56 protein-coding genes (2 of these 56 only partly in view) are annotated in these 56329 nt (G+C 60.3%); 23 read left to right on the forward strand and 33 right to left on the reverse strand.

Annotated elements, in window-relative coordinates:
• On the reverse strand, positions 1–309 hold the start of the coding sequence (locus LDZ28_RS21345) for an HD domain-containing phosphohydrolase (RefSeq protein ID WP_244830464.1). Its footprint begins 1173 nt before the window's first position; only the first 309 of its 1482 coding nucleotides appear in the window; its start codon is at positions 307–309; its stop codon lies off the left edge, out of view.
• A gap of 155 nt (positions 310–464) precedes the next feature.
• On the opposite strand from LDZ28_RS21345, the gene LDZ28_RS21350 reads away from it, so the two are divergent.
• A complete protein-coding gene (locus tag LDZ28_RS21350) occupies positions 465–1052 on the forward strand; it encodes a DUF308 domain-containing protein (protein ID WP_244830465.1) in 588 nt (195 codons plus the stop codon).
• Between the two features lie 69 nt (positions 1053–1121).
• Here the strand turns inward: LDZ28_RS21350 and LDZ28_RS21355 are convergent, their stop codons facing one another.
• Positions 1122–2918, reverse strand: a complete 1797-nt coding sequence (locus LDZ28_RS21355; protein ID WP_244830467.1) for an ABC transporter ATP-binding protein — start codon at positions 2916–2918, stop codon at positions 1122–1124.
• A gap of 359 nt (positions 2919–3277) precedes the next feature.
• On the opposite strand from LDZ28_RS21355, the gene LDZ28_RS21360 reads away from it, so the two are divergent.
• From LDZ28_RS21360 to LDZ28_RS21380, 5 genes are all read left to right on the forward strand, one after another.
• The gene (locus LDZ28_RS21360; protein WP_244830469.1) at positions 3278–4510 is read left to right on the forward strand and encodes an FAD-binding oxidoreductase; all 1233 of its coding nucleotides are present in this window, start codon (positions 3278–3280) and stop codon (positions 4508–4510) included.
• Between the two features lie 163 nt (positions 4511–4673).
• A complete protein-coding gene (locus tag LDZ28_RS21365) occupies positions 4674–5879 on the forward strand; it encodes a sugar transporter (RefSeq protein WP_255784777.1) in 1206 nt (401 codons plus the stop codon).
• A 254-nt stretch (positions 5880–6133) separates the two neighbouring features.
• Positions 6134–6634, forward strand: coding sequence for a hypothetical protein (locus tag LDZ28_RS21370; RefSeq protein ID WP_244830472.1), 501 nt, complete (start codon positions 6134–6136; stop codon positions 6632–6634).
• 283 nt (positions 6635–6917) lie between these two features.
• Positions 6918–7802: an alpha/beta fold hydrolase gene (locus LDZ28_RS21375; RefSeq protein WP_244830474.1), complete on the forward strand. Its 885-nt coding sequence runs from the start codon at positions 6918–6920 to the stop codon at positions 7800–7802.
• A gap of 550 nt (positions 7803–8352) precedes the next feature.
• On the forward strand, positions 8353–8835 hold the full coding sequence (locus LDZ28_RS21380; protein WP_244830475.1) for a 2OG-Fe(II) oxygenase: 483 nt from the start codon (positions 8353–8355) through the stop codon (positions 8833–8835).
• 108 nt (positions 8836–8943) lie between these two features.
• Here LDZ28_RS21380 and LDZ28_RS21385 read toward each other — a convergent pair whose 3' ends face one another.
• Positions 8944–10296 (reverse strand): MFS transporter, encoded by a 1353-nt coding sequence (locus tag LDZ28_RS21385; RefSeq protein ID WP_244830476.1) that lies wholly within the window; start codon positions 10294–10296, stop codon positions 8944–8946.
• Positions 10297–10592: 296 nt separating this feature from the next.
• Between LDZ28_RS21385 and LDZ28_RS21390 the strand changes: the two genes are divergently transcribed.
• Both LDZ28_RS21390 and LDZ28_RS21395 read left to right on the forward strand, forming a co-directional pair.
• Positions 10593–10877 (forward strand): type II toxin-antitoxin system Phd/YefM family antitoxin, encoded by a 285-nt coding sequence (locus LDZ28_RS21390; protein ID WP_244830477.1) that lies wholly within the window; start codon positions 10593–10595, stop codon positions 10875–10877.
• Complete coding sequence (locus LDZ28_RS21395; protein WP_244830478.1) at positions 10877–11212, forward strand: type II toxin-antitoxin system RelE/ParE family toxin; 336 nt, start codon at positions 10877–10879, stop codon at positions 11210–11212. The genes LDZ28_RS21390 and LDZ28_RS21395 overlap by 1 nt, the downstream gene beginning before the upstream one ends.
• Before the next feature lie 39 nt (positions 11213–11251).
• On the opposite strand, the gene LDZ28_RS21400 is transcribed toward LDZ28_RS21395, so the two are convergent.
• From LDZ28_RS21400 to LDZ28_RS21420, 5 genes are all read right to left on the reverse strand, one after another.
• Positions 11252–11425 carry a hypothetical protein gene (locus LDZ28_RS21400; RefSeq protein WP_244830479.1) on the reverse strand — a complete coding sequence of 58 codons (174 nt, stop codon included), beginning with the start codon at positions 11423–11425 and terminating at the stop codon, positions 11252–11254.
• Positions 11426–11639: 214 nt separating this feature from the next.
• On the reverse strand, positions 11640–13010 hold the full coding sequence (locus LDZ28_RS21405; protein ID WP_244830480.1) for an MFS transporter: 1371 nt from the start codon (positions 13008–13010) through the stop codon (positions 11640–11642).
• A 24-nt stretch (positions 13011–13034) separates the two neighbouring features.
• The gene (locus LDZ28_RS21410) at positions 13035–13871 is read right to left on the reverse strand and encodes an enoyl-CoA hydratase-related protein (protein ID WP_244830481.1); all 837 of its coding nucleotides are present in this window, start codon (positions 13869–13871) and stop codon (positions 13035–13037) included.
• Positions 13872–13916: 45 nt separating this feature from the next.
• On the reverse strand, positions 13917–15134 hold the full coding sequence (locus LDZ28_RS21415; RefSeq protein ID WP_244830482.1) for a CaiB/BaiF CoA-transferase family protein: 1218 nt from the start codon (positions 15132–15134) through the stop codon (positions 13917–13919).
• Positions 15135–15243: 109 nt separating this feature from the next.
• On the reverse strand, positions 15244–16140 hold the full coding sequence (locus LDZ28_RS21420; RefSeq protein WP_244830483.1) for a LysR substrate-binding domain-containing protein: 897 nt from the start codon (positions 16138–16140) through the stop codon (positions 15244–15246).
• 375 nt (positions 16141–16515) lie between these two features.
• Between LDZ28_RS21420 and LDZ28_RS21425 the strand changes: the two genes are divergently transcribed.
• Complete coding sequence (locus LDZ28_RS21425) at positions 16516–17034, forward strand: Dps family protein (RefSeq protein ID WP_244830484.1); 519 nt, start codon at positions 16516–16518, stop codon at positions 17032–17034.
• 89 nt (positions 17035–17123) lie between these two features.
• Here the strand turns inward: LDZ28_RS21425 and LDZ28_RS21430 are convergent, their stop codons facing one another.
• Entirely contained in the window at positions 17124–17798 is a 675-nt protein-coding gene (locus LDZ28_RS21430) for an HAD family hydrolase (RefSeq protein ID WP_244830485.1), read from the reverse strand.
• Positions 17799–18324: 526 nt separating this feature from the next.
• On the opposite strand from LDZ28_RS21430, the gene LDZ28_RS21435 reads away from it, so the two are divergent.
• From LDZ28_RS21435 to LDZ28_RS21445, 3 genes are all read left to right on the forward strand, one after another.
• On the forward strand, positions 18325–19878 hold the full coding sequence (locus LDZ28_RS21435) for a sensor histidine kinase (protein WP_244830486.1): 1554 nt from the start codon (positions 18325–18327) through the stop codon (positions 19876–19878).
• A gap of 767 nt (positions 19879–20645) precedes the next feature.
• Positions 20646–21428 (forward strand): GNAT family N-acetyltransferase, encoded by a 783-nt coding sequence (locus tag LDZ28_RS21440; protein WP_244830489.1) that lies wholly within the window; start codon positions 20646–20648, stop codon positions 21426–21428.
• A gap of 107 nt (positions 21429–21535) precedes the next feature.
• Positions 21536–22765, forward strand: coding sequence for a GNAT family N-acetyltransferase (locus tag LDZ28_RS21445; protein ID WP_244830490.1), 1230 nt, complete (start codon positions 21536–21538; stop codon positions 22763–22765).
• A 50-nt stretch (positions 22766–22815) separates the two neighbouring features.
• Here LDZ28_RS21445 and LDZ28_RS21450 read toward each other — a convergent pair whose 3' ends face one another.
• The 3 genes from LDZ28_RS21450 to LDZ28_RS21460 all read right to left on the reverse strand — a co-directional run bounded on the left by LDZ28_RS21450 (position 22816) and on the right by LDZ28_RS21460 (position 25336).
• Complete coding sequence (locus LDZ28_RS21450; protein ID WP_244830491.1) at positions 22816–23574, reverse strand: alpha/beta fold hydrolase; 759 nt, start codon at positions 23572–23574, stop codon at positions 22816–22818.
• 179 nt (positions 23575–23753) lie between these two features.
• A complete protein-coding gene (locus LDZ28_RS21455; RefSeq protein ID WP_244830492.1) occupies positions 23754–24509 on the reverse strand; it encodes an alpha/beta fold hydrolase in 756 nt (251 codons plus the stop codon).
• Between the two features lie 53 nt (positions 24510–24562).
• Positions 24563–25336, reverse strand: a complete 774-nt coding sequence (locus tag LDZ28_RS21460) for a 3-ketoacyl-ACP reductase (RefSeq protein ID WP_244830493.1) — start codon at positions 25334–25336, stop codon at positions 24563–24565.
• Between the two features lie 94 nt (positions 25337–25430).
• Here LDZ28_RS21460 and LDZ28_RS21465 point away from each other — a divergent pair, with 94 nt between their 5' ends.
• Positions 25431–26339: a LysR family transcriptional regulator gene (locus LDZ28_RS21465; protein ID WP_244830495.1), complete on the forward strand. Its 909-nt coding sequence runs from the start codon at positions 25431–25433 to the stop codon at positions 26337–26339.
• A 97-nt stretch (positions 26340–26436) separates the two neighbouring features.
• Here the strand turns inward: LDZ28_RS21465 and LDZ28_RS21470 are convergent, their stop codons facing one another.
• Positions 26437–27306, reverse strand: a complete 870-nt coding sequence (locus LDZ28_RS21470; protein WP_244830496.1) for an alpha/beta fold hydrolase — start codon at positions 27304–27306, stop codon at positions 26437–26439.
• Positions 27296–28057 (reverse strand): sugar phosphate isomerase/epimerase, encoded by a 762-nt coding sequence (locus LDZ28_RS21475; RefSeq protein ID WP_244830497.1) that lies wholly within the window; start codon positions 28055–28057, stop codon positions 27296–27298. Before LDZ28_RS21475 ends, LDZ28_RS21470 begins: the two co-directional genes overlap by 11 nt.
• Positions 28058–28503: 446 nt before the next feature.
• Here LDZ28_RS21475 and LDZ28_RS21480 point away from each other — a divergent pair, with 446 nt between their 5' ends.
• The gene (locus LDZ28_RS21480) at positions 28504–29859 is read left to right on the forward strand and encodes an aromatic acid/H+ symport family MFS transporter (protein ID WP_244830498.1); all 1356 of its coding nucleotides are present in this window, start codon (positions 28504–28506) and stop codon (positions 29857–29859) included.
• Between the two features lie 36 nt (positions 29860–29895).
• Here LDZ28_RS21480 and LDZ28_RS21485 read toward each other — a convergent pair whose 3' ends face one another.
• Complete coding sequence (locus LDZ28_RS21485; RefSeq protein WP_244830499.1) at positions 29896–30489, reverse strand: LysE family translocator; 594 nt, start codon at positions 30487–30489, stop codon at positions 29896–29898.
• Between the two features lie 100 nt (positions 30490–30589).
• Here LDZ28_RS21485 and LDZ28_RS21490 point away from each other — a divergent pair, with 100 nt between their 5' ends.
• Positions 30590–31468, forward strand: a complete 879-nt coding sequence (locus LDZ28_RS21490; RefSeq protein WP_244830500.1) for a LysR substrate-binding domain-containing protein — start codon at positions 30590–30592, stop codon at positions 31466–31468.
• Positions 31462–32166: a hypothetical protein gene (locus LDZ28_RS21495; RefSeq protein ID WP_244830501.1), complete on the forward strand. Its 705-nt coding sequence runs from the start codon at positions 31462–31464 to the stop codon at positions 32164–32166. The genes LDZ28_RS21490 and LDZ28_RS21495 overlap by 7 nt, the downstream gene beginning before the upstream one ends.
• A gap of 12 nt (positions 32167–32178) precedes the next feature.
• Here LDZ28_RS21495 and LDZ28_RS21500 read toward each other — a convergent pair whose 3' ends face one another.
• Together LDZ28_RS21500 and LDZ28_RS21505 are read right to left on the reverse strand one after the other, a co-directional pair.
• Positions 32179–33162 carry an aldo/keto reductase gene (locus tag LDZ28_RS21500; protein ID WP_244831050.1) on the reverse strand — a complete coding sequence of 328 codons (984 nt, stop codon included), beginning with the start codon at positions 33160–33162 and terminating at the stop codon, positions 32179–32181.
• The gene (locus LDZ28_RS21505; protein ID WP_244830502.1) at positions 33162–33587 is read right to left on the reverse strand and encodes a cupin domain-containing protein; all 426 of its coding nucleotides are present in this window, start codon (positions 33585–33587) and stop codon (positions 33162–33164) included. The genes LDZ28_RS21500 and LDZ28_RS21505 overlap by 1 nt, the downstream gene beginning before the upstream one ends.
• Before the next feature lie 106 nt (positions 33588–33693).
• On the opposite strand from LDZ28_RS21505, the gene LDZ28_RS21510 reads away from it, so the two are divergent.
• The gene (locus tag LDZ28_RS21510) at positions 33694–34587 is read left to right on the forward strand and encodes a LysR family transcriptional regulator (RefSeq protein ID WP_244830503.1); all 894 of its coding nucleotides are present in this window, start codon (positions 33694–33696) and stop codon (positions 34585–34587) included.
• A gap of 109 nt (positions 34588–34696) precedes the next feature.
• On the opposite strand, the gene LDZ28_RS21515 is transcribed toward LDZ28_RS21510, so the two are convergent.
• The 6 genes from LDZ28_RS21515 to LDZ28_RS21540 form a co-directional block, all read right to left on the reverse strand.
• Entirely contained in the window at positions 34697–35950 is a 1254-nt protein-coding gene (locus tag LDZ28_RS21515) for an arsenic transporter (protein WP_244830504.1), read from the reverse strand.
• A complete protein-coding gene (locus tag LDZ28_RS21520; protein WP_244830506.1) occupies positions 35947–37185 on the reverse strand; it encodes an MFS transporter in 1239 nt (412 codons plus the stop codon). The genes LDZ28_RS21515 and LDZ28_RS21520 overlap by 4 nt, the downstream gene beginning before the upstream one ends.
• Before the next feature lie 112 nt (positions 37186–37297).
• The gene (locus LDZ28_RS21525; protein ID WP_244830508.1) at positions 37298–37846 is read right to left on the reverse strand and encodes a hypothetical protein; all 549 of its coding nucleotides are present in this window, start codon (positions 37844–37846) and stop codon (positions 37298–37300) included.
• A gap of 52 nt (positions 37847–37898) precedes the next feature.
• A complete protein-coding gene (locus LDZ28_RS21530; RefSeq protein ID WP_244830510.1) occupies positions 37899–38702 on the reverse strand; it encodes a hypothetical protein in 804 nt (267 codons plus the stop codon).
• Between the two features lie 150 nt (positions 38703–38852).
• Entirely contained in the window at positions 38853–40232 is a 1380-nt protein-coding gene (locus LDZ28_RS21535) for a sigma-54 dependent transcriptional regulator (RefSeq protein WP_244830512.1), read from the reverse strand.
• A complete protein-coding gene (locus LDZ28_RS21540; protein ID WP_244831051.1) occupies positions 40217–41701 on the reverse strand; it encodes a PAS domain-containing sensor histidine kinase in 1485 nt (494 codons plus the stop codon). The genes LDZ28_RS21535 and LDZ28_RS21540 overlap by 16 nt, the downstream gene beginning before the upstream one ends.
• A 426-nt stretch (positions 41702–42127) precedes the next feature.
• On the opposite strand from LDZ28_RS21540, the gene LDZ28_RS21545 reads away from it, so the two are divergent.
• Positions 42128–43252, forward strand: a complete 1125-nt coding sequence (locus LDZ28_RS21545) for a VIT1/CCC1 transporter family protein (protein ID WP_244830513.1) — start codon at positions 42128–42130, stop codon at positions 43250–43252.
• Between the two features lie 30 nt (positions 43253–43282).
• Here the strand turns inward: LDZ28_RS21545 and LDZ28_RS21550 are convergent, their stop codons facing one another.
• From LDZ28_RS21550 to LDZ28_RS21565, 4 genes are all read right to left on the reverse strand, one after another.
• Entirely contained in the window at positions 43283–44209 is a 927-nt protein-coding gene (locus tag LDZ28_RS21550; RefSeq protein WP_244830514.1) for a carboxylesterase, read from the reverse strand.
• Positions 44206–44946, reverse strand: a complete 741-nt coding sequence (locus tag LDZ28_RS21555) for a DUF4118 domain-containing protein (protein ID WP_244830515.1) — start codon at positions 44944–44946, stop codon at positions 44206–44208. The genes LDZ28_RS21550 and LDZ28_RS21555 overlap by 4 nt, the downstream gene beginning before the upstream one ends.
• A gap of 400 nt (positions 44947–45346) precedes the next feature.
• Positions 45347–47146: a serine hydrolase gene (locus LDZ28_RS21560; protein ID WP_244831052.1), complete on the reverse strand. Its 1800-nt coding sequence runs from the start codon at positions 47144–47146 to the stop codon at positions 45347–45349.
• Between the two features lie 276 nt (positions 47147–47422).
• On the reverse strand, positions 47423–48658 hold the full coding sequence (locus LDZ28_RS21565) for an MFS transporter (RefSeq protein ID WP_244830520.1): 1236 nt from the start codon (positions 48656–48658) through the stop codon (positions 47423–47425).
• A 139-nt stretch (positions 48659–48797) separates the two neighbouring features.
• Here LDZ28_RS21565 and LDZ28_RS21570 point away from each other — a divergent pair, with 139 nt between their 5' ends.
• From LDZ28_RS21570 to LDZ28_RS21590, 5 genes are all read left to right on the forward strand, one after another.
• A complete protein-coding gene (locus LDZ28_RS21570; protein WP_244830522.1) occupies positions 48798–49247 on the forward strand; it encodes a helix-turn-helix domain-containing protein in 450 nt (149 codons plus the stop codon).
• 614 nt (positions 49248–49861) lie between these two features.
• A complete protein-coding gene (locus tag LDZ28_RS21575; protein ID WP_244830524.1) occupies positions 49862–50122 on the forward strand; it encodes a hypothetical protein in 261 nt (86 codons plus the stop codon).
• Positions 50123–50159: 37 nt separating this feature from the next.
• The gene (locus LDZ28_RS21580; RefSeq protein ID WP_244830526.1) at positions 50160–50420 is read left to right on the forward strand and encodes a hypothetical protein; all 261 of its coding nucleotides are present in this window, start codon (positions 50160–50162) and stop codon (positions 50418–50420) included.
• A gap of 37 nt (positions 50421–50457) precedes the next feature.
• Positions 50458–50718 (forward strand): hypothetical protein, encoded by a 261-nt coding sequence (locus tag LDZ28_RS21585; protein ID WP_244830528.1) that lies wholly within the window; start codon positions 50458–50460, stop codon positions 50716–50718.
• Between the two features lie 365 nt (positions 50719–51083).
• Positions 51084–51353, forward strand: a complete 270-nt coding sequence (locus tag LDZ28_RS21590) for a hypothetical protein (RefSeq protein ID WP_244830530.1) — start codon at positions 51084–51086, stop codon at positions 51351–51353.
• Positions 51354–51566: 213 nt separating this feature from the next.
• Here LDZ28_RS21590 and LDZ28_RS21595 read toward each other — a convergent pair whose 3' ends face one another.
• The 6 genes from LDZ28_RS21595 to LDZ28_RS21620 form a co-directional block, all read right to left on the reverse strand.
• Entirely contained in the window at positions 51567–52427 is an 861-nt protein-coding gene (locus tag LDZ28_RS21595) for an MOSC domain-containing protein (protein WP_244830532.1), read from the reverse strand.
• 92 nt (positions 52428–52519) lie between these two features.
• Positions 52520–53527 carry a Gfo/Idh/MocA family protein gene (locus LDZ28_RS21600; protein WP_244830534.1) on the reverse strand — a complete coding sequence of 336 codons (1008 nt, stop codon included), beginning with the start codon at positions 53525–53527 and terminating at the stop codon, positions 52520–52522.
• A gap of 25 nt (positions 53528–53552) precedes the next feature.
• Entirely contained in the window at positions 53553–54485 is a 933-nt protein-coding gene (locus LDZ28_RS21605; RefSeq protein WP_244830536.1) for an electron transfer flavoprotein subunit alpha/FixB family protein, read from the reverse strand.
• Positions 54485–55234 carry an electron transfer flavoprotein subunit beta/FixA family protein gene (locus tag LDZ28_RS21610; protein WP_244830538.1) on the reverse strand — a complete coding sequence of 250 codons (750 nt, stop codon included), beginning with the start codon at positions 55232–55234 and terminating at the stop codon, positions 54485–54487. The genes LDZ28_RS21605 and LDZ28_RS21610 overlap by 1 nt, the downstream gene beginning before the upstream one ends.
• A gap of 30 nt (positions 55235–55264) precedes the next feature.
• Positions 55265–56224, reverse strand: coding sequence for an ABC transporter permease (locus tag LDZ28_RS21615; RefSeq protein ID WP_244830540.1), 960 nt, complete (start codon positions 56222–56224; stop codon positions 55265–55267).
• A gap of 7 nt (positions 56225–56231) precedes the next feature.
• Positions 56232–56329 carry the final stretch of a sugar ABC transporter ATP-binding protein gene (locus LDZ28_RS21620; protein WP_244830541.1) on the reverse strand. The gene runs 1402 nt beyond the window's last position, so only the last 98 of its 1500 coding nucleotides appear in the window; its start codon lies beyond the right edge, outside the window — the gene reads right to left on this strand; it ends in the stop codon at positions 56232–56234.

Genomic DNA, 56329 nt, shown 5'->3' on the forward strand with positions numbered 1-56329 from the left:
TTCGAGCGGTTCCGCCCAATCCGGATGATCCTCGAGCATGGCCTGGCGAAACGCTACATCGTCACCGAAAACCTGCGCGAAGCCCGACGCATTTGCCGTGCAACCGGACCAGCGCAGCAACGCCGCCTCGCGCACTACGTCGGCATTCGCGATCGCGAGACCGGCCGCACTCGCCAGACGCGAGGCGAGCCACGCCGTACGAGGCGAGTGGTCGGTTGGCTGCCCCATGCTCAAGTCACCGATGAAGGCGAGCGCCTTCACACAATCGAACACGAGCAAGGGAGACTGGCCGGCTTCCTGATCAGTCATGGGATGACCACGGGAGTTTTGCAGCGGAAATGCGCCCACTATACGCGACATCGATTTCCCATAGCCTCGGTCATTCGACCGATGCACAGTGCACGCGCGAGGTGCAAAGATCTCGGTCATCGTGAAGCGCCAACCAGTCATTGCAAGGAGTCACCATGTCCGACTACTCACTGCCAGAAAAAACGCTCGCCAACGCAGAGCGCTGGCTCAAGAACTACTATTTCACCCGCGCGGCGGTTTCGATCGTATGGGTGGCGCTGGCCTTCGTGGTCGGATTGCACTCCGTGGCCGGCGCGGCGGTTTTGCTGGTCATCTACCCGGCATGGGATGCGCTCGCGAACTATATCGACATGTCGCGAAGCGGCGGGAAGACCGGCAATCGCACGCAGGCGATCAACGTTGCGATCAGCGCGGCTACGACCGCCGCCGTGATCATTGCGCTCAAAACGAATACGGCATGGGTCCTCGGCGTCGTCGGCGTCTGGGCCATCTTGTCCGGGCTGCTTCAACTCGCCACCGCGTTACGTCGATGGAAGCGCTTCGGCGCGCAATGGGCCATGGTTCTTAGCGGCGCGCAATCGGCACTTGCAGGATGCTTCTTTCTGGCGCTTACACCCGCACCTCTTACGCTTGCGATTTCGAAGATAGCCGGTTACGCGGGCGTCGGTGCGGCCTACTTCCTTATCTCGGCCTTGTGGTTATCGGCTGCGCAATTTCGGCGCCATCGCGCGAGCACGGTCTGAGCAATCGAGCGCGCCGAGATGGGTTGCAGCGAAGAATGCTCATACAACGACCGCGATGTATGGGCACCTTTATTTGTAACCCTGCGCCTGTAGGCCGAACAGATGCGCATAACGTCCATTCAGCGCGAGTAGTTGTCGATGGCTTCCGCTTTCCAGTATCCGCCCCTGGTCCAGCACGATGATTTGGTCGGCTCCTCGCACGCTCGAAAAACGATGTGAAATCAGGATCGACATCCGCTGTCCTGACTGCGCCTGAAACTGCTCGAACACCCCAGCCTCGGCTTCGGGGTCGAGGGCGGCGGTCGGCTCGTCGAGAATCAGGATATCCGCGCTTTCCCGCATATAGGCCCTTGACAGCGCAATCTTCTGCCACTGCCCGCCCGACAGTTCTCGACCACCCGCAAACCAGCGTCCAAGTTGCGTCTCGTATCCGTTTTCCATCTGCTCGATGAACGCGGCAGCCATGCCCTTCTGTGCCGCTTCGCTCCATCGGGTCCTGTCCGAGAAGGCTTCGATATCGCCGACGCCCAAGTTCTCGCCAGCCTTGAACTGGTAACGAATGAAGTCCTGGAAAATGACACCGATCCGGCGGCGCAGTGTGTATTCGTCCCACTCCTGGAGGTCCGAACCATCGAGAAGGATACGACCGGCGGACGGCGTGTAAAGGCGCGTGAGAAGCTTGATGAGCGTGGTCTTGCCCGAGCCGTTCTCGCCTACCAAAGCAAGTGTCTGCCCGGGCTTCAAATCGAAGCTGATGTCGGTCAGTGCCGGGCGCTCGGCGCCCGGATAAGCGAACGACACACGCTCGAACTGCAGACCTTGTCCCGGATGCGTTCCTTGAGTCAGATGACCGGAGCTCACGTTTTCGGGTTGCGCGAGGAACTCGAACAAGTCGCTCAGGTAGAGACCATCCTCGTAGAGCCCGCCAATCGAGGACAGGCTGCTGCTCACCGCACTCTGACCTTGCCTGAACAGCACGAGGTACATCGTCATCTGCCCCAGCGAGATGGCTCCGCTCACCGTCTCAAGGACAATCCATCCATAAGCCGCATAGAACGCGATGGTGCCGACCACGCCGAGCAGAAAACCCCAACCGTCTCGTCGCAACGTGAGCGCGCGGTCTTCGGCATAGAGCTTCTCGAAGGTGTCGCGATAGCGCTGCAGAAGAAGCGGGGCAAAGCCAAACAGCTTGACTTCCTTGATGTTCGCTTCGCTCGAGAGCAGAGACTCGATGTAATTCTGCTGTCTGCTTTCGGGCGTCCTTCGCCCAAAGAGCCGGAAGGCGCTACCCGAGAATCGCGCTTCGGAAATAAAGCTCGGTATGGCACCGACGACCAGGATGACAAGCGCCCACGGCGAAAACCTCACGAGCAACACCGCGAAAGTCGTGACGGAGATGAGGTTTTGTACCAGACCGAGCGACTTCATCACGAGCGACAACGGCCGTGAAGACGCGTCTCGCCGTACTCTTACAAGGCGGTCGTAGAACTCTGAATCCTCGAATTGAACGAGACTCAAGTTTTGAGCCTTCTCCAATATAAGCAGGTTGACCTTCTGCCCGAGTTGCGCGCGGAGTAGCGCCTGCAGCAAGGACAACGACCGCTGGCTCGCCGCAAGGGCAATGAGCACCAATGCTTCGAGGAGGAGATAGCGAATGACCGGCCAATGTAAGCGATGCGCTGGTTCGTGGGAGGCCGTGACGACCGCGTCGACGATACGCTGCCCAATGACCGCGGCCGCCGCGGGAAGCACGCCGGCAACGATGGTCGCGACGAGAAGCCCACTGAGAAATAGCGGTGACGTGCTCCAGACGAGCATGAACGCTTGCGTAGCTCGCTTGAGAAACTCGCCGACCTGACGCAGCATTTTCATGGTTCTGCTAGGCGACATTAGAATGAGAGATGATCCGGAATATGCAGTGGACGCCTGGTCGCACGTGGCGAGCCTGCCAACGTAGATGGTCCCGTTGTCCGCGAGACGAGCTTACCTCACAACGAATGGCAAGACTGCATGAACAGACGTGCGCGGACCGTATGAGCAGTCGGTAAGAAAACACGCTTCTCCGGGAACTCCCACCAACGGCATCCGCTGCTTCGCTTCCGGACGTGCGGAACTCTGGAGCTGCAATGGCTGGGAGCCTTGGAAATAGAATACAGTCCGGCAGTTCAGCACGCGGGTATGGCCGGCGTCCGGACGGCAAGATGGATTGACCATAAGGAAGACGCATGGACTTCGATGCAGTCGTATTGGGCGGGGGTATTGTCGGAACGTCGATAGCGATTCATTTGCAGCGCCGTGGACTCGCCGTTGCACTGATCGATCGCAAGCCTCCAGGCAATGAAACCTCACTCGGCAATGCAGGAATAATTCAGCGCGAGGGCGTTTATCCCTATGCTTTTCCTCGCGACCTCGCCAAGATTGCCAGGTATGCGAGCAATCGCGCCACGGATGTTCGATTTCATGCGGCGGCAATGCCTAAGCTGGTGCCGTTTCTTTATCGTTATTGGCATCATTCGCGCGCCGACCGTCACGCAAAGATTGCGAAGGCTTACTCGACCCTCATCGAGCACAGCGTCTCGGAGCATCGCGAGTTGATCGAAGCGGCCGGAGCGCAATCTTTAGTGCGAACGCAAGGCTGGATAAACGCATTCCGAACTTCAAAAGCGTTCGAAGCGGCCATGGCGGAGGCGTCGCATTGGCAGGACGCCTATGGCATCCCGTTCGACGTTCTCGCCGATGGCGCTTTACAGGCAGCGGAACCCTCTCTTGGTCCCGCGCTCAGATATGCAATCCGGTACTCGTCGGCGGAGTCCGTGAGTGATCCATCGGGGCTCGTCGGCGCTTACGCAAACTTATTCGAAAAGCTCGGCGGCACGTTCTTCATTGGCGACGCGTCGACACTCGAGTCCGGGTGGCGAGTCACCACCGAGTCGGGTGTGGTCACCGCGGACCAGGTCGTCGTTGCCTTAGGACCGTGGGCCAATGACGTCACGACGAAGCTGGGTTACGCGTTGCCGCTCGAAGTAAAGCGCGGCTACCACATGCACTATGCGGCGAAGCCTGGAGCAACGTTGAATCAGCCCGTTCTCGATGCGGAAATCGGTTACGTCATCACGCCGATGGTTCGTGGCATCAGATTGACGACCGGCGTCGAGCTAGGCCTTCGTGACTCACCGAAAACGCCTGTGCAACTCGAGGCCGTGGAGCCCTTCGCCCGTCAGACGTTTCCAATCGGCGAACGTCTCGACGAGGCGCCCTGGCTCGGACGCCGGCCTTGCACGCCCGACATGATGCCTGTCATCGGCCGCGCACCGAATCATGAGAAGCTTTGGTTCGCCTTCGGGCACGCTCATCACGGGCTGACCCTCGGTCCCGTTACCGGACGGCTCATCGCCGAGTTGATGACGGGCGAAGATCCGTTCGTGGACCCGCATCCGTTCCGGGCGGAGCGGTTTTAGGCCGCTTAGCGTTTGCAAGGCGAGTGCAGCAACGCGAGCACATCGAGGGAACATTCCCGCATGGCACGGCACGTCGTGTCATACCGCGAGCAACGGTGTTGTTATGATTGCGTCGTCGCGAGGCAACGTTACGCGACGACGCCCCTCGTCCTCGAGTTCCCTGATGCTCACGCACCATCTATCGTTTTTCAAGCGCCCTTGGTGGGGTGTCATGGCGCTGACTTTCGCGGCGTTCATCTTCAACACCACCGAATTCGTGCCCGTCGGTTTGCTTACCGCAATTGGTAACAGCCTCGACATGCGTCCGACCGACGTCGGCGTGGTGATGACCATTTACGCATGGACGGTGTCCGTCGCGTCATTACCGTTGACCTTGTTCGTCCGCGAAGTAGAACGCCGCACCCTGCTAATGCGCGTCTTTATCGTGTTCATACTCAGTCATATCGTGACTGGAGTCGCGCCGAACTTCGAGATATTCGTACTGGGTAGAATCGGCATTGCGTTTGCGCATGCCGTCTTTTGGTCGATCTCCATCCCGCTCGTCGTGCGCCTGGTTCCACCGGACGGAGAGCGCCGTGCACTCGCGATGATATCGATCGGAACATCGGTCGCCATGGTGGCCGGTGTCCCCATCGGACGAGCGATAGGCGATACCTTCGGATGGCGCGCGACCTTCCAGATCATCGCAGGCGCAGCGGTGCTCGGCATGGGCGCGTTATGGTTGACGTTGCCAAAACTCGATAGCCAGGGTTCAGGTTCGTTGAACAGTCTGCCAAAGCTCCTCAAGACACCCGTGCTGGTTGCGCTCTTTGCGGTGACGGTTCTTACGGTCTGCGCGCACTTCACTTCCTACACTTATCTCGAACCGTTTGCTCGCGCCGTGACAGGCGCGAGCAATATCGAAGTGACATTTCTGCTGGTGCTGTTCGGTGCCGCGGGCGTTCCGGCCGCGGTCTGCTTCAGCCGCTTTTACGCCAACCGCCCGCGCCGGTTCCTGCTGTGGACCTTGTGTGCCCTTGCCGCTTGCTTGCTGTTGCTTTGGCCTTGCGGACAGTACGTCGGCACGCTGTCGATGCTCTTGCTGTTCTGGGGCGTGGCGATCATCTGCTTCGGGCTTGCCATGCAGGCACACGTGCTGCGACTGGCTCCGGATGCGGCGGACATAGCCATCTCGATGTTTTCCGCTCTGTACAATATAGGCATCGGAGCCGGCGCGCTGGTCGGAAAGTTCGTCGCTCGCGATGTCGGGCTAGCCTGGATAGGAATGTTCGGCGCAGCGGTCGCCGTGCTTGGCGCGGTAGTGTGTTGGCTCGCGTTCTTGGCGGCACGTCGTGGCACGCGGCGCGCTGCGCCCCTTTTGACTCACTAGCGAGCCGCGTGGTCGGGCGTGGTTGGTCGGATGTCATCCGACCCGTGTCGACTTTCGTGAACCGCACGTCTTGCAAGAGCATCGAATACTCGAGGCCGGTGAGTGTTCCTTGCGACAAAGAAATCGAATAGGCGCGCTCCCGCGCGTGCATCTGAGTAACTGGCTTCGATCGTCGTTCTTGCGCGCCTGCGTCGCACGAATCGTCGGGACGAAACAGCATTGGAAGTCGCAAACAAAGAGGCTATTAGCAGCACATGGATATCTTTTATCACGCGCCAAGTTTCGAGCAGAACGTCAAGAACGGGCTGGTTGGTTCGATTGGCTCCAGCAGCGCCAAACTGGTAACGCTCTCCCAGCGGCTGCCCAAGCGGATCTGGGTCTTCAAGACGCCAAGAGGTTTGAAGGGCTCTATTCAGTTGCTCGCGTCACTGCTCGTTTGCGATGAACCCAGCGTCGCGGTGCAGTCCGACCAACCGCACATGGTCTTCTACGACGTGTTTTCGCCTGAATCCGTGATTTTTACGGAGTCAGGGACGCCCGAGCGCATCGAAGAAGTCTCGGGGTACTTTCAATACCGGTGGCATGCCGCCTTCAGCGCCAGTTTTAGAGGCGACGTGGGACTGCAGGCCATGGAAGCCGATGTCGTGCGAGGGCTGGAGGCACTGGTTTCCGGTTGGGAAAGAGTACAGATGCTCGAACGTGTGAAGAACGTCGATAGCGTTCGGCCTATCAATCCCTTCGCGCCGCCGCGCTGAACAGTCGGAAAGCCAGCCGTTACGCTTGGTGTAACCGAATACGCCATGCGACAAAGCACACGGCACATCCGTGATGGTGGTCGTGGCACGGCGGCCGCCGGCGTCCGCCTTCAGCCGCCCCGTTTATTCTTCTCCTAACCCGAACAGTGCATTCTGCGCCGGGGTGATTCCGCAAGAAGCGCAAACGCTGCAGTATGGCTTCAGGCCGCTGCAGACCGGTTCCGAGCGAAACAAGTGCTCGCCGGGACGCGGCGCCATAACCACTCCTTGTTCGGGATACACCATGACCGCGATTCCTGTCATTCGATACCAGTCCGAGAATATCGATGGGCTCAACGTGTTCTACAGAGAAGCGGGGCCTTCTGAAGCCCCCGTGGTGCTGCTGTTGCACGGCTTTCCCACGTCCTCGCATATGTTCCGCAATCTCATTCCCATCCTGGCCGAGAAGTATCACGTAGTCGCGCCCGATTACCCGGGCTTCGGTCAGAGCGATGCGCCCGATCACACCGTCTTCAAGTACGGCTTTCAGCACTATGCTGAAATCGTCGATGCGTTGCTCAAGCGTCTTGGCATCGACCGCTTTGCAATGTACGTGATGGACTACGGTGCGCCTTTGGGATACCGCCTCGCGCTCATGGACCCGGCGCGGGTGACGGGGCTCATCGTTCAGAACGGCAACGCGTATGTCGAAGGGCTGCGCGAATTCTGGAACCCGATCAAAGCGTATTGGGCAGACAATTCGGTCAAGAATCGCGAAGCGCTGCACAGTCTCGTGACGCTGGACACGACAATTTTTCAATACACGGACGGCGTATCGGATGTATCGAGAATCAGCCCGGATAACTGGATTCACGATCAGGCGCTGCTCGACCGGCCCGGCAACCGCGAAATCCAGATGGACCTCTTTCTGGACTATGGGACGAACGTGCCGCTCTATCCTGAGTTTCAGGCGTTCTTCCGTGAGCGTCGGCCGCCGACCATCATCATGTGGGGCAAGAACGACAAGATCTTCCCGGAAGAAGGCGCGCATCCTTATCTGCGGGATCTTCCGGATGCGCAAATACACATTCTCGACACGGGACACTTCGCGCTGGAAGACAAGCTCGACGAGATGGCGCCACTCTTGATCGATTTTCTCGATCGCTCGCTCGTGCGATCGAAGACGTAGTAAGCGGGCAGATACCGCAAAGCGCGACGTGACCGCCGCAACCATCGTCCGTCGCGCGCTTGGTACCGAAAGTGTCCCATTCAAAATGTCGACGCTGCGTATAGGACGTCCGCAATAACTTCGCTCGCGCAGCAACGGTCGGAATCGGTCTCACTCGTGTAGACTGCGCCGTGATCTCGACAGATCGGCTGCCTCGACGCGGCTTATCCCGCCGGGTCCGGCGTGTGTCGATATCCGCGTTCGACGCGACCATCGACGCTAGATGGTCTCGAACAACCGGTAGCAAGCCAGAGCGATTGCTCTTTCGAGCCGCCAGCGCAAGAACAAATAAAAAAGGGCATCTCTGGAACACCCCCTGACTGAAGCGCAAGTCCAATCTTCGGATAATGATTGGATATGCGAAGCCGCATGTGACGACGTAATCGACGTCTCGACGAATTCCCGATCCGGCGAATTCGATACTGCGACAAGCGCCCTCGCCGTCAATGGCTGGTGTGTCGTGCCAGATTTTCTGACACAGCCTCAGACACAGGCATTGGCTACCGAATGCATGGCGATGTATGCAGCCCAGTTGCTGACACCCGCCCGTGTGGGTGCCAAACGCGCGGCCACGCTCTTGCGCGGCGACAGTACGCGCTGGTTCCAGCCCGATGCGTTGAGTCCGCGGCAGCAGACGTTCGCCGATCGCATCGAAGCGCTGCAGATGACGCTCAACCGCGAACTGTTTCTAGGCCTGGTCGATAGCGAATCACACTACGCGGTGTATCGGCCAGGTACCGGATACACACGTCATCTCGATTGCCTGCGCAATAACGACAGCCGCGTGATTTCCGCCGTGTTCTATCTCAACGAAGCGTGGCAGGACGTCGAAGGCGGCGCACTGCGGCTCTACCTTGCCGATCAGACACATCACGACGTCTTTCCACGCGCCGGGACGCTGCTGTTGTTTCTCTCGGCACACTTCGAACACGAGGTGCTGCCCGCAACGCGCGATCGCTTGAGCATCGCGTGCTGGATGAGGCAACGAGTGTGACGCTGGCGGCACGCAAGCCACGTTGATACGTTCGCTGGCGGCCGCATGACTGAACGAACGATAGCGAGCGGCCCGGGCCCTCGCTATCGTTGTCCTGCTTCTTCGCTTTTACGCTTCGTGACTGAGCGCGGCAGGCGGAATCGGGCCGCGCACGAGCAACCAATAGCCGATCACCGCAACAGCGGCAACGCCCGCTCCCACGAACAGCGCGGGCTGGAACGAATGCGTCTTTTGCACGATGAAGCCCGTGACCACCGGCGCCAGCGCCCCGCCGAAGTAGCCGCCGAAGTTCTGCATCGCGCCGATCGACGCGGTGCAGTTGGCGGGCGCGGCAACGGACGCCGTCGCCCAGGCTGCACTGCTCGATACATACAGAAGCAACATCGAGATGGAGATGAACACGACTGCCAGCGTCGCGCTGTGCGTGAGGCCCGTCAGAATCGTGAAGACGCAGACACCGAAAAGCGATGCGGCCATCGGGTATTTCCGGCTGTTGACCGCCGATACGCCGCGCCGCGCAAGCACGTCGCAGATCTTTCCACCGGACAAACTACCCACCACGCCGAAGAGATACGGAACGGCCGCCACCCATCCCGACTTCGAGATGGTGAGATGAAATTCCATTTGCAGGTACGTCGGCAGCCATGCGTTGTAAAGCCACAAGACGTAGATCGTGCCGAAGAAACCCAGCAGCATGCCCCACGTCGTTCCGAACTCCAACAGACGGCGCCACTCGCGCCATGTCGGACGGGTCTGCACTTCGCCATCGACGTCGGTCAGATAGGCGCGCTCCCGATGCGTCAGGTCGACCTGACGCGGGTCGCGATGCACGAGGTAGAAGCACAGCGCCACGACGAGGCCCGCGATACCCATGATGCCGAACATCCATCGCCATCCGACAGTCAACATGACGACCGTGAGCAAGGGCGCCGATATGGCGGTGCCGAGCGTCGACGAGCTGTTCCAGATGCCCGTGGCGGCACCGCGCTCTTTCTTGCCGAACCAGTCACGAACGACTTTGGCGCTCGTCGGAAACTGCGGCGCCTCGCCTATGCCGAGCACCATGCGCGCCGCGAAGAACTGAGCGAAACTGGTCACGACGCCGCCGAACGCTTGCGCTATCGACCACATCGCAAGGCTTACAGAAAGCATGACACGCGCACCGAAGCGATCGACCAGCGCACCCGCCGGGAGTTGCGCAAACGCATAAGCCCATAGAAACGCCGACAGCAACAGGCCCATTTCCCCGACCGAAAGGCCGAGATCCTGCCGGATGAGCGGATTCGCAATGGACAGCGTCGCGCGGTCGATGTAATTGATGACTCCGCTCAGGAGCAGCAAAGCAAGTGCGGTACGCTGAATTCGCCGCACTCTCGGTGAAGCCTGGTCATTCGATGCCGTGCTCTCAGCATCGCCAAGGTCGGATTCCGGGACATGCGGCGCCGTGGTGGATTGCTCCATGTATTCGTCTCCTGGATGTTTGGTTTTATCAGCGAAGCCGTTTTTTAGATCCGAACGCGAGCAATACTGCATTGGACTGACGCACGATAGCTCCGCCTTAATTAGAAATCCAATCAATTTGCGCGTGATGTGGCCCGGGGAAAACCCGCGTTCTGCCTTGGATCGAGGCGTGCATGTAACGGCAGCCGCCACATGGTTACCGCGCGCGCGCCGTAGTTGTGGCAGCAACGGCCGTTGCCACCAGACTGAAATTGGTCTATATTTAGTCTCGTTCAACCTGTAGAACGGAGTATCCGATGCACATTGCCGATCATGTGAAGCCGATCAGCTATTTAAAGAGCGAAGCGGCACAAATCGTCAAGGACCTTGCCGAGTCCGGCGAGCCGCTAATCATCACGCAGAACGGCGAAGCAAAGCTCGTGGTGCAGGATGTGCGAACTTACGAAGCCGCCCAGCAGACACTCGCCATGTTGAAGATTCTGGCAATCGGTCAAAAGCAGATCGAACGCGAGGATTATGTCGAAGGCGATGCATTCTTTTCGGAACTCGACGGATTGGACCGCGAGGAAAGGCTTCGTTGATGCCGGCGCTGTTGAAGTACCGGGTGTTGCCGACAGCCCGAATCGGCATCGAGGAACTGAGAAGTTATATCGTCCGTACTTTCGGCTGGGAAACGTGGCGTCAGACCTCTGCGCACTTGCAGGAGACGATCACGCAAATCCGCCAGTTCCCCGAGAGCGGCCATATTCCGGTTGAACTCGAAGGTTTCGTCGACGACACTTTCCGACAAGTCATTTCCGGCAAGAACCGAATTATTTATCAAGTGCGCGAAGGCGTTCTGTACATCCATCTCGTCTGCGATACGCGACGCGATCTGCAAGCACTCCTTCAGCGAATCGTGCTGCGGCTTATCTGAACCTAGTGGTACCGCACGTCCAAGGACGTGCGGTACCACTTAATTGCCAGCATCGTCCGTGGATGAAGCCTCGTCCTTCGTTTCCTCGTGTTTTATATGCGGCTTTTTCCCGGGCTGCGGCGCGTGTTCCGCGTCCGGCGCGATGTCTTCGCCGTGATGTTTCTTTTCCTGCTGCACTTTTTTGTCGTGCGCGACGTTACGGGGATCGGTCATGGATTGTCTCAACGGTTGGTTCGACTTGGCCGCTCAAGTTCGCGACACCGAAAAGGCAGCGCAGATTCCGGGCCAGCTACCGGCGCGAAGCTGGCGACGCGTTCCGTTGAGCTGCCAGTTCGCATCGAGAAATTTGCCCGCGGTTGGCGAATCGAGCGCACAGGCGCCGAAGCACTTCGAATCCGCGCCGATGTGAGCCACGGCCGTGTCCGGCTCAGCGCGTGGTCAGCGTCTTCGCATTGGCATGCGCCGGCATGTCGTTGCCGCGCACGGCTCTCATCCGCGCGTCCTGCCTTAGGCCCCAGATCCATGTCACAGCGAGACAGGGCAGGAGCGAAGCGATCGAATAGCCGACGCCCGCAAGCGGGTTGCCGGTCAGATTGACGAGCGCGAGGCTGATCAAAGGCAGAAACCCGCCGAACACCACGTTGCCGAGTTGTTGTGCAAGGCCGAACCCGGTCGTGCGGCTCTGCGGAGGAAAACACTCGGCGACGAACGCAGGCAGTGGCGCCATGATCATCGCGGTCAGCACGGCGAGTACGGCGATCAGCAGCGAGACGGAGATCCACTGCGACGACGCCACGCTGGCCCTGATGCCCGCGAACGCCGGATAGACAGCCGCGATCCACATGACGATGCCGATCAGCATCACGCGCGCGCGCCCGATGAGATCCGACAATCGGCCGAACACCGGATAGAGCGGCGCGGCGATCAAGATGCCGGCGCCGAGACACACGTTGGCCTGTGTCGGTTCGACTTTGAGGACGTTCTGCAAGAAATAAAGCATGTAGACGATCGAGGTGTACAGCGACACCGAGGTGCCGCCTTGCGCGCCAAACATCGCCACTAGAATGGCTTTCCAGGACGTTCTGCTCGACAGTGTCTCCTGCAAGGGCCGCTTCGACAGCCGGCCTGCGTCGCGCATCTCCGTGAATACCGGCGTCTCCGTCATGCCGAGCCGTATCCACGTGGCGACGGCCACGATCGGCGCGGAGATCAAAAACGGCGCCCGCCATCCCCACGATTCGAAGCTGGCCGTATCGAGCGAAAGCTTCAGGGCCGAGACAACGACGAGCGCAAGTAGCAAACCGATGCTCGCCGTGCTCTGCAAGACGCTGGTCGCCATGCCCTTGCGTCCTTCCGGGGCATGCTCCATGACGTACACGACAGCCGAACCATACTCGCCGCCGAGCGCGACGCCCTGCACGATGCGCAATGTGAGCAGCGCGATGGGCGCGGCAATGCCAGCAGATGCATAGGTAGGCAAACAACCGATGCCGACGGTGGCAATTCCCATGATCGCGAGCGTGATGACGAAGGTCTTCTTGCGTCCGATGCGGTCGGCCATCGGACTGAAGATCACGGTGCCCAGCGGGCGGGCCACATACGCGATGCCGAACGTGGCAACGCCGGCCAGCGCCGCGACGGACTTGTCCGTGGAAGGAAGGAACAGATGCGTGAGCGTCGCCGTCAGCGCGACGTAGACGAAGAAGTCGTAATACTCGAGCATCGTTCCGAGACTGGATGTCACGATTATGCGCAACATGCCGGGCCGACCATGCACCTTGCCTGATCCTTTGTTCATGTGTGTCTCCTCCAGTTGGTCATGTCAGGCGACGCCGCCTTCGCCGCGCGGCGCCTTTCGTCGGACCTGCTGCTCGATGAATGCCGACACCGCCTGCTTGTGCTCGTTCCCGCACAGCAAGATGGCCTGCATGTTCGCCGCCAATTCGAGCGCGGCGGGCAACGTACAGTGCGACGACTCGCGCACCAGCTTCTTCGACATGCGCAGCGCGAGCGGCGGACTGCCGGCAATGCGCCGCGCAAGCGCGAGCGCTTCGCTATCCAGCATGTCGTCGGGATAGACGTTCGTGACGATACCGAGCCGCCTGGCCTCGTCGGCATCGATGAATTCGCTGGTCAGCGTCAGTTCGAGCGCCTTCGCAGGTCCCACGATGCGTGACAGAAACCACGCGCCGCCGATACCGGAAACCAGGCCGAGTCGAAGAAAGCTCTCGGCGAAGACCGCGCGCGCCCCGGCGACCCGGATATCGCACATCAGCGCCAGGTCGCAGCCTGCGCCGATCGCCGCGCCGTTCACCGCGCAGATCGACGGCACCTCCATGTCGCCGAGCGCGCGCGTGATCCGGTGCAGACTCGTCCGCAGGCGTTCACGCACTTGCTCGACGCCGCCGTCCATCAGATCCTTGCCGCTGTGCATGTCCTTGACGTTTCCGCCCGTGCAGAAATGCTTCGACGACGATCGCAGCAGCAGGCAGTGCACATCGGCCCTGCGATCGACGGTTTCGAGCACGTCCGATAACGCTTCGGTCATTGCCACCGTGAGGGCGTTGCCATTCGCGGCGCCATCGAGCGTGACGTTCATCACGCCTTCGTCGACTGTGTAGCGCACGAGCGGCGCATCGCCGCGTTCCATGTCCTGCATGGTCTGTCTCCTGAGGTAAATGCGTTCTTGTCCGACGCCGCGCGCCTACGTCGTACCGGCATGCGCCGCGTTCGCGCGTATCACGCCCGCGTTCAGCAACGCGGCGATTTCCTCTTCCTCGATGCCGTAAAACCCCAGCATGTCGAGCGTGTGCTGACCCGTCGTCGGGGCGGGCGTCTCGTCGGGCGGGGCTGAATCGGATGGCCCGAGCGCGAAGCCGTGGGTCTGCATACGGCCCGCGACCGGATGCTCGACCGTGCGGGCAATGCAGCTCTCGCGATACTCCGTCGTCTCGATGACCTCGCGATACGTGGTGACGGGCGCGCAGAGAATGTCTCTAGCCGAGAGCAGGTCGATCCACTCGCCCGTGCTCCGCCGGGCGAAATGCGCGTCCAGAATCGTGTGAAGTTCCGCACGGTGACGCACGCGGGCGTCGTTGGTGGCGAAACGCGCATCCGCTTCGAGGCCGGGCGCATCGAGCAACTCGCACAACGCACTCCAGCGGCCGGGATGGTAGGCCACGACCATCATCCATCCGTCGCGGGTGCGGAAGGCTTCGTTTGGGCACGCATACGGCGCCGCGCTGCCGACTTTCTCCGGGTCCGCTCCCGATGCAAAGAACGCCGCGAAGCTGATCTGCTGCAGCATCAGCGTTGCGTTGTAGAGGCTCACGTCCAGGTGTTGCCCCGTTCCGTTCAAGCGCGCCGTGTGCAACGCGCCCAGCACGGCGATCGTGGCGAGATAGCCGCCCATCATGTCGGCTACCGGCACCGGCACTTTCAGCGGATCGCCGTGCGCCGTCCCGAGCGTGCTCATGAGTCCGCTCACGGCCTGTATCACGCCATCGACGCCGGGCCGCTTCGTGTTCTCGCCGCGTTGACCGAATGCCGAGATCGAGCAATAGACGAGTTTCGGATTGGCGGCGCGCAGCGCCTCGTAGTCGAGGCCCAGAGACGCCATGACGCCCGGCCGAAAATTCTCGACGAGCACGTCCGCGCGGCGCGCCATGGTCGCGACTGTCCGCCGCCCGGCGTCGGTCTTGAGATCGATGGAAAGGCTGAACTTGCCGCGATTGACGCTCATGAACGTCGGGCTCACGCCGTTCTGCCACGGCGGCCCTATCTGCCTGCCGATTTCGCCGCCAGGCGGCTCGATCTTGACGACGTGCGCGCCGAGGTCGGCGAGCGTCATCGAACAGACCGGTCCCGCCAGCACATGCGAAAAGTCGAGGACGCGCACGCCTTTCAAGCTATCTCGAATCATTGTCGTGGTCCTGTCTCCGGGTCCGACGTTGCGTCGAGCCATGGCGCAGATTAGAGCCGCGCCATCACCGGAACAATCGACTTTTTCGAAACGAGGCTTTGAGTTTTTGTTAAGAGGTGCCGCTAGTCTGGACGAGCGAGATCAACCAGTCGCGGAAGGTCGTCAAGGCTGCGGAAGGACGGCGGGTGGCGGCCCACGCGAAGTAATAGGTATACGCGCCACGGTCGAGCTCGAAGCGAAATGGCGCGACCAACTGGCCGCTGTCGAGTTCGGCCCGGACCAGCGCTTTTTGCGCGATTGCCACGCCATGACCTTCGATTGCGGCCTGATACGCCAGCAGTGAGGTTTCATAGCGCATTTCGCGACGGCGCCCATCGAGCGGGAAGCCCGCCGCCTTCATCCACAGCGCCCAGTCGTCGGCGCGCGCGAGCGAATGCAGGAGCGTCTCGCCTTGCAACCTGCCGCGCGCGCGGGTCTTGCGCGATGGCGCGGCGACGGGCACGAGTTCATTGGGAATGAGCCTTTGTGCGGAAAGACCGGGCCACTTGCCGTCGCCGAGCTGGATGCCGCCGTCTATATCCTCACGCTCGAAATTGAGCGGTGCCGACGACGTGGTGAGTTGGACATCGACGTCCTCATGCTGGCGATGAAAACTGGCGAGCCGCGGTATGAGCCAGCGCACCGCGAACGTCGCGGGGCATCGAATCTTGAGCACCTGCGAGCGCCGCCCTGCCCCGCGAATACCGTCGGTTGCCTGGCGCAGTCCCTCGAAAAACGGCATGAGTTCGGCGAGATAGCGCGCGCCCGCGGAAGTCAGTTCGAGCCTGCCCTTGACGCGCTCGAACATTTCCACGCCAAGAAAGCCTTCCAGCGCTTTTACTTGCCGGCTGACGGCCGCCGGTGTCACGGCGAGTTCGTTCGCCGCTTTCGATACGCTCAGAAGACGTCCGGTAGCTTCGAAAGCGCGTATCGAATTCAGAGAAGGCAGCAGCGCGGGACGGTCCATGAACTTCTGCGTGATTTACGGAGGTTCTAATACTGACGTAAAAGCGCGGCTAATGCACTCCGTCTGCGGCGGTACTTCAAGTGGCTAATGCAACCTCGTTTTAACTTCTTGATGATGTAATCGGGATATTCGTCGCGCCGGATGAACACGGTATCAATAACTCGTCTTCTTCTTTGGATGAAACGCCTCAAGCAGCGGCGATCTATAGCTAGCTTTTATTTGGTGATAACCGTCTCGCGGCATACGCGTTCCATGCCGACTCTTAGAAAGCGAGTCGCCACGCTTCTTATGTTCGGGAGATTGGCAGCCGGTTGGGTACGTCGTTTGCGCCATGGCTCCTGCAAGACGACACTAAACACTTTCCTGGAGTTAAAGATGGCAACGACGGACTCGAATCGCGCTGGCGAAAAGAACCTGACCACCCCGACCGACCTTGGCAACGACGCCCGCACGGAGGTATCCGCAGGATTGACCCAACTTCTCGCGGACGTCTTCTCCTTGTTCGTCAAAACGAAGAACTTCCATTGGCATGTAAGCGGCCCGCACTTTCGCGATTACCACCTTTTGCTCGACGATCAAGCCGCCTTGGTCTTCGCAATGATCGATCCGGTCGGAGAACGCGCTCGTAAGCTGGGCGGAACGACCTTGCGCTCGATTGGGCAAATCGCCTCGCTCAAACGACTAGGTGACAACGATGAGGCGTTCGTCGCGCCCGAAGCGATGCTGGATGAATTGCGCCAAGATAACGAACTGCTGATCAAATTCATGCGTGAACTCCACGAACTTTGCGACGACAAGGATGACGTGGCAACGGCGAGCCTGCTCGAGAACTGGATCGATCAGACCGAAGAACGGGTGTGGTTTCTCTTCGAAACGACTCGTCATACGCGCTGAGTCCTTGGGGAAAAGCACGGTCGCACGTGCCGGCGCACGGTGCGACAGGGCATGGACGCGACCGTTAGCCTGTTTCCGCCTGGCTTCGTTCACTTATCCGGATGGGTTGCAAGCTCGCTCATGTGAGCCAGCATATTGGCGGGGTCGACGAATACGTGCAAGGCCCCTGCCCGCTGCAGCTCGGCCTCGCCCACACCGCCCGACTGCAGCCCTATTCCGTAGGCATGGCAACGGCGCGCGCCAAGCAAGTCCCAAGTGCTGTCTCCGACGACATAGCTGTATTCGATTGCAACACCTAGCTGCTTGGCTGCGGCCATGAACACATCCGGCTCCGGCTTACCATGCTCGACTTCGCTGCTGGTTGCAACTACGGCCGTTTTGGCATCGATGCCCAGCTTTTCGAGGTTTGCCGCAGTTGCTTCCGGGCTTCCGCTGGTCGCGATGGCCCACGGTATATCGGCCTTGGTCAAGGCTGCAAGCAACGCCTGCGCACCCGGCAAAGGCAAGATCTGCGGTGAAAGTTCCTTCAACAGTTCGCCCTGCCGACGCTTTACGCGATCAATGCAGTCCGCCGAGGTTTCGCCAGCGATCTCCCGAAAAATCTGCGCTGCGAACAGTTCGCTACTCATCCCGATTTTTCGATGGATTCTCGATCCAGGCAGCGCAAGGCCCTCGCTCGCAAGCGCTTCGGTCCAGGCGGAGACGTGTTGGTAGACGCTGTCGACGAGCGTTCCATCGAGATCGAAGATAAAGGCCGTTTTCATCGTTTATTCCTGAAGCATGCCGGTTGACTGAAAAGCTACTTGGATATGCGAACGCGTGACGGGCTGCGCCTCTCCTTCCTTCCTGTCGAGATCCGACATGACCCGCGCACGCGGGCGGGCGCTTGCAGTTTGCCGATGTTGACTAGCGTCGGAGTGTGAGTTAAGCCGTTTTCCCGGATGCTAGATGTTCGGCATCCTTAGGTCCAACCCCAAAGGCTCACGCTTGCCAGGGGTCTTCCCTAACGCTGCGCACGATGGATGCCTGAGCATGCGTCACAACTGCTATCCACTCCGATTTGCTTGGTGCGCCGCTAAAAATTCGGCATTCATTCGCCTTGAGGTTGCGCATGACGGTCGCTTTCACTGACAATCACCAAGCCACTCGTTCGGGACGCGTCCGGACCGTCGATCGAAAAGTTATTCAGGAGATCGAGGTTTGACCCCAGAATACACACTGCCGCGATAGCGTCCGGCATACCGCCTTCAATAAGACTGTTCGAGCAGACTGATCTCGTCGAGGAATGACATGGCCCCGAATTCGCAGCGAACGCCGGCGTCGGTATCGTCGAAGCTGGTTGCACAACGTCTGCGCAAGCAACAGGAGCTGGCAGTTGCGTTTGGCGCCACGGCTTTCGGGTTGCTTCACTTCCCTAAGGTTCTCGACGAGGCATGCCGGGTCCTGTCCGAGGGAATGAATGCGAAGCATACAAAAGTGCTGCGCTACGTCGCCTCAAATCACACGCTCATCATGACGGCGGGTATTGGATGGGACGACGAGGATTGGCTCATTCCAGTGGAAGCGGAAGCGAGTAATCCTGCTGGGGCGGCGTTCCTCACGCGCCGCATCGTCGTAAGCGGCGACATCGACGTGGACAAGCGATTCAACGTTCCTCCAATCATGGCCCGGCATGGACTCAAAAGCGCGATCAATGTCCCGATTCAAGGTATGGGAGAGCCGTTCGGCATTCTCGAGGTGGATAGCACGCATAGCCATGCTTTTGCCGATGTCGACGCGGTGTTCATTTCGGCTATCGCCAACATCATTTCCTTCTGCCGGGAACAGAGCCTGGCCGAGGACGGACTCGGCGCGGCACAACGCTTTTCGCCTCAACTCGTGGGTGCGAGTTCCGACTGCGTGTTGCTGGTGACGACGGACGGAAAGATCGAATTTGCCAACGAGGCCTGTCAATCCGCGTTTGCATTCAAGGAAGGCTCCAACCTCGTCGGGGCTGCTCACACCGCGTTATGGCACGACGATGACCAAGCACGCATTGCACAGGCCGTTCGCGCAGCCATTGCAGGGAAGTCCACGCACGTCGATGGGCGCAGCGCGTCTGCCATCATCGGCGACGAGCAGTCGTGGGATGTATCCATTTCCCCCGTGCTCAATGAGCACGGCGCCATTACCGGCGCGTTGATGGTGCTGCGGAACATCACGGAATGGCGCTCGCATGAAGACGCGCTCGTCAAGATGGTCTCATCGCAGGAAGCCAGGCTGGAAGACTCGGCTCTGGCAATCAAGGAAGTGCATCATCGCGTCCGCAATAGTCTCCAGTTGGTGCAGACTCTTCTCTCGCTGCAGGCAAGTTTGGCAGCAGACGCAACCGTCAAGCATCAGCTCCAGGCAGCGGCCACGCGAGTGGATTGCATTGGATCGGTACATGAGCGTTTGTATTCGACGGATAACGCCTTGAAAACCGATGCGCAGGATTATCTAAGCGGCGTGGTCGATCACATAACCGCATTAGACCCAGGCAGATCGATCTCGGTCGATGCGAGAGGCGTCTCATTGAGCGAGACGCAGATGACCACATTGGGACTCGTCGTGGCTGAAATGACGATGAACGCGTTGAAGTACGGTCGTGGGCATATTCATGTGGGCCTGACGGACGAGACGGGTAATCTGACGTTAGTGGTCGAGGATGAAGGCAACGGCTTTCCGGAGCATTTTCCTACGCCTAGCGGGACCGGTCTCGGAATGCGCTTGATTCAGCGGTTTAGTGGCGCGTCTGGAGGCAGCGTCCGGGTCGACAGGTCGGTTTCGTTTAGTCGACTGGTTGTAACGTTCACCAAGAGGTGATGGGCGACAGGCCAGCGATGGATCGAGAGCGTAACGCTGCTCTTAGCGATGGTATGAAATTCCTCATCGGCCGTCGATTGTCACAGCGAACGCGGGATGCTACATCAGCGCACCGCCAACGACGCTCGCAGGCAGCGCCGTGGTCCCTGACATGCTAGCTTGCATGCCATGACAACGCAATTGTCCGAGCTTTCCTGACGTGCATTGTTTGGTCGCGCACAGAGTCCTGAACCCGCACGCGTAATATTCCGTAAGCATCTATTTAGCGCGGAGCCGATTGGACGAATGCCGTATTGCGGATTCGGTCCACTACGCGCGAGATTCAATAAAACAAAGCGAGCATGCCCGCAGTCCACCGACTGTGAGTGTACGTGCGCGTATAAAGATTTCACCGGGGGTGTCGCTGTTTCATGACACGTCACTAAACTATAAGAACTCATTCTGACCAAATGCAATCGTCAATTCTTGCCAAGCCTCCCAACGCGGACGAGACAAGACTTTCTGCGCCAGATAAGTCCATTAACGAATCGACACTCCGTGGATTGGCAGGTAAAGATCGACAAAGCTCCAAGCCGTCCGCTTTGCCAGAAAGAAAAGCGAGATCAGAAAGCGCCGCCCTCGCTCCTCGATCAGTCTTTCATGAACCGTGGTGGCTCGATATTGCAACCGATGGCAATTGGCGGTCAGCCAAAGTCCGGCGCGGCGACGAAATTGTCGGCGAGATGCCGTACTCGCTAAGCCGCAAAGGACTCTGGCGCACCTCGCAAATGCCACCGCTCACACGGACGCTCGGACCGGCTTTCAAGATCAATGAAGCCGATAAGACGCGCGCGATGCTGGATCGCATCAGCATCACGGAAGAACTGATCGGGCAGATTCCCGACGTCCACAGCTTCTATCAGATCTTCGACCCGCGCGTGGAAGATGCCCTTGCGTTCGGCCTGAATGGCTTTACCGTGTCGACGCGATACACGCTGCAGTTCTCCGCCGATCGCTCCATCGAGGAACTCTGGAAAGGTCTGCATTACAAGACTCGCAATATGATTCGTACCGGTCAGAAGTTCGTGACCGTGAAGCCACTCGAACCTGCGCAATTCAACCGGTTCTACGAAAGCAACCTCGAAGCACGCAGTCGTTCGAATGTCTATGGATCGAGCGTGATGCAACGACTCGTCGATGCTTTCGTCGAGCGCGGCGCGGGATATCTGCTTGGCGCCTTCGACACGACCGGCGCGCTCGTCGCCGCGATAGGCGTCACCTTCGACAATCATGCCGCGTATTACATGCTGTCTTCGCGCACGCGGGATGCTCATGGCGGTGCGATCAGCGTGCTCGTCTGGCAGGCTATCGAAGACGCCATGAAACGACAGTTGACCTTCGACTTCGACGGCATTCCCAACGCAAGCACGTTCCGCTTTCTTAGCGGGTTCAAACCCGTGCTCAAGCCGCGCATCGTGATCGAGCGGCATAGTCCCGTCTGGTCGATGGCCAAGGCAGGCCGCCGTCTGATTCGCCCGAGAAAATCGGACTGGTTCGTCTCGACGGTTTGACTGAACGCCAGGGGTGCGCTCGAGCATTTCATAGAGAACGGGGTCTGTGTTTTCCGCAAGGAAGCACATGGCAGCGGTAAATCCAAAATAACAATTCGGCCAACGTTATGCAGCGACTGAACGGCAATGCAACACGCCAGCAGACTGGCATCAGCATCATCAGCGATCCGGAAAACTTTCTTGCACTCCGCGACGAATGGAACTCGCTATGGTCCCGTATAGGCGGACATCATTACCAGTCATTCGACGTTTGCTGGCTCTGCTGGACGCGAGTAGCCAAGCCGCGTGGCGGTAGCTTGCATTGCATCGTATATCGGGAGCGCGGAGAACTCGTGCTCGTCTGGCCTCTGGTGCGCCGTCGACGCTCGCTCTGGACGATCCTCGAGCCGCTGGCATCGGGAACGGCCGACCATACGAGCATCCTCGCACCGACCGGATCGGAAGCGGCTATCGAAGCTGCGTGGCAGGCCGCCAGCAAGGGAAGCAGCATCGATCTGTTCTCGATTCCCTACGTGAGCAAAGGCACGCGGCTCGACCGTCTTGCGTCGGGGCACGGCGGTCTCGTCGTAGCCAGACAGGACATCTCGGCTCTGGCGCTCCTGCGCCAGGAACCCGACTGGACGGCGTATTGCAAAACGCTCTCTACGTTGTCGAAGAAAAAGCCCGGCGCGCTGGAGCGCCGCTTCATGAAAGAGGGTGCGCTCGAAATCAAGGTGCTCGACGCTCGGGATGTGAGCGAGCATCGCAAATGGGTCGATTGGATGCTTGCGCAAAAGCGGCAATGGGCCGAACGAAACGGCAAGGACGGCCCGTGGCTGCAATCGGAGGGATACCGCGACTATCTGGTCGATCTGCTCGATGGAAGCCGTGGGAAGTCGTTGGCATTGATGTTCGTGATGACCCTCGACAATGTACCGGTGTGCGCCAACATGGTCGGACTGGCGCTGACTTGCGCAAGTGGTCTGATCGCGGGTTTCGATCCGAGCTTCTCCAAGTTCTCGCCCGGCGCCATCATGATGGAGCGCTGCGTCAAGTGGGCATGGGAGAACCAGATGGATCTCGATTTCGGCGTCGGATCGGAACCCTTCAAGGCTTACTGGAGTCGCGGCAACGTTCTTCAGAACACGAGTTTCGAACTCGCGCTCTCCCCGTGGGGACGAGTCGCTTTCCTTGCGAAAGATTGCTTGAAGAAGCTTGCCGAGTGGAAGGCGTCGCGAGCGAATGGCAGCGAGGCGCAAGGATCGGTTCAGCCAGCCGATGCCGACTTGGCAAAGTTTCCGTCCTCGCTGCCGGGGAAAAGCGTTGCAGGTCTCACGCGCTCGCGAATGAGTGCGTAGTGAGCTAGCGCGATCGCGCTAGCTCACCGGCTGCGAGCGCGCAGCGCTCGTCAGTGCTCGCAAAATTCTCTCAGCGCCGCGACGAGCAATTCGGGTTGTTCCTCGGCGAGAAAATGTCCGCACTTGGGCAGCGAACCGCCGCGCACGTTGTCGGCGACGGCGCTCATTCGGCTGACCATGTGCGGGCCCCAACGCTTCTCGCCGCCCAACGCGAGAACCGGGACGCTTGCCGGCAACCGCGCCGCCGCGCGGTTATCCATGACATCCTGAGGGAATTGCCGATACATCTCCATCGCCGCCCGGAACGCGCCGGGATGCATATAGGCACGCACATATTCGTCCATGTCGCGTGCCGATATGGCAGCGGGGTTATCGGTTCGATCGTTGATGAATGCGCTGATATAAATACGCTCACGGCCACCGCAAATCAGGGCTTCCGGCAGGAACGGCTTCTGATGAAACGAGAAGTGAAAGAGCAAGGGACTCGATGCGATCTCATCCCAATCGCCGATGCCCGGAATGGACGCGTCGAGCACGGTGAGCGAACGCACGGGAAACTGCCATGCGAAGGCGTAAGCGACCATCGCGCCGATATCGTGACCGACGACATGGGGCGGCTCGTCGCCGAATTTCCTCACCAGACCGAAGAGGTCTGCCGCGAGTTGCTTTTTCGTGTAGCCCGCTTCCGTCTTGTCCGAGAAGCCCACGCCTCGAAGATCAGGGACGATCAAAGTAAAGTCTTCGCCGAGCGGCAGGAGCACGCGGCTCCATTCCCACCAGTTCTGCGGGAAGCCATGGATCAGAAGCATGATTGGCGCTGTACCAACGGGCCTTCCGCCGGTCACGTAATGCAGTTTCACGTCTCCGACAACGTCTGCGTCATGCCGGAATCCGTCGGGGAGAACGTCTGGGGAGAATTGTCCTTCTGAAAACATCTGCATACTCCGGATCGAGTTATTGCATCAATTGAGAAGCGAACGCTTAAGCCTTAGCCAATTGCCGCGCCGATGATTTCCGCAAGCTGCGCGGGTTGCGAGAAGAATGGTGAGTGGCTGGTCTCGATGGTCACGACCTCGGCGCCCGGCACGTCGGCTTGCATCAGCCGTTGTTGCGCGATTGGAAGAGCGAGGTCCTTCGTGCATTCGATGAAGACTCGCGGAATCGATCCATAACGCTCCTTCGTCGTGTCGATCCGCGCAGCGTAAGGCGCCGTGGCATTGATGCGGGCAACGTTGGCCGCGGCCACGGCCACGTCCCGATCGCTGCAATCACCATAGAACGACGACCGCACTCTACGAACGTCATCGACGTTCAACGCTACGCCCTTGCCATCAGGCGTTGCATTCACAATCTCGAAGAGCGCTTTGACCGAAGGATCGTTCGTATAGCCTTCAGATAGAAGGTAATCATTCGCCGATTTACCCGGCGGCGTCATGAACGCGGCAAGGTAGATGAGCTTGCTGATCTTCTCCGGATATTTCTCGGCAAGATAAGTGAGCGACACGCCCCCCATGCTATGTCCTAGCAACACAAAAGGCTCGTGCGCGCTTTCGAGCAACGCGGCAACGGACGCCGTGTAGTCGGCCATGTCTTCGACTTGATCGTAGGTTGCGGGATCGAATCCGTGCGATTTCAAGTCCGGGTGGATGATGCAGTGTCCGCGCGCTGCAAGCAACGTGGCCACCTTCTGAAAACAACCGCCCCAATGCCATGCGCCGTGTATCAACACGATGGTTTGCTTCATATGCGCGCTCCTGGGAATGTGTTTAATCGCGAGTGATGTCGATGCACGCTGGTCTACAAGCGATTCATATGCATCCCGGCGTCGAGCTCGAAGGCACTTCCCGTCGAGAAGGCGAACGTTCCGATGGCAAGCGTCGCGACCGCGCGTCCGATGTCGTCGGGCGTGCCCCATCGGCGAATCGGCGTAAGTCCATCACGTATGCGTTCGTCGAAACTGGCCGCCGAAACCGACGTCATGTCGGTGCGAATGATGCCGGGACGAATCTCGTGAACCGCGATGCCATGCTCGGCAAGACGCGTGGCGAAGAGCTTGACCATCATCGAGACGCCCGCTTTGGAGATGCAATATTCGCCACGGTTAATGCTGACGGTTTCCGCGCTCGTCGATGAAATGCACACGATGGATCGATACAAACTCGAATCAGGCTCATTCAGCATTCGACGCGCAATCCGCTGCGTCAGAAAGAAGGGACCGCGCAGGTTGATGTCGAGATTGCGATCGTAGCTTTCGACCGAGACATCGAGCAGGTCACCGCGCGAAAGCACGGACACGCCAGCATTATTGACGAGCGTGTCGATGCGTCCGAACGCGGACCACGCGCGCTCAGCGAGGTCGTCCTGCTCGTTCAGCTCGGCGATATCGCCTAGCGCCATCGCCCATTTGCGGCCTCTTGCTTCGACTCCCGCGATGGTTTCCTGCATGGCGTCGTCATCGCACAGATCGTTGATGACGATGTCGAATCCGGCATCCGCGAGATGCCAGACAATGCCTCGGCCAATGCCTCTTCGACCGCCTGTGACCATCGCGACTGGCGCGTTACGCTTCATGCAATCTCCCTGGCTGGTTCATGTTGTTCGTCGACCATCGGTTTCGAATGCTAATCTCGTCCGGTGCTTCGAACCTATCGATCGGATAAAGACAATGTCAGACATCGACGTCAAGCTGCTCACCGTCTTCGCGGAGACCTACAAGACGGGCAGCGTCTCGCAGACGGCAGTCAACCTCGGTCTCTCGCAACCGACCATCTCGTTCAATCTTTCTAAGCTGCGCGAGCACTATCGCGATCCACTCTTCGTGCGTTTCCCTCATGGGATGGAACCCACGCCATTTGCCACCGACCTCTACGGACGAGTGCTCGACCTGCTTGCGTCGTTCGAGGTCGTCTCGAAGTACCAGACCCAATTCGACCCCGCACTGGCCAATCGCGACTTTCATGTGGCATTGACCGACGTTGCACAGAACGTGTTGCTGCCTCGCTGGCTCAACCGGCTACGTTCGATTGCGCCCGAGGTCAAACTGACGATAAGTCATATCGCCGACGAAACGGCTGGCTTGATGCAGACTGGCGAAGTCGAACTTGCTATCGGCTACATGCCTCAACTCAACGAAGGCTTCTATCAACAACGGCTGATGGAAGAAACGTATATCGGCATCATCGCCGCGGATCATCCAAGACTTAGCAGCCGGCCGAGTGTCGCCGAGTTCCTGGCGGAAGGACACATCGCGGTTACGCCATCGGGCACGGGTCACTCCATTCTCAACCGTGTCTTGCGAGAGATGCGTCTCACGCGAAGGGTCATGCTCGAAGTACCCAGTTACCTCGGCGTTGCTGAAATTGCGGCTCGCACCGATCTCGTCGCGATGATCCCATCACGACTTGCCGTACTCATGCTCAACGAAAAATCGATTCGATCGTTCGCGTTGCCGTTCGATCTTTCGGCTTATGTGGTGAAACAGCATTGGCATTCGCGTAACCATCACGACGCGGGGCATCGATGGCTGCGTTCCGTCGTGGCAGATCTCTTTCTCGAAGATTCGACGTCATCGTAACCTTGAGTCGAGTATCGGCAGATAGTGAAGTGGTGTCCATAAAGCCAGCTCGATAAGCCTTATCCAATCCATCGATAGGCGCGCAACGGACAGTGCGCTATCTTTGAAGAACGAACTGCCGCACGGCATCGGCGAATTCCGCAGGTCTTTCTTCCGGCACGTAATGACCGCAATCGTCGATAAGCCTCTCCGTCACGTTCGATGCCACGCGACGCAACGTGTGGGCCGATGCCGGTCCGTATCCCCATTGCGCGCCGATGGCGAGGCACGGCGTCTGAAGCGGCGAGCGTCCCCAGACCGCGTTGTCCTTTCTATCGAGCGGTAGCGTGCGGTAATAGCTGAAGGAACAGCGCAAAGCGCCGGGTCGCGCCAATGCGCGCGCATAGACTTCAATGTCGTCGCGGCTGATCGAGTCGGCATCGAACACGCCGACCGTCTCCCGATGCACGAAGTGATCGACGAACAGAAACTCGCGGCCGCTCACGAGCGACTCTGAAATATCCCCGGCCATGTTGAAGCCAAAATGCCAGCTACCGCCGCGCGAAACGTCCATGGCCTCTTCTTGCCCGAATGCCGGAAGACTGCTCTCGACGAAGACGAAGTGACTGACCGCATCCGGCCACTGAGCGGCATATGCATAGGCCACGTGCCCGCCGAGATCGTGCCCGACGATAGCCACTTGCCTCACGCCGAGCGCTTCGACCAGATCATGCAATCTGCGAGCGATGGTCTTCTTGTCGAAACCGGACTCGGGCTTCGAGGAATCGCCGAAGCCCGGAAGATCCGGCGCGATGACATCGAAGTCACGGCTCAACAGCGGCATGACGCGCCGCCATGCCCATGAGGTTTGCGGCCATCCGTGCAGCAAGAGCAGCGTCGGCCTGCCGTCGGGCGTTCCGCTACGCCGGTAAGCCAGCCGAGCATCATGCAGGCGATGGGAGCGCAGCGACGTGTTGTCATCGGTCATGGTGACGCTCCTGCGTACCGCTCAGGCTCTGCGCGGACGCGCACAGATCGTCCAGTGGCGTCGAAGAAATGATCTCCAGAACCGGGACACCGGAGAAGTCCACGTCGTTAAGAGCCTTGAGGATCTCGTCGAAGCGCACCGAGCCCAAACCCACGCGGTCGTGGCGCCATTGACTGCGTGTGCCGTCGGACAAGTGCAACTGGCCAAGGCGTGCCGCGCATTGCCTGACTGCATCGGCCTGATCTTCTCCAACGAACTCGGCGTTGGACACGTCATAGGCGATCAGGAGCCTCTCGTGCGGCAGAGCATCGAAAAAGGCGAGCATAGCGGCGGTCGTGGGAACAGGCGTTTGCGGATGAAGCTCGACGTAAAGCTTCTGATCGAGACGTTCCGCCACGCGTAGAAGCTGCTCCAGGCTATCGCGCAGCAGAAGCTCGGTGTCCTTTTTCGGCGGAGGAAAGAGCGAAGACACCCTGCCCGGCACGACGACGATTGCCCCGCAGCCCAAGTCCGAAGCGAGTTGCATCGTGTCGATGTAGAGATCGATGGAGTATTGCCTGAACGGCTCGACCCGGCTTACCAGATTCAGATCGAGCGCAGGCAGGTTCAAAGATTCGATCCGAAGGCCTTCGCTTCGCAGCGTACCGGCAAGACTCGATCTATCGGCAGCGGATAGTTCATCCGGCCAAAGATGACCGGGTACGACCAACGCATCGAAGTCGTTCAGGCCGATCTCCTGCATCTTTCGCATGGCGCCAAGCGCCGTCTCTTCCCACATGAATGAGAAGGTGCTGCCTCCAAAGGATCGCGCGAGTTTTTGCATGCCTTCCTCAAGCCGAAGTTGGAATGAACTCAATTGTGAACGTGTTTCCTTAAAGGAACAAGCAGTCTATCTTGCTGCTCATGAGATTTGGCGTCTTTTCTCCGGAAAAAACACGTGAAGCGCGAACCAATAGGACAGCAGGTACTTCGGGAAAAACCCTCGTTTGTTTCCATACAAGAACTCATGGATAAAAATCGTTGACTTCCAATTGCTGAAACTTTAAACAGAGAGCATCGCTTCGATAAAGACGCAGCCTCGACATGCGCTCATTCGCGTTCCATGAGGACGATGAGAAGGCCATCGTCGACTGCATCGAATACATGCGTCGTCTGCTTGAGGCAGCGTCGCAACAATCACGACACTAGGAGACAGCGATGAGCAGTGCGGTAAAGCAATTGAACGTCCAGCAGTTCCTGGATACGAGGCCATTCAGCGGCTTTCATTGGAAGATCCTTTTGCTGGGTCTCGTCGTCCTGATTCTCGATGGCTTCGATGTGGTCGCGATGGGATTCATCGCACCCGCGCTCATCGCCGACTGGAAGATCAGCCGGGCCGCGCTCGGGCCAGTGTTGAGCATGGGACTATTCGGCCTCGCGATCGGCGCGCTGACGGGAGGTCCGCTGGCCGATCGCTTCGGCCGTCGCAAGGTCATCATCGCCGCGGTCGTCTTCTTCGGCGTGATGAGTCTCGCCTCGGCCTGGTCGCCGAACATCGAAGTGCTTTCGGTGATGCGTTTTCTGACTGGACTCGGCCTCGGCGCATCGCAGCCGAACGCCGCGACGCTTGCTTCCGAATATGCGCCGGAGAAGCATCGTTCGGTCATGGTGACGGTCATCTATTGCGGCTTCACGCTTGGCGCGGCGGGCGGCGGCTTCCTCTCGAGCTATCTCGTGCCGACTCACGGCTGGCATTCCATACTGGTCGTCGGCGGCATCGTGCCGCTTCTCTTCGCGGTTCTGCTGTTCTTCGTTTTGCCGGAATCCGCGAAGTTTTTAGCTCTGAAGCACGAGGGACGCACGGCGCTTGCGAAGATCATCAACGAAATTCAGCCCGGCACGGTAATCGGTTCGACCGACTTCGTGACGCCCGAACGCGAACACGCCGGCAAGGGCGTGATTCGCCTCATCGTGTCGAAACCGCATACCACGGTCACGCTCGCGCTCTGGGTCGGGCTCTTCATGAACTTGATGACGGTCTACTTCCTGAACAGCTGGCTGCCGATTATCGTCAAGGACAACAACTTCTCGCTGGCTGATGCGGCGCTCGTCGGCGCGATGATGCAAGTGGGCGGCACGCTCGGGAACATCGTCATCGGCTGGGAGATGGATCGCTTCGATTCACGCAAGGTCATGATCGCGACACTATTCGGGGCGCTCGTCTTCACGGTGGCGGTGTCGCAGATGAACGTCGGGCTAGCCGGTCTCATCACGCTCGTGTTCCTGCTCGGTTATTGCACGAACTCCACGAACACCGGCTGGACGGCGATGGCCGCGAGCTACTACCCAACGGAGATTCGAGCGACAGGCACGAGCTGGATGACGGGCATCGGCCGCTTCGGTGCCATCTCCGGTGCGTCGGTCGGTGCGGTGCTTCTGAGCTTCAAGTGGAACTTCGGGCAGTTGTTCCTCTTTTTGACGGTGCCGATTGCCATTGCCATCGTCGCTGCGTATGTCCAAGGCCGCGGCCGGGGGAACGCAGCGCCGGTGTTGCGCGACGCCACCATGCATTGATGATGGGCTCTGCTGCTGGCCGAAGGCGCTGCGTCGTCATCTCCAGATCGACAAGACGGATGCGGCCAGCAGCAAACCCATCGCAAGATTGACCACGCACCAATGACGCGGCGTTCTAAGCAACCGTGCAAGCAATGCACCGAGCGCGCACCACAATACGAGCGACCCGCATGCCGCAACGCCGAAGGCCGCGCCGAGGAGAATCGCAAGCCGGTTGGGACTGTCCGCTGCTAGCGCGAAGGACGCCGCGGCGCCGACGGTCATCGCCCAGCTTTTCGGGTTGAGCCACAAGAGCAGCATGCCGTTGATCAACGTGACCGGCCGCGCGGGACCGCTGTTCTCATTCGGCGGTCCGCTTCGGGCGACGCGCCATGCCAGCCACAACAAGTACGCGGAACCAAGCGCTTTCACGGCGGTTTGCAGCGCGGGCATCGCCAGCAAGATACCGGCAAGCCCGAGTGCGGCGAACGCGCCGAGCACGGCAAGACCGATGGCGATGCCGAGCATCAACGGGATCGAGCGCATGAAGCCGAAGCGCGCGCCAGACGCGGTGGCAAGTGTAGTGGCGCCGCCGGGCGTGATGGTCGCGACGACTGCGAAGAGAAAAAGCGGGAGGTTGAGGGAGGCCATGAACATGCGTGCGGGTATCGAGACTTGCACTCTACTGATCGCCCACGCATCAGCAAAACCAAAAATCTTGATGGCACGCATTACGATGCATAATGCGTCGATGCCTCGAAACTTCGATCTCGATCTCATCCGCACCTTCGTCACCGTGGCCGACAGCGGCAGCATGACCGTTGCCGCGAATCGGCTGCACATGACGCAAGGCGCCATCAGCCAGCAAGTCAAACGGCTTGAAGACTTGCTCGACTGCCTCTTGTTCGTGCGCAAGACGCGCAAGCTCGAACTCTCACGCAAGGGTGAACAGTTCCTCGTGAAGGCGCGCCAGTTGATGCGGCTCAACGACGATATTTGGTCCGACATGACCGGGCAGTCGTTAAGCGGCAGCCTTCGCGTTGGCGTGCCCTACGACCTCGTCACCGCGCTCGCGCCCGCGATGAAATCGTTCGCCGATGCTCATCCGCACGTGGAAATTTCGCTGGTATGCGGCGCATCACGCGAACTGCGCAACGCGTTGAACAGCGGTCTGGTGGATGTGTCGCTCGTCGAATACGTTGCGAGCGAGGCCGAAGGCGAAGTGATCCGCATCGAGCCGCTCGTGTGGGTGACGGGCCGCGGCAGTGACGCGTGGCGCAAGCGCCCATTGCCGCTGTCGATGGTCGACGAACGCTGTGCCTTCCGTCCGATGGTGCTGCGCGCGCTCGCGGACGAAGGCATCGCTTGGCGCACGGTGTTCGAGAGCGGCAACATCGAGGCGACCGCAGCCACCGTCCGGGCGGGCCTTGCGATCACCGCATGGCTCGGCTTTACCGTACCCACCGACCTCGAAAGGCTTGCGCATCATGAGGCCGGCTTGCCTGCCCTTCCGCCATTCGCCATCTGTCTGCAATTGCCGCAATCGATCCAGCCTGCCGCGCTGGAGTTTGCAACGTGCGTGCGCGAGTCGATGCGCGAGGATGTCGCCTTCCCGTTCGAGACATGCTGACTTCCTTTTTTTATAGCGGCGATGCCATCCGCAGCCGACGCGTGAGCGACATCGTTTTGTCGACCACACTCGACTTGCCCGAGCCGCCTGCAAGTCTCATCGCCGATTGGCAGAGAGAAGCGACGTCGCGGCTCGTTCTCGAACCCGGCGATGTCGAGGTCATGCCATTGGCGCGAACTCGCGCGCGCTGGACGGACTACAAGCACTGCGTGCGAGCTATCGTCGACTGGACCAACGCGCTCGGACTACCCGGCGTGCTCGCCGCCAGCGACATAGCGCTCATGGCCTGTCGTGGCGCGAGATACCATCATGACGGAGCGCAATATGGCGGCGCGGCCTTTTGCAATCTCTTTCTGAGCGAAGAAGAGGGTCTGGACGTGCATTTCCCCGCTGCGAGTCATCGCATTCCGTTGACACGTGGAACCGCCATGATCTTCGATACGGGCCAGCCTCATGGCGTCATTCAACGCGATAGCGAAAGCTTCAACGTGTCCGACTTCGCGCCCGACGAGGACTATGTTCAAGTGTTCCTGAGCTGGGAACTTCCGATCGAAAACGCCTGCGTGGCACAAGCACTGCAAGTGGAGTTCGATGTGGATGGCGCGAGCTCGTCGCAACTGGATGACGAGCAAGTGTGGTTTGAAGGCGCGCCAGCCGATGTGTGCCCGGAGACGGGTCGATGGCATCGGCTTGGCTGATCGGCAGGCGATTCATTTGCCGACACGCGCCTGCAAATGTGCGGGATAGCGTTCACCCTGTACGGTTACATTCGCGAGCCGCGTATCGATATCGCGCAGATTGTCCGCCGTCAATTCAATGGAAGCACCACCAATGTTTTCCTTCAGTCGATGCAGCTTCGTCGTGCCGGGAATCGGCACGATCCACGGCTTTTGCGCGAGCAGCCACGCGAGCGCGACTTGCGCGGGCGTCGCGTTCAGACTCGTGGCGATCTGCTTGACCACGTCGACCAGCGCCTGATTTGCCTTGCGATTTTCTTCCGAGAAACGCGGGACGACATTGCGAAAATCGGTTTGATCGAAACCAGTGCTCGCGTCGATTGCGCCCGTCAAAAAACCCTTGCCGAGCGGACTGAACGGCACGAAGCCAATTCCGAGTTCTTCGAGCAGCGGCAGGATTTCTTTCTCGGGCTCACGCCACCATAGCGAATATTCGCTTTGCAAAGCCGCAACCGGTTGCACGGCGTGCGCACGGCGAATGGACTCGACGCCCGCTTCCGACATGCCGAAATGTCTGACCTTGCCTTCCTGAATCAGGTCCTTCACGGCGCCGGCGACATCTTCCATTGGCACCTCGGGGTCGACGCGATGCTGATAAAGCAAGTCGATGCGATCCGTGCGCAACCGCTTGAGCGCCGCGTCCGTCACCGCGCGAATGTTGTCCGGCTTGCTGTTGACGCCCTTCTGCACGTCGCCGCCCTCGAAACCGAACTTCGTTGCAATCACGACTTGATCGCGGAACGGCGCAAGTGCCTCGCCTAGCAGTGTTTCGTTCGCGCCTTGCGCATAGGCTTCGGCTGTATCGAAGAAAGTCACGCCTTGCTCGAAGGCAGAGCGGATGAGTTCGATCGCATCGGCCTTCTCCGCTGCAGGGCCGTAGGCAAAGCTCAGTCCCATGCAGCCAAGGCCGATTGCCGATACTTCGAGACCACTCTTCCCGAGAATACGTCGGTTCATCATGCGACTCCTTCGTCGTTTGCCGGCACGCCGCCGCGATACTGCTCGTCCGTGACCTTTTCCATCCAGTCGACGGGACTGCCGTCGAGCTTCTCGGCAATGGCGATATGCGTCATTGCCGTGGTGGCGGTCGCGCCGTGCCAGTGCTTCTCTCCGGGCGCAATCCAGACGATGTCGCCCGCTCTGATGTCCTCCAATGGTCCGCCATCGCGCTGCACCCAACCGCGGCCCGCGATCACGATCAGCGTCTGACCCAGCGGATGCGTGTGCCACGCGGTGCGCGCGCCTGGTTCGAACGTCACCGTTGCGCCGCCGATGCGCGCGGGTTCGTCGCCCGCAAACGGCGCGTCGATCCTCACCGTTCCGGTGAAATATTCAGCTGGGCCCGTCGCCGAGGACTGCGAGCCGCATTCGATGATCCGCATGTGCGTTCCTTGCAATAGTTGTCTCGACGTTCAATGTAGCAACGCGACTTCCTGCGATAAAGAGCTAAAATCGGCATGAAGTTAGAAGCCAGGCTTATAAATCATCATGGCACGTTCCGATCTGTCCGATATCACCGCGTTTCTCGCTGTCGCCCGCGAGGGCAGCTTCACGAAGGCGGCCGCGAAGCTTGGCGTTTCGCAGTCTGCGCTGAGTCAGACGGTGCGCAATCTCGAAGCACGGCTGGGCCTTCGCCTCCTGACCAGAACGACACGCAATATATCGCCGACTCAAGCTGGCGAACGGCTGATCCAGTCGGTCGGCCCCAGGCTCGATGAGATCGAGGTCGAACTAAGCGCGCTCACCGCCTTGCGGGATACGCCGGCGGGCACCGTGCGCATCGCTGCTGGAGAACACGCGGCGGAAATGCTGCTATGGCCGGTGATAGAACGGCTTTTGCCCGACTATCCGGACATCACGATCGAACTCGTCATCGACAACGGGCTCACGGATATCGTCGAACAGAGGCTCGATGCGGGCGTGCGGCTCGGCGAGCAAGTGGCCAAGGACATGGTTGCGGTGCGCATCGGTCCCGACGTGCGCATGGCCGTGGTCGGCACGCGCGACTATTTCGCCGCGCATCCGAAGCCGAAGACGCCGCGAGACCTGACGACGCATAACTGCATCAACATCCGGCTGCCGACGGCCGGCGGCATTTATGCGTGGGAGTTCAAGAAAGGCGGACGCGAGTTGAACGTGCGCGTGGAGGGACAACTCGTCTTCAATAGCGCGACGATGGCCGTGAAAGCCGCGCTTGCGGGAGTGGGCCTCGCCTTCGTGCCCGAACAGCGGGTCTTATCGCAGATCGACAGCGGTGCGCTCTTGCGGGTGCTGCCCGACTGGTGCCCGTCGTTTTCAGGCTTTCATCTTTACTATCCCAGCCGACGTCAGCCGACTCCTGCGTTCGTCGTCGTTGCCGATGCGCTGCGTCGCGGCGTGTAGGTTCGCGGCGACCCGTGTGCCCGAACTCGGTCAGTCGAGGTTGAGCGGCTGCTCGTGCGGAGCGTGACTAGCCACGCGCTGCTCATTGTTTGTCTTCGAATGCCTGAGCTCAATTTCCGACTAAGAGCCGCGCGCCGAGGCTCAATAAGAGCGCGGGCAGCATGACGATCGCACCGACCTTCAGGAACTGCATGAAGCTCACTTCCTCGCCTTCGCGCCGGATGGACGAGAGCCAGAGAATGGTCGCCAGCGAACCGGTGATCGAGAGATTGGGACCGAGGTCCACGCCGATCAGCAACGCATCGATCACGCGTTCGGGGCTATGTGCTTGCAGCACGGTCGCGCTTGCAATGAGACCCGCTGGCAAGTTGTTGATGGCGTTGCTGCCGAGCGCGATGACCACGCCCGACACCGCCGCCGTCACGGTCTGATTCTGCTGCGACGCGAGCGCCAGCAAATGCGAAAGCGCCGCGACGACGCCCGTATGCGCCAGCATCTCCACGAGCACGAAGAGGCCAGCCACGAGCGGCAGCACGCTCCACGATATCTCGCTCATCAGCTCGACCGGAGATTGACGTTCTTTCATGAGCACCACCAAAGCGGTGCCGACGCCGAGGATCGCGGTGGGCAGGCCAAGTTGCATGTCGAACGCGGAGACGGTGAGCAGAGCCACCGCCGTGACGCCGATGCCCGCGAGCGTCACTTTGCCGTTCGCGCTGAGCGGTTCGACGTTCAGATCGCGAGCGCACGAGCCAGCGAGTTCGTCACGCTGCGTCCAGCGCAGCATGAAATACGTCGCAACGATCGACAACACCGAAGGCAAGGCAAATCGCGCAATCCACGAGCCCAGCGCGGGCGTGTGATTCGCGTAAAGCACGAGATTCGCCGGGTTCGAAATCGGCAACACGAAGCTCGCCGCGTTGGCGATGAACGCGCACACGTACAAGAGCGGCAACGGCTTCGTATGCGCCTTCCTCGCCGCAGCGAAAACAGCGGGCGTGAGCACGACGGCGGCGGCATCGTTCGAAAGGAACGTCGTCACCACGACACCGACGAGATACACGAGCAAAAGGAGCTTTCGGGGCGAGCCCTTGGCATGGTTCACGGCAAGCACCGCGATCCAGTCGAACAGGCCTTCGCGCCTGCCGAGTTCCGACAGCAGCATCATGCCGATGAGAAACAGGTAGACGTCGCTTCCCTTGCCTATCGCCTGCCACGCGAGATTCAGCGGTAGCAACCCGAGCGCGACGAGCAACACGGCGCCCGTGACCGCCCAGATCGCCTCGGGCCATTTGAAGGGACGCAGGATGACGCCGGCAGTCGCGGCAAGCCCGATGCCCCAGGAGAGAAAAATCGGATTCATGTAGCGAGAGAGGGTTCGTTGGCAGAATCGCGATGGATGCCGCATGCCTTCTTGAGCGCGCTGCCAAAGAATAGCCATAACAAGAGCGAGCCGATGGACACGGCTCCGAGTACGAGAAACGCAACCTTATAACCGAAGTGCTGGGCGAGCATGCCGCCGAGCGCCGGACTGAGCGCCGCGCCGATTCCCTGCACGGTCATCACCACGCCCTGCCCGACATTCACGCGCCCCGTGCCTTGCAGCAAGCGCACGACGAGCGCGGGAACGGCCACGCTTTGCAGCCCCGCGCCGATGCCGTCCAGCGCCTGCACGGGCCACACGCCCCAGGCGTTGATGAACATCGCCGCGACCAGACCGCGCAGCGGCAGTGCAAGAAAGGTGATGAGAATCACGCCCCAGTAACCGATACGTTGAATGATCCGGCTTGCGAAAAACGCGGCGGCCACCATCACGAGTTGCGCGATGACGATGGTTTGCGCGGTAAAGGCGCTTGGATCGCCCTTGTGTGCCGCGACGACGGCAAGGCCATAGAGCGGCAACATCGCCGCATTGCCGAGGTGGAACATCGCGAGTGAAGCGGCAAGCAGCAGCAACGGCTTGCACGTGAGCAGCATGCGAAAGCCGCTCGCGTGCTCGCGCTCGCGCTCCTTCGAGGACGAAGCGCCGAGCCCGCGCGCACTATCGTGATCGATCGAATCTCGCCGGATCAGAAGCGTGGAGATCACGGTCATCGCGCCGAACAAGCCCGCGAGCACGAACACCGCGCCGAAGCCGAAACGCCAGCCGAGCCACCCAGAAAGCGCCGCAGCCACGACATTGCCTGCGTGATTGGCCACCTGGTTGCGCCCGAACTGCCGGTCGAAACCGCGTTCGCGCACCATGCCGAGCGTGACGCCAGCCACCGCCGGACCGAGCGCCGCGCCCGTCACCGCAGTGAGGATCTGCGAGGCGGCGACCATCCAGTAATCGTGCGATACCCATAGCACGAGCGAGGCGAGCGTCGTCATCACGCCTGCCACGACGATCAGGCCGCGCTTGTAACGCGTGGCATCGACGAGTGCGCCCGCTGGCGAGGTCGCGAGCATCCCCGCAATGCCGCCGAGCGTCATCACGGTTCCGATAGCATCCGTATGCCAGCCCTGAGCCTGCAAAAAGACCCCGAGAAATGGTCCGATGCCGGCTTGCACATCGGCCATGAAGAAGTTCAGGCCTTCCAGCGCGTAGAGAGGATTCATTGGGCGATCACCTCTTCAGGTGGTTCAGGCTTTGGTAACCATCGTCGAATGAAGCGTGCAGATCCCCGAAATGCACCCAACTCAGCATGTCGCTCTCCTCGTCGTGCTTGCTTTACGCGTCGATCAGTTCGGCGATCTCGTCCACTTCGATCGTGCAGCCATGACGATTTTTGACGCCATGCCCCCACGCCTGGACATGCGCGCCCGGAGTCAGATACGCGACCAGTTCGGCGGCGGCATGCGGCGGCATGCGCAACGACGTGCCATCGTCGAGCAATGCGCCGCGTAACTCGCCCTTCGGACCGAAGAGCGAGAGCACCACTTCACCGCTCGCGTCGATCGGCTCGCGCTCGACGTGCGGCTTCTCATGCGGCTTGCCATCGCGATGCGGGCCTTCGTCGAGAATGACCTTGCCCGTCTTCGTCACGAGCGCGACCGCCGCGATCATGTCCGCTCCGCGCGGCTTCACGCCACGCACGTCGACTTCATCGCCCACGGCGATTTGCCGCGCGATCTGGCGAGACAGATGAGGCGGAAAATGAACCTGCCGCGCATGACGGGCGCCGAGCACGAAGCCATCCAGTTCGCCGTGCGGATTCAGAAGGAAGCGCGTCACGGTGCCACGCGTTTCGGGAAGGCTGTCAGGGTCGATCCAATGCATGTTTTGATTCCTCGTTCAGATGTCGATGAAAGTTCGCTTGTAACCGGCAGCTTCAAGGGTTGGCCGGAGCGCGGTCATAAAGCCGCGTGAGTTTTCCCGGTGCGCCGAATGCCGTTGCCTGAAGCGCGGTGCCGTACTGATTGCGCGTGCCATAGCCTTGCGCGGATACCTTCGCGCCCGTGTGGACAAGACTCGGAAACTGCTGCGCGACCGGAGGCGTGAGCTTGATGACGGTGCCATCCGCGAGAATCACGCCGTCCGGTTCGCCGCGCGGAGCGGTCGTGACATGGGCCACTTGCCCCTGTGCGCTCAGATGCGCGAGCCCCGCGCCACGCAATTCACGCGGCATGGGTTGCGCGCCCGGAAGCGGCGGCGTATCGACGAGTTGCTGGCCGCTTCTCGAATCCGCGATGCGTTGTGCCTTGAGATTGCCGCCCGCATCGCGCAAGCCGCTGATTTGCACGCTGTCGCCGGGACGCATCGCGGAGACAAGCTGCGCGCTCATATGCGGCGGAAAGCGCACGAGCGCGCCGTCGTCGGTGAGAAAGCCGTCGACGTCGCCATCCGGGTTGGTGAGGAAGCGGGCCACCGTGGCCCGTGTGTCCACTGCCGTGCCGGCGTCGGCTGATTCGAGCGGAGCCTGACCAGGCGGCGGCGCGGGCATGGCAGTCGGTGCGGGCGCGGCGGCAACCGGCGGCGGTACGACGGGCGCCGCTGCCGGTGGCGCAACGGGTGTCGCCGCGGCTTGCGTCTGAGCGACGCAGCCCGTGCTAGTCACGAGCAAAGCGGCACAAGCCGCCGCGCCGAACACGCGAACAGCGTTGAGTTGAATGGGATACTTCGAGGTCGATTGCATGACTCACTCCTCCACTAGGTGCGCAGTCTTTTGCAAGCCCTATGCCATGAGCCTCGACCCCTTGCAGCCTATGGGCAACGCCATGTCACGCGACCATGGTGTCAAGGAATCGGACACACGCAGTCCGGTTGCTTGACACTCGCCGTTTGCTCAGTCGCCGGAATTGGAAGAGTCGACGTTCGCCAGACGCGTATAGAGCGACTGGCGGCTGATGCCGAGCCTGCGCGCGGCTTCTGCGCGATGGCCATCGGCGAGTGCGAGTGCACGGACGATCAGCGCCCGTTCGAGTTGCGCGAGCGCGTCGTTGAGCGGCAGTTCGGCGAGACTGGCGGGAATGGCGTCGTTGACGCTGGCGGCGGTATCGAAGAGAAAGGCGAAGTCATCGCGCGTGAGCAGTGCGCCGGGCGCAAGCGCGCTCGCCCTTTCCACGGCGTTGGCGAGTTCACGGACGTTGCCGCGCCAGCCGAAGGTGACCAGCAGACGTTGTGCATCGGATGACAGATGCTTGCGCGTTTCCGGCGATGCCGCGAGCGTCGAGAGGAAGTGCTCCGCGAGCGGCAAGATGTCCGCGACGCGTTCACGCAAAGGCGGCATATGCAGCGGAATCACGTCGAGCCGGTACAGCAAATCCTGACGGAACGTACCTGCCGCGACCATGGCCGGCAGGTCGCGATGCGTTGCGGCCACGATGCGCACATCGACGGCTATGGTTTGATTCGCGCCGAGCGGCGTGACCTGGCGCTCCTGAACCACGCGCAAGAGCTTCGCCTGCATGGCAAGCGGCATGTCGCCCACTTCATCGAGGAACAGCGTGCCGCCGTGCGCCTCTTCGAAGCGCCCGCGCCGTTGCGCATGCGCGCCAGTGAACGCGCCCTTGCCATGCCCGAAGAGCTCGCTCTCGAGCAAGTCCGCTGGAATCGCCGCACAGTTCACGGCGACGAACGGTCCCCCGGCGCGCGCCGACGCGCGATGCAGCACGTGCGCCGCCACTTCCTTGCCCGTGCCCGTTTCGCCGGTGATGAGCACGGTCGAACTCGTGCCCGCCGCGCGGCCAAGACGCTTTTGCACGTCGCGCATGGTTTCGCTGATGCCGAGCAACTGCGGCTCGCGCGACCGCGCTTCGTCGGCGAATGCTGGCGACGCGGCGGCGGGCGCATCGGCGTGCGCGGCGAGCATGCGTTCGAGCAACGCGGCGATCTCGTCGCGGCCGACGGGCTTGGTTAAATGCTCGAACGCGCCGAGCCGCATTGCGCCGATGGTGTTGTCGCTCGTCGCGTGCGCGGTGAGCATTGCCACAGGCACGCGTCGAAGGTCTGCGTTCTCGCGCAGCGATTCCAGAACCGAGAGACCGTCCGCACCGGGCAGCCGGAAGTCGAGAAAGATGCAGCCGGGGGTGTCGTGCTCGCGCAGCCGCTCGAACGCCGCCTCGCCGGAGCGCGCTTCGAGCGGCGTATGACCCAAGTCCTGAACGGTTTCGGCGAGGCCTTCGCGGAAGGCGTCGTCGTCGTCGATGATCAGTATGGTCGCCATGGCAAATCGATCACAAAGCGCGTCACGTTGGAATCTTCCGCAAGAAAGGCGCGCCCGCCATGCGCCGATGCAATCTCACGAACCACGGCAAGACCGAGCCCCGAGCCGTCGGGGCGCCCCGTCACGAACGGCTCGAAAATGCGCTCTCGTTCGGCCACGTTCACGCCGGAACCATCGTCGATGACTTCGATTCGCAGACGTTTGCCCTGCGCACATTGTGCGCCATGCACGCGCACCGTTACGTGTCCGCCCGGCGGCGCATGCCGCAACGCGTTGACCACCAGGTTGTCGAGCGCGCGCGCCAGTTGCGCGGGATCGAAGACGGGCTGGGTCGCGCCTGTCTCGACCTCCGCGTGCAGGGAGACGTCCCGGCATTGCGCGCGCGACTCATGCGACTGCACGATCTCCGCGAGCCAGACGTGCGGGTCGACCGCGCGCGCGTCGATGGTCACGGGCTGCGTCAGGGCAAGCAGGCTCGTCACCTGTGATTCGATGCGGCCCACCTGCTCGATGATCGTCTTCAACGCGGCTCCGCGGCGCGTGGCGTCGCCAGCAAGCGCGTTTTCCGCTTTCAGACGCATGGCGCCTGCGGGGTTGCGTATTTCGTGCGCGATCTGCGCGGCCATCTTGCCCAGCGTGCTGAACCGCTCCGCCTGCGCGAGTTGTGTGCTCAGTGCGTTCGCTTCGCGCTGCAGGCGCTCGGCGCGTTCGACGTATCGATTGAGCGCCGCGACGATCTGATCCAGGTCCTGCTCGCCGAGCCGTTCCAGCCGCTTGCCTTGCTCGAACGCGCCCGCTGGCGCAAGCGCCTGTTCGAGCCGCGTGAGGTTGCGTTTCCAGCGCCTGAGGGCCAGCGCAAGAAAGAGCGCAAGCACGACGATGATGGTAAGCACGCCCGCGAGAATGCTCGCGGCACGCTCTCCATACGGCCCGAGCGGTGGATGCGCGCGCGTCAGCATCCACGCAAAGAGGCCTGTATGGCGCGGCACGGGACACGCGACGGCGACCACGGCATCGCCGCCGCTCGACACGACATCCTCTTGCATCTGGCTCGCGCTCGCCGCATTTTCTAGCGTTCGCAGAATGAGCGGCGTTTCGGCCTCGGGGACATCGCGCTTCACGCCGCTGCCTTCGTACGTGGGAAAGGCGTACGCGAGAAAGCCGTTCGGTGCGCCCTTTGCAGGAGCCGCGGTCCAGAAGCCGCCTTCGATGCCATCGGTGCGGATCAGCACGAGGTCGAGGACCGCGTGCATGAGATCGAGATTGGTTTCGCCGGGACGTTGCATCGACAAGTCATAGCGCGATGCGACCGCCGTGCAGGCTGCGGTTGCCTGGCTTTTCGCGGCGGTGACGCGCTCGCCGAGCGCCGAGGAAAGCATGAGCCACACGGCGGCCGTGAGCAGCCCGCAGAGGACCGCCACGAGTATCCAGAGCGCAAAGAGCTGAGCGGAGAACGACGGTCGCGGCATCAAGATAGGGAGACTGAATGGGTTGGCGCTCTTGTAAGCAAGTATCTCGCCTAGCTTGGATCGGGAAGCGATTGTTCAAGCATTGGATGACGATGTCGAATGCTTTCGTTTTTGCGGCATATTTGTGTGGTGCAGTGAATCGCTCCTCCCAACTTCGTGATACGGTAGCGCAGCACGTGTCTCGTCGAGGCATGACGCAGCGTTGACGCAACGGGCTTACCGCATCTTTGTTCCATCGATCATGCAGTTCGATTTCCCATTCGGGCGACCATCCTTCAAAGGCTGGTCGCCCGTTTGTGCATCTGGGCTCGCAAAACCGTGAGCAGAGTTAGAAGTGTTTTTATTCTCATCTGAGATGAGAGTCGCTTGAATATTTTTTGCGCGCCTCCATGCGAAAGGCAAGAAGTGCGCGCGATGGGAAACGACATGGCTTCCGCACAAGAACTCAGAAAATTTCGGGCAAACCTCGCCGATGAACTTCACAGCGCCGCGATCTACGAGACGCTGTCACGCGTGGAACAAGACCGCTCTCGGAGCGAAGTCTTTAGCGAACTCGCCGCATCCGAACGAATGCATGCACTCGTGTGGGCCGATAAACTCAGGGCAAACGGAAAAAAGGCGCCTTCCGGTTTCAATGCCAAGACTTATCTCATGCAAGCGCTCGTCCATTTGCTCGGACCGCGCTTCGTGCTTCCGTCGATTGCGGCTGCGGAGTTTGCCGACCGCAACAAGTACGCGGGCAATCCGGACACCGCACGCATGTCGGAAGACGAGCAACGACATGCGAGCGTCGTGCAGGCAATGGCGAACTCGGGCATGCCCGCGGCGTCGCAAGGCGCGGACATCGCGCAAGGCGAGTCGTGGCATCGCGGCGTTTCATCCGGCAACGACTTGCGCGCCGCCGTGCTCGGCGCCAACGACGGCCTCGTCTCGAACTTCTGCCTGATCATGGGCGTGGCGGGCGCTGGCACGGGCAACAAGGCCATCCTGCTGACCGCGCTTGCCGGATTGATTGCCGGCGCCTGTTCGATGGCACTGGGCGAATGGCTTTCGGTGACCAATGCACGCGAGCTTGCGCAGGCACAGGTATCGAAGGAAGAGAACGAACTCGAGCACAGCCCGGAATCGGAAGAACACGAGTTGACGCTCATCTACAAGGCGAAAGGACTGAGCGTGGAAGAAGCGAGGCGCGTGGCCGCGCAGATCATGCAAGACAAGGACAAGGCGCTGGATGTGCTCGTGCGCGAGGAACTGGGTCTGGACCCGGCTGAACTCGGTGGCAACCCTTGGTCCGCGGCGGCCGTGTCGTTTTGTCTGTTCGCCGCCGGCGCTATTTTTCCCACGATGCCGTTTCTGTGGACGTCCGGCACAACCGCCATTGTTCAGTGCATCGGCTTCAGTGTGCTGGCGCTGGTGGCTATCGGCATGTTCACGTCGCTCTTCAATGGCCGCAGCGCAAGCTTCTCGGCGATGCGCCAGGTTGTCGTGGGACTGGCTACTGCCGCGTTCACGTTCGGCATCGGGCACGCGCTGGGAGTGGCGGTGTCGTGATGGAAGCAAAAGCTGGACATTACCGTCACGTCAAAGGTCGCGGCGAAACCACTTCGCGAAGACGCCAGATTCCGCGAGCGAGTGGGTAGCCTGACGCCGCGTTCCTTGCGCTCGCGCGACAGAGACTGCATTCAAGCCATCGTTCTTCAGCTTGGCCGCCTCTTCAAAAAAATAATGCGTTTCGCGAGCAACCAGATCGCGTTCATTGTCCATCGTGATGATGTGATAGCAGTCGTCGAGGAAAATCTTGCGTCGACGTGTCGAACCGATACCGCGATACACGAGATCGGCGTTCGCGGTGGTGGAGATGTCGTCGTCTATTGCATGAATCAGCAGGCAATCTGCTCTGATCTTTGCGATGTTTTTGGTTACGTATTTCGCCAAGGCTTTGGCTTCGAAGATATGGTGCATCGATAAAGTGGCGGCGCCGATTTCGGAATCCCCTCGACGCTGCATGCTCTTTGCCACTTTTGCCCTTAGCGCCTCGTTCTTCAAACCGAAGGGCGAGCGCTCACGCAAGCTGTAGAAATTCCGGATCGGTGTTTTATAGGCGAGACCTAGCATCCAGTGATACCAGGGAATGGTCCAGCCGTCGTAGTCGAGCGTGACGGAGAGTAACGACAGCGCAAGAATTTCAGGCTCCTCTATGGCGAGCGCAAGCGCCAATGTGGCGCCAATGCAAAGACCGCCTACCGACACGCTGCCATACGCGCCCGCGAGTTTTCGATAATGCGCCCTGACCTGCTCGCGCCACTCGACGGACGTGCCGCATTCGGTTCCAAGTCCATACCCGGGCAGGTATGGGACATGCACGGCAAAGCCTTGTTTGACGAGCGCCCGGGCCACATAACCCATTTCCTGCGGCGTGCTTCTCAAGCCATGAAGCAATAAGACAGCATGATTTCGGCTGCTTGCGGCGTGGACGATATCCTGCATCAATAGGTTTTGAGCGCTCATTCAACAGACTCGGGCGGAACTTTCAAAATCAGATACGCGCCGTGCGAGGTAGGAAAGCGCTCCAAGCGACATGTCAAATCGGAACCAACGACATCACGGCGAGGCAATCTGACAACCCAGCTTCTTGTGACCTCGTCGCTCGATTGTTCGAAGGCCGAGGCAAATGTAGACGCGTCGCTTTCGGAAAATGTCGCCATTAGTCGCGATGAAGCCGATTCTCCTTCCAACGGCGCAAGTTCTTTTTCGAACGATTCGTTGACGTACTCATAGGACGACCCAACCTTCCCTATGTATAGAATATCGGCGCTTTCGTCCGTGAACTGACGAAGCAATCGGTCTGAAATCAAATGCGACGCCTCCGCGCTTCTTCTACGCTTGTCGGACCGTAAAAGCATTTGATGTCGGGACCGCGCGACTTCGGCAAAAAGTCTGGCTTCGTGTTGAGTGCGTCTAAGCCACTCGATCATGCAGAGGAAAAGAAGCGTAGCCGTTGGGAAAGCAACGAAAAGAATCACGTCCTCTTTGTCGAAGTATCCGAAGTTGGCATAGGGTGGTACGAAAAAATAGTCGGCGATAGGCACGCCAATGGCCACCACGAGTATGGCTGGACCAATACCGAGAAAGAACCCCACGAGGACCGCCGCGACCGTGAAGAAAAGTGCAGGCATGTGCGCTTCCAGCACGGGGTGCATCAACTCTCGCGCACCGAAGGCAGCGAGCGCGGCGACCAGTGCCACTCCATAGCGCCAGGCGCCTCTGGGCGCCCAGCTCCTTGCGTTGTTCAACACTCGTACTCCACGGAGTTTTGGATGGTGCGTCTCGGCGTCTGAATACGTCATTCATGCGCACCCGTTGCGCGCTTCGCCGTCCGACAAACCACACCACATGCCAGCCGCGACGCGCACCATCTTTCGCTTCGATGAGCCTTGACTGAGATCGCGATGATTAAGGCCATACTAAGCTTTGGATACTTAGGCGACCCTTAGCAAGCCGTTTCGCGTGATGGATTACATTACGCATACGCATGGCGACAAGGCACCAGACGTGTGGTTCTTTTGACGTGAACGTGAGGGTTTGCTAGACGTGCCGATGCGTGTCGACGCGCGAGGCGTCGACACGGCTTTCGTCGTGAGGGCGTTACACCTGCGCGTAAATCGAACTGCCCAAGGTTAGCGTGGTGGCGTTGCTCGCCGATGCAAAGCGAATCTCGTAGAGATCGCGGCCGAAGTTGCCCGGCACCTTAACCGACATGCCGCCGCGGTCATCTGCAAGCGGCACGAAGAGTTGATAGCGAAGGTCGCTATTGCCGTACAGTACGTAGCCCGGCAATTCGGGCAGGCTGGTGAGATACGCGGGCTCGTTGCCGTCGACCACTATTGGCACCGCTGTCGGCGAGTCGTTCGTCACGCGCCATTGCGTGCCGAGGCGTTGCTGCCACGCGGCGTCGAGTGGTGCGAGCGCGGCAAGGTGCTGGCCGATGGGTAACGTAAGGAAGGCATAGCCCGCGCCAGGGACGACGCGCTTCATCAGATAACGATAGCTGAATGGGGTGCCGTCCTCGTCGGTTCCGGTGACGACCGCGAAACGGTACGAGGCCGTATCGCTATTGCTCCAGTACCATCCGTCGCTGCGGTACTGATAGGCGCCCGCGCCAAGCTGCCCCCACGCGCGCGTCACACCATTCCACTGGTTGAGTTGCACACTGCCGTCGCCGTTGGCGATCACCTGAAGCGGCGAGTCCGAGTTGCCGTAGATGCCGGCCGTGTCCGCAATAACCGGACCCGTAGCCGCTGAAGGCGCCGTGCCGCCGACCGTGGGCGGCAGCGCGGCGATGGTGCCGTCCTCTTTCAATGCCGAAAGCACGATGCTCTCCGCAAGCTTGCGCGCGTCGTAGCCCGTATTGCCGGTCACCATCAACGCCAGTTGCGCCTTCGGCACGATGAAGAATTCGCTCGTGAAGAAGGCCGTGCCGCCGTCCTTTTCCCATCCGAGAACGCCGGCAGCGGCCAGCCCCGGTTGCACGACTGAATCCCATGCGAGACCCCAACGCCATTCCGGTGATGGATTGATCAGGAGCCCCGCCGTCTGGTCCGTACCCATCTGCGCGATGCCCGCCGCGGACACGATCTGCTTGCCCTCGAACGCGCCGCCGCCGAGGAACATCCGCGCGAGATTCATCATGTCGCCGGGCGTCGAACTCAGCCCGCCCGTCGCGTAAGCGTTGACGAACTCCTGATATTGCGTGCCGTTCACATAGGGATACGAGAACGAGCCATCGGTCGGCACACTTGTCAGATAACTCGAATTGGTCATCTTCAGCGGCGCGAGAATGTTCGTCTCGACGAAGCTCGCGAAGCTTTGCCCGGTCATTGCCAGGACGAGTTGCTCCACCATCGTGAAGCCGTCGTTGCAATACACCGCAAGCTCGCCCGGCAAATGCTTCAGATGAGTGTTGGCGAGCTCGGCCTGCGTGTCGGCCGCATAGCCGGGAACCGGCGAGAACGTGAAGAGATTGCGCGAATTGGTACCGGGAAAACCCGACGAATGCGACAGCAGATGGCGTGTCGTGATTCGCGTGTACTCGGGGGAAAGCATCGAGAACGTGGGCAGATAGCGGACGATGGGAGTATCGAGCGTAATCAGTCCACGGTCCTGGAGGATCGTTGCGGCAAGCCCTGCAAACAGCTTGCTGACCGATCCGATATTGAAGCGCGTCGCTGTCGTGGCCTGGGTCTGGCTCGGCACCGACGATGCGCCGAACGCCTGCTGCCACACGACGTCGTTGCCCTTGAGCATGGCAACCGAGATGGCGGCCACGGGCTGCGCCGTATTGCCGATGGCTTGCTGGATAGCCTGCTGGCCCATCGCAATGGTCTGCGGGTAAGAGGCGGCGTGGTTGTCGTCGCCGCCGCAACCGGGCAGCAGTGTCGCTAGCATGCCTGCGCCGGTGAAACCGAGGAACTGCCGGCGTCCCGAGCTGGAAGGTTTGTCGTTATTGCGGTCAGATGGAAGCACGGCGGTTCTCCTTGTTGATCCAGAGCCTACGTAGTGCGGTTTCTGCCTTGCGCGGCGAATTATAGCCTTCCTAACGGCTTCTTAGCATCGAAAATTTTGCTCTTCGGTGCGGTGTATTCGTCTCCCGTCGACATCGCCTGGACAAGCGTCATTTGCCGCTTCGCCTTTCTTGCGAAGCGGCTTTGCATGAGTCGTCGCTTAGCGATTTTGCGAACGCAAGGTAACGGCCCAGAAAACGAGCGCAGCCACACTTACGGCGAACCCGAGGACGCAGACACCCATCCAGCCCGCTTGCGCATACACGTAAGTGGACGCCGCCGCGCCGATACCGCTCCCCGCCGAATAGAAAAGCATGTAGCAGCCCACGAGACGCCCGTGCGACGCAGTCTGGCCGCTCAAAATCATGCTTTGATTGACCACGTGCACTGCCTGGCCGCCGAGGTCGAGCAACGCGATTCCCACCATCAACGCGATCATGCTCTGCGACATGAGGCTTATGGGTATCCACGAAGTCACAAGACAGATCAGCGCGATGCCAGTGGTCCACTGACCGAGACCTCGGTCGGCCAGATAGCCCGCCCTCGCTGCGGCCAGCGCCCCGATTGCGCCGACCAGCCCGAACGCGCCGATCTGTGTATGCGACAGCGAGTGCGGCGGCGCGCTGAGCGGCAAGACCAGCGCGCTCCAGAAAATACTGAACGCCGCGAACATGAAAAGGCCGATCACGCCACGAACCCGCAACACGCGCTCGGATGCAAGCAGCATGAACATCGACCTTAGCAGTTGAGCGTAGGTCAGCTTGAGCGGGCTCATGCGCGGCGTCGGCACTGCGTTCCAAAGCACGAGCAGCATGACGGCCGCCAATAGACCCGATATGAGATACACCGAGCGCCATCCTGCAAGGTCGGTGATGACGCCAGCGAAGCAACGCGCCATTAGCAACCCGACTACCACGCCGCTTTGCGCGGCGCCAACTACGCGACCGCGTTCCGATTGATGCGCAAGTGTCGCCGCGTACGCGATCAATCCTTGCGTCATCGCGGTGCCCAGCATGCCGACGCCGACCATGCCGATGAGCAATATCGCCGGCGAATGCGCGAAGCCGACCATGGCCAGAGCAGCCGTGAGAAAGACGAGCTGTATGCACATCAAGACCTTGCGGTTAAGCAGATCGCCAAGCGGTACGACCAGCAACAACGCCAGCGCGCAGCCAACTTGCGTTGCCGTGATGACGCCGCCAACGGCTGCCTGCGTAATGCGGAAGTCTTCGGCAATGGCGTCGAGCAGGGGCTGCGCGTAGTAGACGTTCGCGACACTTACCGCGCAGCACACTGCGAGCAGCAAAACGAGGACGGACGGCAGTGAGCTAGGCGCATGTTCTGCGGGAATGTCGATTTGTTCTGTCGCGTCGCACGGTGTGCTTCCAGCATTCATGGATCGCCCTGCCCTTATATCTTTAACTAGTTTCACAATGCAACTAGAATCCAGTCTAGACAAACTTGTTTTAAAATGCAACTGGTTGAGGTGGGTCGCTAAGACGGATATCGGTTCGGATTTGACTGGAGAAATGCAAATGGCGCAGCGCAAAAGTCTTGCGGATTCATCGTGTCCCGTCGCACGGGCACTCGATATCGTGGGCGAGCGATGGGCGCTGCTTATCGTGCGCGATGCGTTCGACGGCGTGCGTCGCTTCGGCGAGTTTCAGGAAAGTCTCGGGATCGCGCGCAATATTCTCACCGACCGCTTGCGACTCCTCGTCGATGCGGCCGTGCTCGAAGTGGTTCCTGCGTCGGACGGCTCCGCCTATCAGGAATATGCGCTAACGCCGAAGGGCGAAGCGCTGTTCCCCGTGATTGTCACGTTGCGGCAATGGGGTGAAGCCAACCTTTTCGCACGCGGCGAAAAGCACTCGCAGCTAATCGATCGTGCGAGCGGTAAGCCGGTGGCTAAGCTGACGTTGCGTACGGCTAGCGGTATCGCGCCCGCGGCACGTGGAACATACGTTAAGAAAGTCACGGCGTGACGATCTTTTTCGGTGTGAAAGGCACTCAGAACAATTGATTTCAACGTTGAGTAAACCAGACTGCGCCGATGAATGGTCTGGGCCTACTCAAGGTCATCCGCCTTTGAGATCGTCAACTCGCCCGACTTAACGATCGCATGTTTCAGTCGCTGAACTTAATTGCACGGTCTCCGCTTGATTCGTTGCCTTCGGCGCGTCGACGGATTCGTCTGCGGTGCCGACACGAGTGCATTGTGGCTTAGCGAGTTCGAACCATCATTCGATTGACGCCATTGCGTGCGGGCTCTCCTTGCCATGTACTCTTGGCACTCGACAACAGACCTTCAAAGCGCAGCCGCGTCTGCCTTGGAGATCGTGGGTCGGAGACAAGTCCCAAGGTGTCTGTTTGTGACGTTCACTTTCTAGAGCGCTGTCTGCCGCTTTAATACACCCCCAATTTCGAATGCGTATGGACGCTTGCCCTTAAAAGCCGTCTTTATAATTTTTAGCGTTTAAATTCATTCACTTAGAAAATAGTAACCGCCTTGGTGGCTTGCTTGGCATGCCTCTCGCATATGTAGCTGCGAGCGTAACAAGTTATCGCTCGACCAACCCAACCACTTAGGAGATTCACCATGCTGACGATCAAAGACCTCGCCGCTTCCAAAGAACTCGACCGTGCTGAAATGGGCGCCATCACGGGCGGTAGCTCGTTCTTCTCGAACGCCGGTATCAACAGCAACGTTCAAGCAGGCGGTCTGTCCTTCGCTTCGCCGCAAGCGAACATTGCACCTGTCACGCAAGTCGATGCATCGACCACCACAAACGTCGATCTCAAGACCGTCAACAAGTCGATTACCGCCGTGGGCAGCCTGCTCGGCGGCATGGCGCTTTAATTCACACCATCCAATCACATCGTTTAGGAGATTCATCATGCTGACCATCAAGAACCTCGTTGCTTCCAAGGAACTCGACCGCGCTGAAATGAGCGCCATCACGGGCGGTAATTCGCTCTTCTCGAACGCCGGTATCAACAGCAACGTGCAAGCTGGCGGCGTGTCGTTCGCTTCGCCGCAAGCGAACATTGCACCTGTTTCGCAAGTCGATGCATCGACCACCACCAACGTCGATCTCAAGACCGTCAACAAGTCGATCACCGCTGTGGGCAGCCTGCTCGGCGGCTTGGCGCTTTAATTCACACCATCCAAACACATTTCTTAGGGGAATTATCATGTTGACCATCAAGAACCTTGCTGCTGAGAAAGAACTCGATCGCGCTGCAATGGGCTCCATCGCGGGCGGCTTCTCGATCTTCTCGAACACCGGCGTCAACTCGAACTATCAGGCAGGCGGCGTGTCTTTCGCGAGCCCGCAAATCAACGTCGCACCGGTCACGCAAGTCGATGCCTCGCAACACACGAACGTAGACGTCAAGAGCATCACCAAGTCGGTCGATGCGCTCGGCAGCATGTTCGTCGGTATGAAGGCCTAAGGGCTCGCAGGCTCAGAGAGGGAAGGACCACGTGCCTTCTTCTCTCGTTGATTCTTGCCGTTAAGTCCGAGCCTCAACGAGAGGACCGTATCTCCTTGCGGCCCTCTGGGTGAAGTGTTTTAGCCCGCTTGTTAGCGGGCTTTTTTTGCGTCCGATCAAAGCGACGGTACGACATGCTCCCTCGAAAAACCACGAGCGATAAATCGTCCACCGCGTCGAAGATACTCCGCCAGCAAATTTATCCGGTTGACAACGCTTTTTGGCCAGAGAAACCTGACGTTGTGCAATGCACCAATCTGGCTAAATCGCGGCAGAAGCCAGGAATACACGTCACGCCGCTCAACGTTCATCTTCGAGGTCCTGTCATGCGACTTTCCATCCTGCTGGCTGCACTCACGACCTGTCTGACCTGTACGGCACGCGCAGAAAATCCGGCTTCGCCACAAGACTCGGCCATGTACCTTTCGAGTGTCGTCGGCAATTCGCAGATGAACGCAAATCCGCAACTGGTGCAGCCAGTCAGCGCGTCGTCGGACAAACCATGCACGTCACCCGGAAGACGGGTTCAGCGGGACATTCGTGGGTCGATCGACGGTGGCTCGCGCTGCGACAATGCAACGGCCACCGCGTTCTGACGACACGCGCGAAGCAGCGTGTTCGACGATTGCGACGCATGCATCACTTTAGGTGTAGCTGCTCGACGACAAGCGCAGGACAACGAGTTCACTCAGAGGCCGCTCAAGTGCGAGCGCGGAAACGGCCCTAGCATTGCTCGATGCATCGCGCACCTTCGCGCCGCCAAAAACCAGCACGCGCAATGCCGCGCTTAAGAGGAAGAGGGACGCGCCTTAAAAGTCGTCGGAAAAACTCAGTTCATAGTCGACGCTCGCGCCCACGCGCAACTCACGGCCCGCGCCGTCAAGAGCAATCGCGTTCTGCCCGAACGTGAGGCCGCCATCTACACGAGCATTAGCGCGCCAGCCCATCATCACGTCGAGCGGTTCGTTGGGCCATTGCGCGTCGCGCACGCCGTGCGTCTGATCGACCGTCGTGATCGGACAGCGCGCGCACGGCTTCACCATGCGCAACACGATGCCATCGACCGAGATCGTATCGATGAAGTCTTCCTCGAAGGCGTCGAGACCGCTCAAGACGACATTGGGCCTGAAGCGATTCATCGGCACGCGCGGCGCGCCCTTTGCTTCGAGACGCGCGTTGAGATCGTCGAGCGAGGCGTGGTTGGTGACGAGCAGCGGAAAGCCATCGGTGAATTGCGTGGGTGCGTCGGCATCGCGCGTCCACGTCTTGCTCGCGAGGCGCGTGACGTCGTCGGCAAAGCGCACGAGCCGCACGGGAACGCCGAGGCGTGCGGAGAACCAGCGCGCGGCGCTCACGCCTTCGTCGAACGCCTCGAAGTGATCGCGCCAGACATTCACGGCGACGCGCGCCGGGTCTTTCTCGTGCGCAAGCGGCACTTCGAGCGGTTCGGCAGCATCGGGGGAATTCAGCACGAGCGCATCTGCCGTGAGCGTTGGAATGATGCGCGCCATCGCCGGGAATTCGCGTTGCGAGACGAAGCGCCCGTTTTCGTCGATGACCATCCAGTGGCGATCCCACGGAAACCCGTGAACGGCAAGCTGCACGCAATCGAGTGCGATTGCGCCGCATGACTTGACTGGATAGACGAATAGCGCGCTGATGGTAGGCATGATCGGGATGTTCGATGGCGCGAACCGCTGTTCTGGAAAAGCGCCATTGTCCCGTGCTCATATTGTTCCGGCAAGCGGTGCGCTCATACGCTTTACAACCGTCTCCCCGCATCCGCCGTGACGCGCTCGATCAACCGCTGCACACGAAGCGCATCATCGCCGCTGACGCTCGGCGCGCGATCATCCCGCACGGCATCGAAAAAGTCCTTCAACAACGCACGATGCGCGGCGTGCGAGAAGTCCATCGGCTTCGCACCGAAGCCCGACGACGAAGGATCGCGGAACTCGTCGATGCTTCCATCACGGAAAAACACGCGCAAGTGCCCGCCTTCGAGCGTTGCCGTGCCTTTATCGCCGATTAACTCGATGCGCTCCGGAAAGCCCGGAAACGCCGCCGTGGTTGCAAGAAGATGACCCACGGCGCCGCTCGCGAACGTAAGCGAAGCGCTTGCAAAGTCCTCGGACTCCATCGTGTGCAACGCGGTGGTCGCGGTAGCCGCCGCGACCGAGGACACATCGCCCGCCAGCCACAGAAGAATGTCGAGCGAATGAATTGCCTGCGTCAACAACACGCCACCGCCATCGCGCGCATAAGTGCCACGGCCCGGTTCGTCGTAATAGGATTGCGGCCGCCACCAGCGCAGATCGAGTCCCGCGCATGCAATCGAACCAAGCGCGCCACTCGCCTTCACTTCCGCCAGCCGCTGCACGGCGGGACGAAAGCGATTTTGAAACACCACACCGAGTTTGCATTCCGCAGTACGGCAGATATCGACGATGCGCGTGGCGCGCGACATCGACACATCGAGCGGTTTCTCCAGCATCACGTGCTTGCGCATTGCGGCGGCCTGTTCGACCAGTTCGAGATGCGTATTCGGCGGCGTGAGGACGAGCATGGCGTCGATGGTCGCGTCGTTCAATATCGCATCGACAGACGCGCCGACAGGAAACCCATGCGCGCTGGCGAACCGTTCTACTCGTTCAGGCGAACGGCCGACGACCGCCACGACCTCCACTTCCTCACGCAATTCATTCAATGCGAGCGCGTGAGGCGTTGCAGCCAATCCAGCGCCGACCATCGCGATTCGAATTTTGCGCATCGAGCCTTCCTTGGGCGTTGATGTGTCACACGATCGTCGTCAGCTCCGGAACGGCTTCGAAAAGATCCTGAGCCAGACCATAATCCGCGACGCTGAAAATAGGCGCTTCCGGGTCCTTGTTGATGGCGACGATGACCTTGCTGTCCTTCATCCCGGCCAGATGCTGAATCGCGCCCGAGATGCCGACCGCCACGTACAACCGCGGCGCGACGATCTTGCCCGTCTGACCCACTTGATAGCTGTTCGGCACGTAACCCGCATCCACCGCCGCGCGCGACGCGCCCAGCGCAGCACCGAGTTTATCAGCGAGCGGTTCGAGCACCGTCGTGTAGTTCTCGCCATTGCCGAGGCCGCGTCCACCCGATACGATGATCGAAGCCGAAGTCAGTTCCGGCCGATCCAGCTTCGTGACTTCACGGCTGACGAATGACGAGATGCCAGCGTCGGCTGCCGCTTCGATCTTCTCGATCGATGCACTGCCGCCTTCTGCTGCCACCGGATCGAAGCCCGTTGCACGCACCGTGATGACCTTGATCGGATCGCTCGATTGCACCGTTGCGATAGCGTTGCCCGCGTAGATCGGACGCTCGAAGGTATCGGCGCTGTCGACGGCGGTAATGTCGCTGATCTGCGCGACATCCAGATGCGCTGCGATACGCGGCGCGATGTTCTTGCCATAGGCCGTCGCGGGCGCGAGGATGTGCGAATAGTCCTTCGCGATATTCAGCACCGTGCCCTCGACATTCTCGGCCAGACCTTCGGCGAGTTGAGGCGCATCCGCAAGCAGCACTTTAGATACGCCCGCGATCTTCGCTGCTGCATCGGCCGCGCCCTGCGCGTTCGCACCCGCGACCAGCACATGGATATCGCCACCGATTTTTGCCGCCGCCGCTACCATGTTCAACGTCGCGGCCTTGATGGACGCGTTGTCGTGTTCCGCAATTACCAGAATCGTCATCAGATCACCTTCGCTTCGTTTTTCAACTTCTCGACCAGCGTCTTCACGTCCGGCACCACCACGCCCGCCGAACGCTTCGGCGGTTCCGCGACTTTCAGCGTCTTCAGTCGCGGCGTCACGTCAACGTCAAGATCAGCGGGCTTCAAAGTCTCCAACGGCTTCTTCTTTGCCTTCATGATATTGGGCAGCGTGACATAGCGCGGCTCGTTCAGGCGCAAATCGGCCGTCACCACCGCAGGCAGCTTCAACGACAACGTTTCGGCGCCGCCGTCGATCTCGCGCGATACCGTCGCCTTGCCGTCCGTCACCACCACCTTCGATGCAAACGTCGCTTGCGGCAAGCCTGCCAGCGCGGCGAGCATCTGGCCGGTCTGATTGCAATCGTCGTCGATAGCCTGCTTGCCCAGAATCACGAGCTGCGGCTGTTCCTTGTCGATGAGCGCCTTCAGTATCTTCGCCACGGCGAGCGGTTGCAGTTCATCGCCGGACTCGACGAGAATGCCGCGATCCGCGCCAAACGCCAGCGCGGTACGCAAAGTCTCCTGGCACTGCGCGACGCCGCACGATACCGCGACGACTTCCGTCGCCACACCTGCTTCGCGCAGGCGCACGGCTTCTTCCATCGCGATCTCGTCGAAGGGATTCATCGACATCTTCACGTTGGCGAGTTCGACGCCGCTGCCGTCGGACTTGACGCGCACCTTCACGTTGTAATCCACCACTCTCTTCACTGCCACGAGGATTTTCATGAGCTAACCGTCCTTCAACGAATGCAAGTATCACTTGATGATCAACACCTTCGACCGATCGAAAGCCACGGTGACGGCAACGATCAGGATCAGACCGAACACGATCTGCTGCGCGAACACGCTGATGCCGACGAAGGTCATGCCCACGCGTGCCACCGACACCAGCAGTGCACCGACGAGCGTCCGCCCAATGCCGCCCGCGCCGCCCGTCAGCGCCGTGCCGCCGACGATCACGGCCGCGATGGCCGGCAAAAGGAATTGATCGGCAAGCGTGGGCGAACCGCTTCCAAGACGCCCTGCCATCACGACGCCCGCCAGTCCCGCGAAGAACGACGAGGTGCCGAACACGAGGCACTTCGTGGTCGACACGCGCACGCCCGAGGCAATGGCGGCGGGTTCGCCCGCGCCAATGGCATCGGTGCGACGGCCGAACACCGTCGAGCGATGCAGGAACAGGCAGAACAGAAACACGGCGGCGCCAAGCAGGATTTCATGCGGCACGCCGAACGAAGTACCCGTGGTCCATCCAAGCGATTCATTGCGCATCTCGTCGCTGATGCCGATGGAACGCGTACCCGACAACGTCAACGCCGCCGCCGATGCAATGCCGCCGACCGCGAGCGTCGCGATGAACGAGGGAATGCGCAGCACGGTCTGAATGACGCCGCTCAAAAGCCCGATGCCGAACGAAGCCGCAAGCGCGATCACCGCCGCCATCGCGCCGTAACGCGGCAGCAGCATCGCGACGATCACGCTCGACAACGACGCCACCGCCTGCAACGAAAGGTCGATGCTGCCGAGCAAAACCACGAATGTCGTGCCGGCCGCCATGATGAAAAGCGTCGAGCTATCGGCAAGCAAACCGAGTTGTGTCGATGGCGCGAGAAAGCTCGGCTGTGCAATCTCGATCAACACGTAGAGCACGACGAGTGCGAGAAACGGCGCGTTGTCGCGCAGCTTCGCCGCGAGGGAAGCGTTTAGTTGTGGCATATCGACCTCAGACCATGTGTTCGACGATTTCGACCTGCGAAGGCTTGCGCCCGACTTCGCACGGCAGGATTTTTTCGGCGCGGCCGTCGCGCATCACCATCACGC

Origin of the sequence: Caballeronia sp. TF1N1, assembly GCF_022878925.1 — a bacterium.
Classification (GTDB): domain Bacteria; phylum Pseudomonadota; class Gammaproteobacteria; order Burkholderiales; family Burkholderiaceae; genus Caballeronia.

Excerpts from the sequence above, each read along its gene's own strand:
- LDZ28_RS21495 (WP_244830501.1), top strand. The coding sequence starts at position 31,462 with ATGCTGACTTCCTTTTTTTATAGCGGCGATGCCATCCGCAGCCGACGC.
- LDZ28_RS21455 (WP_244830492.1), bottom strand. The coding sequence starts at position 24,509 with ATGAAGCAAACCATCGTGTTGATACACGGCGCATGGCATTGGGGCGGT.
- LDZ28_RS21465 (WP_244830495.1), top strand. The coding sequence starts at position 25,431 with ATGTCAGACATCGACGTCAAGCTGCTCACCGTCTTCGCGGAGACCTAC.
- LDZ28_RS21520 (WP_244830506.1), bottom strand. The coding sequence starts at position 37,185 with ATGAATCCTCTCTACGCGCTGGAAGGCCTGAACTTCTTCATGGCCGAT.
- LDZ28_RS21395 (WP_244830478.1), top strand. The coding sequence starts at position 10,877 with ATGCCGGCGCTGTTGAAGTACCGGGTGTTGCCGACAGCCCGAATCGGC.
- LDZ28_RS21565 (WP_244830520.1), bottom strand. The coding sequence starts at position 48,658 with ATGAATGCTGGAAGCACACCGTGCGACGCGACAGAACAAATCGACATT.
- LDZ28_RS21425 (WP_244830484.1), top strand. The coding sequence starts at position 16,516 with ATGGCAACGACGGACTCGAATCGCGCTGGCGAAAAGAACCTGACCACC.
- LDZ28_RS21370 (WP_244830472.1), top strand. The coding sequence starts at position 6,134 with ATGGATATCTTTTATCACGCGCCAAGTTTCGAGCAGAACGTCAAGAAC.
- LDZ28_RS21540 (WP_244831051.1), bottom strand. The coding sequence starts at position 41,701 with ATGCCGCGACCGTCGTTCTCCGCTCAGCTCTTTGCGCTCTGGATACTC.
- LDZ28_RS21570 (WP_244830522.1), top strand. The coding sequence starts at position 48,798 with ATGGCGCAGCGCAAAAGTCTTGCGGATTCATCGTGTCCCGTCGCACGG.
- LDZ28_RS21510 (WP_244830503.1), top strand. The coding sequence starts at position 33,694 with ATGGCACGTTCCGATCTGTCCGATATCACCGCGTTTCTCGCTGTCGCC.
- LDZ28_RS21360 (WP_244830469.1), top strand. The coding sequence starts at position 3,278 with ATGGACTTCGATGCAGTCGTATTGGGCGGGGGTATTGTCGGAACGTCG.
- LDZ28_RS21530 (WP_244830510.1), bottom strand. The coding sequence starts at position 38,702 with ATGCAATCGACCTCGAAGTATCCCATTCAACTCAACGCTGTTCGCGTG.
- LDZ28_RS21440 (WP_244830489.1), top strand. The coding sequence starts at position 20,646 with ATGCCACCGCTCACACGGACGCTCGGACCGGCTTTCAAGATCAATGAA.
- LDZ28_RS21355 (WP_244830467.1), bottom strand. The coding sequence starts at position 2,918 with ATGCTGCGTCAGGTCGGCGAGTTTCTCAAGCGAGCTACGCAAGCGTTC.
- LDZ28_RS21415 (WP_244830482.1), bottom strand. The coding sequence starts at position 15,134 with ATGATTCGAGATAGCTTGAAAGGCGTGCGCGTCCTCGACTTTTCGCAT.
- LDZ28_RS21430 (WP_244830485.1), bottom strand. The coding sequence starts at position 17,798 with ATGAAAACGGCCTTTATCTTCGATCTCGATGGAACGCTCGTCGACAGC.
- LDZ28_RS21545 (WP_244830513.1), top strand. The coding sequence starts at position 42,128 with ATGGCTTCCGCACAAGAACTCAGAAAATTTCGGGCAAACCTCGCCGAT.
- LDZ28_RS21580 (WP_244830526.1), top strand. The coding sequence starts at position 50,160 with ATGCTGACCATCAAGAACCTCGTTGCTTCCAAGGAACTCGACCGCGCT.
- LDZ28_RS21575 (WP_244830524.1), top strand. The coding sequence starts at position 49,862 with ATGCTGACGATCAAAGACCTCGCCGCTTCCAAAGAACTCGACCGTGCT.
- LDZ28_RS21490 (WP_244830500.1), top strand. The coding sequence starts at position 30,590 with ATGCCTCGAAACTTCGATCTCGATCTCATCCGCACCTTCGTCACCGTG.
- LDZ28_RS21595 (WP_244830532.1), bottom strand. The coding sequence starts at position 52,427 with ATGCCTACCATCAGCGCGCTATTCGTCTATCCAGTCAAGTCATGCGGC.
- LDZ28_RS21480 (WP_244830498.1), top strand. The coding sequence starts at position 28,504 with ATGAGCAGTGCGGTAAAGCAATTGAACGTCCAGCAGTTCCTGGATACG.
- LDZ28_RS21615 (WP_244830540.1), bottom strand. The coding sequence starts at position 56,224 with ATGCCACAACTAAACGCTTCCCTCGCGGCGAAGCTGCGCGACAACGCG.
- LDZ28_RS21550 (WP_244830514.1), bottom strand. The coding sequence starts at position 44,209 with ATGAGCGCTCAAAACCTATTGATGCAGGATATCGTCCACGCCGCAAGC.
- LDZ28_RS21385 (WP_244830476.1), bottom strand. The coding sequence starts at position 10,296 with ATGGAGCAATCCACCACGGCGCCGCATGTCCCGGAATCCGACCTTGGC.
- LDZ28_RS21405 (WP_244830480.1), bottom strand. The coding sequence starts at position 13,010 with ATGAACAAAGGATCAGGCAAGGTGCATGGTCGGCCCGGCATGTTGCGC.
- LDZ28_RS21445 (WP_244830490.1), top strand. The coding sequence starts at position 21,536 with ATGCAGCGACTGAACGGCAATGCAACACGCCAGCAGACTGGCATCAGC.
- LDZ28_RS21485 (WP_244830499.1), bottom strand. The coding sequence starts at position 30,489 with ATGGCCTCCCTCAACCTCCCGCTTTTTCTCTTCGCAGTCGTCGCGACC.
- LDZ28_RS21365 (WP_255784777.1), top strand. The coding sequence starts at position 4,674 with ATGCTCACGCACCATCTATCGTTTTTCAAGCGCCCTTGGTGGGGTGTC.
- LDZ28_RS21560 (WP_244831052.1), bottom strand. The coding sequence starts at position 47,146 with ATGCTAGCGACACTGCTGCCCGGTTGCGGCGGCGACGACAACCACGCC.
- LDZ28_RS21450 (WP_244830491.1), bottom strand. The coding sequence starts at position 23,574 with ATGCTTCTGATCCATGGCTTCCCGCAGAACTGGTGGGAATGGAGCCGC.
- LDZ28_RS21605 (WP_244830536.1), bottom strand. The coding sequence starts at position 54,485 with ATGACGATTCTGGTAATTGCGGAACACGACAACGCGTCCATCAAGGCC.
- LDZ28_RS21420 (WP_244830483.1), bottom strand. The coding sequence starts at position 16,140 with ATGGACCGTCCCGCGCTGCTGCCTTCTCTGAATTCGATACGCGCTTTC.
- LDZ28_RS21535 (WP_244830512.1), bottom strand. The coding sequence starts at position 40,232 with ATGGCGACCATACTGATCATCGACGACGACGACGCCTTCCGCGAAGGC.
- LDZ28_RS21400 (WP_244830479.1), bottom strand. The coding sequence starts at position 11,425 with ATGACCGATCCCCGTAACGTCGCGCACGACAAAAAAGTGCAGCAGGAA.
- LDZ28_RS21460 (WP_244830493.1), bottom strand. The coding sequence starts at position 25,336 with ATGAAGCGTAACGCGCCAGTCGCGATGGTCACAGGCGGTCGAAGAGGC.
- LDZ28_RS21375 (WP_244830474.1), top strand. The coding sequence starts at position 6,918 with ATGACCGCGATTCCTGTCATTCGATACCAGTCCGAGAATATCGATGGG.
- LDZ28_RS21390 (WP_244830477.1), top strand. The coding sequence starts at position 10,593 with ATGCACATTGCCGATCATGTGAAGCCGATCAGCTATTTAAAGAGCGAA.
- LDZ28_RS21505 (WP_244830502.1), bottom strand. The coding sequence starts at position 33,587 with ATGCGGATCATCGAATGCGGCTCGCAGTCCTCGGCGACGGGCCCAGCT.
- LDZ28_RS21470 (WP_244830496.1), bottom strand. The coding sequence starts at position 27,306 with ATGACCGATGACAACACGTCGCTGCGCTCCCATCGCCTGCATGATGCT.
- LDZ28_RS21500 (WP_244831050.1), bottom strand. The coding sequence starts at position 33,162 with ATGAACCGACGTATTCTCGGGAAGAGTGGTCTCGAAGTATCGGCAATC.
- LDZ28_RS21380 (WP_244830475.1), top strand. The coding sequence starts at position 8,353 with ATGGCGATGTATGCAGCCCAGTTGCTGACACCCGCCCGTGTGGGTGCC.
- LDZ28_RS21410 (WP_244830481.1), bottom strand. The coding sequence starts at position 13,871 with ATGCAGGACATGGAACGCGGCGATGCGCCGCTCGTGCGCTACACAGTC.
- LDZ28_RS21590 (WP_244830530.1), top strand. The coding sequence starts at position 51,084 with ATGCGACTTTCCATCCTGCTGGCTGCACTCACGACCTGTCTGACCTGT.
- LDZ28_RS21515 (WP_244830504.1), bottom strand. The coding sequence starts at position 35,950 with ATGAATCCGATTTTTCTCTCCTGGGGCATCGGGCTTGCCGCGACTGCC.
- LDZ28_RS21435 (WP_244830486.1), top strand. The coding sequence starts at position 18,325 with ATGGCCCCGAATTCGCAGCGAACGCCGGCGTCGGTATCGTCGAAGCTG.
- LDZ28_RS21350 (WP_244830465.1), top strand. The coding sequence starts at position 465 with ATGTCCGACTACTCACTGCCAGAAAAAACGCTCGCCAACGCAGAGCGC.
- LDZ28_RS21525 (WP_244830508.1), bottom strand. The coding sequence starts at position 37,846 with ATGCATTGGATCGACCCTGACAGCCTTCCCGAAACGCGTGGCACCGTG.
- LDZ28_RS21600 (WP_244830534.1), bottom strand. The coding sequence starts at position 53,527 with ATGCGCAAAATTCGAATCGCGATGGTCGGCGCTGGATTGGCTGCAACG.
- LDZ28_RS21610 (WP_244830538.1), bottom strand. The coding sequence starts at position 55,234 with ATGAAAATCCTCGTGGCAGTGAAGAGAGTGGTGGATTACAACGTGAAG.
- LDZ28_RS21475 (WP_244830497.1), bottom strand. The coding sequence starts at position 28,057 with ATGCGAAAGATGCAGGAGATCGGCCTGAACGACTTCGATGCGTTGGTC.
- LDZ28_RS21585 (WP_244830528.1), top strand. The coding sequence starts at position 50,458 with ATGTTGACCATCAAGAACCTTGCTGCTGAGAAAGAACTCGATCGCGCT.